Raw genomic sequence first — 57,671 nt, 5'->3', positions numbered from 1 at the left:
TCTCCGCAAGGAGCACATCGAGCAGGGTTCGTTTGCCCAGGTGGTACCACTGTTCGAAGAAGGCCTTGCGCACCTGATCGGTTTCAGCGGAGAGGCGTTTGTACTGCTCCGCACGGCTGAGCATGGTGTGCGCATCCTGATCCGCGGTGCGAATGCCATACTCGAGGTCACGCCGCTGCTGGTCGAGGCGCTGCCACGAAGCCTGTGCCCGGTACCCTGCCGCAGCCGTCGCCGCCTGCGTCGAACCGCCGCGGAATGCGGCCCAGTTGAGCGTCAACATGGTTTGCCATGGCGCACGTTGTCCCGCGCCCGTGCCTCCGATTCCGGCATTCGCACTGACAACCCAATTCACCGACGGCAGGCCCGACGCTTTCACCACTTTGGCATTCAGGTCGGCCGCATTTGCCTCGGACTGAATCTGATGCAAGCTCGGATGAGCATTCACCAGCTCCAGGAGTTGCGGCAGATTGCCCGGTTGGAGCGGCCAGTCGCGCGCGTGCGGAATCGGCGGTACGCTTTCGCCCAGCAGCTTTTGCAACGCCAGTTCCGCATCACGTGCCTTCGCTTGCGCTGAATCGCGCGCAGCTTCAGCCTGCAGCAGACGCGCCTTGGCCTGCGTGAGTTCGCTGCCGCGACCACGGTCGACAGCCACAATTTCGCTGAGCATCTTCACGAGCGTGGCCATACGCTCAACAAATTGCTGGCTCACGTCAACGATCGTGCGCTGCTTGCCCAGTTCAACGAGCGTGCTCGTCACCTCGAACGCATTCTGATTGCGGGCCGCTACATAACTACTGAACGCGGCATCCGAGAGTTGTTCCCGACTTCCGATTGTGTTCTTTGTGCGCCCCCAGTCGTACACCGTTGTCGTGACGTTCGCCGTCACTACGTTCCCGTTGTTGGAGCCATTTCGATTACCGGGACCAAATTGCACACCCTGTGTCTGCGAACCGATGTCGACTTGCGGCCACCGCAAGCCTTTCGCTTCGTCGACGTCTGATTTCGCGGCTTCGTAGGCGGCATACGCCTGCCCGACTTCGGGACTGCGCTTCTCCGCTTCCTCCACGGCGCTCAGGAAGATACGCCGCAGCGTGGCGGAATCCACCGGAGGTCCTCCCTCGCTACTGGACGGTTGCGTTTCGAGCCACTGTGAGAACGTCACCGGAGGAGCATGGCTTCCCGGGGTCGACGGCTGTTTAATCTCGACCGGAGTCGATGTGCTTGCAGTTGCTGCATCGCTCGCCAGCGCCAGATCAGACTTCGTTTGAGCGCCCGCAATGGCACTCGCCGGCAAGGCGAGCACGACCAGCAGCGACGAAACCAGCCATGACAGGGGGCGGAGCCGCAAACCGGAGAGGCCGTCCCCGTTGGTGAGGGGCGCGGCAGCCTGTACGTCAGGAAAATCGTTTCGAGTCATGATCGTAACCGGTTAGATTGAAGTATGTGGTGCGACACCTGAACCGCAATCCAGACTCAGAAAACAATGAAGCAATGCTCGTCGTTTAAAGGATCGATTCGGCTAATTCGGGTGACCTTGGTGAACGAAACACGAGATTTCGTACTGGCTCCAATTGTCCGGATATCGGTGACCCCGCGAAATCAGACAGCCGCGACAACGTAGTGAGACTGGTACGAATTTTTTGTTCGCAGTCTTTCACAAGCACTGATTTCCGCGCGCGATTGTCTGACCAGATAGGGCTGCCCGTATCGACAGTGGCCAACCCATTGCTCGCCTATTTTCATCGAACCGTTGGCGCGAGAGCGGCGTGTTGAACAGGCGTGCGGCGAGGTGCGGATAGGGCACGTTCATGGCTGTGCCGAACAGTGAACTTGTCACACGATTTCCTGCCGCAGTCGGAATTCCTAGTAGCAGCATCATTTCTGACTGGTTCGATACAATGCAAAATCTTATTCCCGTACTTTCTCATTTATGTTCTTGAGATTTGCACGGAGATAGCCATGGAGCCTTTCTCTCTGATTGAATTTTCGAACTCGCACAGCCATGCAAGCATCGCGAACCATGCCCCCTTCCGTCTCGTTCCCGTGGGCATGCTGTCGGTGCTGCGAAATCTGTTTGGCGCGCGTCGCTGAAGATGTGCAACAAATCTTCCCGGTTCACGCATTTCCGCCTGTCGGGGCGAGAAACTGTGAAGGAGAAGGGTAATGCCCAAGTGCCGACTGCTGCTTCATTAGCCACTTTGTCGGTCACCTGCAGGCCTGAGGGCACGTAGTCTCGCTACGGAATATCTTCACCACCGCAAATCGATCTTTGGTTTCGATCTGCTTGTGATTGTGATTTTGACGGAACCCACCACACTCCTTGTACGCGTGTTAGGCGAGAACGCCGGCAACTATCTGCCGAATCTCGTCACTTTGTCAATGCGTAGCTATGCATATGATTCTCTGCGAGCCGATGACGGGCTCAATGACCGGACGATTCTCTACTGAAAGTGGCGGATTACGTGGCGGCCTTTAGCCGGCATTTTTATCGTGCTGACTTCGCGGGGTCATACGATCTATCAATTCGTCGTCGGCGCGCTGCTTGTGCTAACCATCACCTGACATAGATGACGGTGTTCGAAGACAGCGCGATCAGGATCGATGCGCATGCTGCCGCCAGTGCGATCGCGCAATCCGCGAGGGTCTAAAGGTGTCGCGGCGATAACACTCATTGCCGCATCGGCTCTTGCCATAATCATGTTCATGTTGTCCTTCGGGCGGAGGCGCCGGCCGAAAGCCGACTACGCTCATAGCTCGCTACACATGGCCGACCACCAATGTGCAGACCTGTGACCACTGGCAGAGGTGGCTCCGGGAGTTCGGACAGTTGATTGAGTGGAAAAGCTGGGGAGTGAGTCGGTCATAATGGCCGGCGAAGGAACCAGAAGATGACGAAACGAAACCGACGAACACATTCACCGGCGTTCAAGGCAAAGGTGGCACTTGCGGCGCTCAAGGGCGACAAAAAACCCTGGCAGAGCTGGCGCAGCAATTTGATGTCCATCCGAACCAGATCACAGACTGGAAGAAGCAACTGCAGGAGCGGGTTCGCGAGTTGCGCCAGGTTAATGAAATCCTGCGCAAAGCATCGGCGTATTTCGCACAGGCGGAGCTCGACCGCCGATCGAAGTGATGATCACGTTCATCGATGATCACCGGCAGGTCTACGGGGTCGAGCCGATCTGCAGGGTGCTGCCGATCGCCCCGTCGACGTATTACCAGCATGTGGCCCGGCGGGCCGATCCAGCACGCCGGCCGGCGCGGGCCCAGCGTGACGCAATGCTATGCGGGGAAATCCGGCGCGTGTGGGAGGAGAACTTCCAAGTGTACGGAGTCCGCAAGGTCTGGCTGCAACTCGCACGCGAAGGCATCCAGGTGGCCCGCTGCACGGTAGAGCGGTTGAAGAAGCTGGGCCTGCGGGGTGTGCGGCGCGGCAGATTCATCAGGACGACCGTTAGCGACAGTTCGAGACCTTGCCCGCTGGACCGCGTGCAGCGGCAGTTCAAGGCCGAACGACCTAACGCGCTGTGGGTGTCAGATTTTACGCTTGTAGCCGAGGAACCGTTCGATATCTGGACCAAGAAAGCTCCGGAAGCGGGTGGGAGATCTCATAGCACATCCTCCCTATCGCCTTGCGCGACATCGCGTAGTTGATCGATTGCCAGCTTGCCGTAAATCTGGGTAGAAGAGATGCTTCGATGGCCAACATAGTCGCCAATATGCTTGAGTGAGAAATGAGCATTGCTGGTGCAAAAGCGGCGCGACAAGACTGCGGCAAAGCGCTTCTTCCGGCGGGTGCTGCGTTCAAACCCGGTGCCGCGCAAGATCGTTACCGACCAGTTGCGCAGCTATCCGGCGGCGAAGGCTGATATTCCTGAGCTCGCTCATGTGAAGCACGTTTTCGTCAAGGCGGCTGCACGCGTGAACAACCGTGCCGAGAACAGCCATCAGCCGACCCGCAGGCGCGAACGCCAGATGTGCGGCTTTCGCGATGCGCGTCGCACGCAGGAATTCCTCTCATGCTTCGGACCGATACGGCAGCACTTCGCGTTGCCCACACATCAAATGAACGCGGCATGGCATCGTGCCGTACTCAAAGAACGCTTCGCCACATGGCATGGTTGGACTGTTATTGCCGCACTCGAGGAAGTTATCTGATAAGGATAGCTACGCTTTGGCTACGTAATTACCCTACGCCCGCCAAGTTGACAGAGCCTTGTGACGGCATGAAAAATGCGCGTCGTGAAATCGCGACGAGGAGTATTTTGCGGCAAGGTGCCGCAACACGTTGACGTCGCCCGGCCACTCCCCGCGGTCAGTCCCGTGCAGGCATTATCAGATAGGCATTGGTTGCTCCCGCAACGTACGGCCGTGCCTTGATTTCCATGCGCGCAATGCCTTGCAAATGCACTTCATCTGGACCGTCGGCAAAGCGCAGCGCGCGTGCCCAGGTCCAGTTGTCGGCCAATGGCGTATCAGGGCTCAGTCCCATCGCACCGAAAACCTGCATCGCTCGCTCGCAAACATTGGCGTACACCGTTGGCAAGAGCGCCTTGATCATCGAGATCTCCTTGCGTGCTTCTTTGGCCCCAACCCGGTCGATCATCCAGGCCGCCTTCAGCACGAGCAGCCTCGCCTGCTCGATTTCGATGCGCGACTTCGCGATCCATTCGCCGACCGCGCCGTGCTCATGCAGCGCCTTGCCGAACGTCGTGCGCGACTGAGCGCGCTCGACCATCAATTCGAGAGCAAGCTCGGCCGCGCCGATCGAGCGCATGCAGTGGTGGATGCGCCCCGGTCCAAGACGCGCCTGAGCCAGCGCGAAACCGCTGCCCTCTTCACCGAGCAGATTGGCTGCCGGTACCCGAACATCGCGGAACACGATCTCGCAGTGCCCTTCCGGCGCAACGTGATTGACCACCGTTATGTTGCGCACGATCTCGACACCTGCGGTGTCCCTGGGGACGAGAATCATGCTCTGCTGCCGGTGCGCCGGTGCCTGCTGGTCGGTCTTGCCCATCACGATGAACAACTTGCAATGAGGATGCGCGGCGTTCGTGATGAACCATTTGTGGCCGTTGATCACATAGTCGTCGCCGTCCCGGCGAATCGAGGTCGTAATGTTGGTCGCATCCGAAGATGCGACCTCAGGTTCCGTCATCGCGAAAGCCGAGCGAATCCTGCCATCGAGCAACGGCGTCAGCCACTGGTCACGCTGGGCGGGCGTAGCGAACATGTGCAGCAGTTCCATGTTGCCGGTGTCGGGCGCGTTGCAGTTGAAGACTTCCGACGCCCACGACACCCGCCCCATGATTTCCGCGAGCGGCGCGTATTCCAGATTGGTCAGCCGCGTGCCCGGCTCGTCGTCCCGCAGATGCGGCAGGAACAGGTTCCACAGGCCCTCGGCACGAGCCTGCTCCTTGAGCGACTCCATGAACGACACAGGGTACTGCCCCTGGTTCACCTCATCGTGCCACTGCCGGATGCGCGGGACGATGTGTTTATCCATGAAGGCGCGCAACTGCTCGCACAACGCTTCGACCTTGGGGGTATAGCCAAAATCCATGATGATTCTTCCTTGCAAAATGTCCGCTTGAAACGACTGAGACCGTGCCTGCCGCCAATGGCTAGATCGTCAAACCGCCGTCGACGACAATGCATTCGCCGTTCGTATAACTGGCCGCATCAGAAACCAGATACAGCACCGTTCCCGCCATCTCGCGGGGCTCCGCGTGGCGGCGCAGTGGAACCTTCGAGAGCCAACGATCATAAGTTTCCTGATCCTCGAACAGGGCGCCGGCGAAACGGGTCTTCGTCAACCCTGGCAGCAGCGCGTTCACGCGGATACCCAGCGGGCCGCACTCCTTCGCGAACGCACGCGTCATATTGACGACGGCGGCTTTCGTGATCGAGTAGATGGCCTGTTTGTCGCCCGGTTGCAGCGCGTTGACCGACGCCGTATTGACGATAGCCCCGCCGCCGTTATCGCGCATCAGCTTGCCTGCCTCGACAGACATGAAGAAGTAGCCGCGCAGATTCACCTCGACTGTCTTTTCGAACGCCGCCAGATCGGTATCGAGCACATGCCCAAAATACGGATTTGCGGCGGCGTTATTGACCAGAATATCCAGGCGCCCGTGCTGGCTGCGGATGGTCTGGAATGCAAGAAGAATGTCGTCAACCCGGCCGACGTGGCATGCAAGCGCCTGCGCGCTCCCGCCGGCCGACCGGATCCCGCCGACCACACCTTCACAGTCCTCCAGCTTGCGGCTCGAGACAATTACATGCGCGCCCTGCTCGGCGAGCAGCTTCGCAATTTCCTCGCCAATGCCGCGGCTCGCACCGGTCACGAGCGCAATCTTTCCCGTCAGATCAAATAAATTCGTCGTCACAACTGTCTCCAATATTCGCGGTCACCTGAATCCTGCCGATTCCTCACACACGCCACCAACGCGTGCACGTCCCGTCCGCATCAAAGGTCAAAGAAGATCAACGCCCATCTGCGCGAGCGTACCGGCCATCTCACCAACCTGGCGCGCCTTGTCGCTCGACGCATTGCCGTCCAGCGCCCGCTTCTTGACGCCCTGCGCGATCGCTGCGAGCCGGAAGAAGCTGAACGCCAGGTAGAAGTTCCAGTCTGCGATTGACGAAATCCCGCGACGCCGGCAGTAGCGCTCAACCAGGGCAGGTTCGTCGGGAATGCCCAGTGAGTTGCGATTCAGCCCGCCGAGCCCGGTGATATACCCCTCAGGGGGCAGCCGCAGGCACATGCAGAAGTACGCTAGGTCTGCCAGCGGATTGCCGAGCGTTGACAATTCCCAGTCGAGAATCGCGCGGACTGTTGGCGCGTTTTGCTCGAATACGAGGTTATCGAGGCGAAAATCGCCGTGCACCAGCGACGGTCGATCCGATTCGGCAGGACAATGCGCGGGCAGCCACTCGATCAACGCGTCCACCGCCGGCAGCGTCCCGGTCTCCGCGGCGCGATACTGCTTGGTCCATACACCGATCTGACGCTCGAAATAGTTGCCGCTGCGGCCATAGTCCGACAGCCCGACCGCATCAACGTCCACGTCATGCAGGACTGCCATCGTTTCGATCAGCGATTCATAAAGCGAGCCGCGCTCGCTGGCCGCCATTTCTGGCAGCGCCGGATTCCAGAAAATGCGCCCTTCCTTGTAGCTCATCACGTAGAACAGGCTGCCGATCACATCGCGATCTTCGCAAAGATGCAACGCTCGGGCGACCGGCACCGGTGTATTTGCAAGTGCGGCCAGCACGCGGAATTCACGGTCGACGGCATGCGCCGATTTCAGCAACGTTCCCGGCGGCTGCCGGCGTAGCACGTAGCGGCCGCTGCGCGCGTGCAGCAGGAACGTCGGATTCGACTGCCCACCGGCGAATTTCTCCACGGTCATGGGGCCTTCGAAGCCCGGCACGTGCGATGCGAGGTAGTGGGAGAGTTTGTCGGCGTCGAAATAAAGGTTATCGTTCATGAGGTGCAAAACATCCTGAAACGGGGTCAACCATAGGTGACGAATTCGCGGCCCTCGGGGCGATCGAGGTGAGGCACGCAATTGAAGCCGGCTAGCGACATCGCATCAGCGTTGAAGAAATACTGGCAGACGCTGCTGTTTCGGATCTGCATGTCGCTCAGTGCCTTGCGCGAGCGCGTTCAATGCCGGGTTGTCGTCACGCGCCGCCCGATAGAGCGCATCGAAGTCGTATTCATTCAGTCCGGCATGTTGCGTCATCTCGACGACAGGACTGCCCAATCCTTCAAGAATCGCATCCGCCGTCTGCCGATGGCGCCGCATCGTGCCAATGACGACGCGATCGAAACACAGTTTGGAATCGGCAAAGTATTCGCCAAGCCAACGCGCCTGGCGCGTTCCGATGTCTGAGAGCCGGTCATAGTTCTCGGCGCCGAAGGACGCCTGGCCATGCCGTATCAAATGGAGTTCTGCCATGCGATCCCTCATAAGTTCTGATCGACAGCATACTCAGCTCGATACCATTCCAAAAATTTATTATTGTGATTACGCGTCATAAAATATGGTGATAACACTAACCCGCTATGCGCTCGTCTCTCCCATCAGGCGGATGACCTGTTCTCGCAACCAGCGATGCGCCGGATCTTCAGCGGCACTGCGGTGCCAGTAGCAGCGCGACTCCATCTCGGGCAGGTCGAACGGCAGCTCGAGGATGCGGGCATCGTAGCGTTGCAGCAGCATGAGCGGTGCGGTCAGCACGAGGTCCGTACGCATTGCGATCAACGGTGCAACCAGGTAGTGCTGCACGCGCGTCAGGATCGTTCGCCTGACGCCGAGCTTGTTGAGTTCGGCGTCGACGAGCCCCGGGCCTTGCCGCCGGCTCGAGACGTGGATATGGCCGAGCCTGAGGTAATCGTCCATCGACAGTTTCTTGCGTGCGAACGGTTGATCGTGGCGCAGCATGCATGCATATCGATCCCCACCCAGCGGCGCGTGTTCGAGGTGAGGGTCATCGATCAGAGGGGCGTCGATGGCGAGATTCACGGCGCCGTTGGCCAGCGCGTCCGGAATGTTGCTTCGGGGAGTGAAGTAGCTTTCAATACGGATGCCCGGGGCCAGCCGCTGCAACACCTCTTCCAGCCCGGGCAGCAACAGCGCTTCGGTCAGGTCTGTCATGCTGAGCCGGAACACGCGTTCAGAAGCCGCCGGGTCGAACTGCTCGCCCGCGTGCGCGCTCGAGTCAAGCAGCTGCAGCGCTTCGCGCACCCGCCCAATGATGTTCTCCGTGAGGGGCGTCGGCACCATGCCGGTCGAGGTGCTGACAAATAGCGGATCGTTGAGCGATTTGCGCATGCGCGCCAGCGCATTGCTGACGGCGGGTTGCGTGATGAAGAGCATCTCCGCGGCGCGCGTGAGATTGCGCGTCCTGTAGATCGCCTCGAAAACGACGAACAGATTCAGATCGATCTTTGACAAAGGCACGATGGCATTTCCTGATCGGCGCTGCCGGACCCTGGTGGCGCGGTTCGCGACCACCTTTCTCTTGCAGTCCTTGCGCCGGCGCGGCATCGCCGCGCCGCATGGCGCCTTAGCTCGTATCCGTGTGCAGCATCTCGGAACAGGCTTCGCTGGCGACCAGCTCGCGAATGTTGTTGGCAAAGCGCTGCAAAGCATGCAGGGATCCGTACACGCTCTTGTACTCTTCACGGCCGATCCGGCCTTCGAGCACGAGCAGCATACCCGAGTCGTTCGCAATCTTTTCGATATCCATCGCAACCTCCACTCAAATGTCGACGCATGCGCCGGCTTTCCTTACCCGGGCTACAGAGAAGCTCGCATTGCCGGCCGCCGCGGCTCGGGAGGAAACACGCACCACGATCCGTCGTCGTGGCGGAAAAAGATAATCGCCAGGGCTCCCGACGCCCGAAGCGACTCCACACGTACACATCGCATAGACCGCGACTTCGCGTAATTCATCCGGGTCAAACTGATCGGCGAGGCCGGCGTGGGGGCAAGCCATTTCTCGATCAGGCTTCGCAAAGACTCTACGTTGCTGCTCATTTCCTACTCCTCTACCTTCAGCACCCACGGCCGGCGATCTACCGGGCTCCTGCCATCAGCCTCCGTGTCCGACACACCGCCTATATGAAACGTTACTAAACATAGGTCATGATACAAAATAATGGCGAACAAAATAGACAGGGGATACCCTGTCTTTTCTGGCCGCCGTGGTGGCATTCCGGTTGCTAGCCGTTTCTTACGCCCGACGATTCCTCCAGCAGGAGGAGGAGGTTGGCGGTCTCCATGAAACGCGCGTCGAGCGCCTTGGCACTATTAGCGCCCGAAACCCCGGTCGCCCCAAGCTCAGGTCGCTGTCCCGCATGCCTGCGAGCGGACCTCGAAGACTGCAATCGCACACCGCTGGGCGGCGACCTGGTCCTCCAGCGAGAGCGCCGCCTGCGCGGCCTGCTCGACCACGGCAGCATTGTTGCGGAGCACCTGATCCATGCGATTCACCGCATCGTTCACCTGCCCGATCCCGCCGCGCTGTTCTTCTGAAGCTTCGAAGATGCTGTCGTTGATTTCGACCACGCGCTGGATCGCACGCCGAACGTCCTCCCATGTCCAGATTGCCGGAGCGAAGCACCTCGACGATGTCGTCGGATTGCGTCCGGAAGGCGGCCAGGACCTCGCTACCCGATCGGCCAGTCTGCGCTCATCCGTCGTCGCGATCTTTGCCGGATAGTAGTCACGCCAAGCCACATCGAGCTTCTTCTGCTCCTTGCCGATATCTGCCACGAGATCCGCCGCCCTCTCCTGTTCGTGCAACGCCTGGATGTAACGCATCTGCAGGCGGATCTTCAGCGCCGCCGCTTGCATCGCGGCGAGATCTTCGATCGGCACGGTACTCGCCGAATACATGCTGCCCATGTCGGTGCTGAGCCTTGCGAGACCGCGCAGACCCATGAGACCGATAACCACCATCAGCGCCACGCAGACGCTGAGCGTCAGCATGACCTTGAACCGGATTGTCCCCGCGAAAGCTCCCATACGGCCAGCCTTTTACTCTCGTATTACGAACTATCTGGTTTTGCCGTCCTGCTGCCGCGCCTCTTACTGGCGTTGCCAAGTGACGCTTCAGAGACCGCCGATACGGTCGGCTACGTCACGCTTTCCTGCTATAGGCACTGCACCAGCCCTTGCCCTCGACCTGCTTGCCTCCGAACATCGGGCAAGCCGCGAACGCGTCGCTCGGCTTGCCCAGATAGAAGGTGCAATTCCCGCAGATCTGACCGGCCGCGTACTTCGCGTACCTCGCCTTGTCGACCTTGGTCGCGTCGTACTTGTAGCCGAGTGCCTGAGCCGTGGAGTCAGTGTCCGATAACTTTGGCGAATCGGCGAATGCGAGGCGCGAAAGTGCCAGACTCGAAGCGACACCGGCGGTCGTGATCATAAAAGTACGGCGAGATGTTTTCACGCAGGTCCTTATCGTTCAGGGAAATTTTTTGTCGACAAACCGGGAAACTTCCAGGGTATCAATTGTTGTGCCAACGGCGTTACGCCGCCTTAACCATATCCTCGATCACCTTCTTCGCATCGCCGAATACCATCATCGTCTTGTCCATGTAGAACAGGTCGTTGTCGAGCCCGGCGTAGCCCGCTGCCATCGAACGCTTGTTGACGATCACCGTGCGCGCCTTGTACGCCTCGATGATCGGCATGCCCGCGATCGGCGACTTCGGATCGTTCTTCGCCGCCGGATTCACCACGTCGTTCGCGCCGAGCACCAGCACCACGTCGACCTGGCCGAACTCGCCGTTGATATCGTCCATTTCATAGACCATGTCGTAGGCGACTTCGGCTTCCGCGAGCAGCACGTTCATGTGTCCCGGCATCCGGCCGGCCACCGGGTGAATCGCGTACTTCACCTCGATACCCTTTTCGACCAGCTTGTCGGTCAGCTCCTTCAATGCATGCTGCGCGCGCGCCACGGCCAGCCCGTAACCCGGCACGATCACCACGGTTTCGGCATTGCCGAGCATGAAGGCCGCATCGTCGGCCGAACCGGATTTCACCGGACGCTGCTCGGCCGAACCACCTGCGGCCGCCGCGCCCGCCTCGTTGCCGAAGCCGCCCAGAATCACGTTGAAGAACGAGCGGTTCATCGCCCGGCACATGATGTACGACAGGATCGCACCCGACGACCCCACCAGCGAGCCGGCGATGATCAGCATCGGATTGTTCAGCGAAAAGCCGATGCCCGCCGCCGCCCAGCCCGAGTACGAGTTCAGCATCGACACGACCACCGGCATGTCCGCGCCGCCGATCGGAATGATGATCAGCACGCCGAGCACGAACGCGATGATCGTCATGATGATGAACGGCAGCCACGACTGCGTGAGGAAGAAGAGGACGCCGAAGCCGAGCATCGCGAGCGCGAGCATCAGGTTGATCAGATGCTGGCCGCCGTAGACGACCGGCGCACCCTGAAACAAGCGGAACCTGTACTTGCCCGACAGCTTGCCGAACGCGATCACCGAGCCGCTAAAAGTAATCGCGCCGACGAACGTGCCGATAAACAGCTCGACACGATTGCCATACGGCAGGAAGCCCGGCGCCGTATTCTCGGGATCGACAAGACCGAACGCGGCCGGCTCCGACACCACCGCATACGCGATACACACGGCCGCGAGACCGATCAGCGAGTGCATGGCCGCGACCAGTTCCGGCATCTTGGTCATCTCGACGCGCGCAGCGACGAACGCGCCCACCGCGCCGCCGACCACCAGCGCGACCAGCAGCAGACCGAGACCCAGTCCGAGGTTCGAGCCGAGCCCGTTCGCCTGCTTGATGATCAGCGCGATGGTGGTGAGGATCGCGATCGCCATCCCGGCCATGCCGAAGGTATTGCCGATGCGCGCCGTCTTCGGATTCGACAGCCCTTTGAGCGCCTGGATGAAGCAGACCGACGCGACCAGATAAAGCAGCGTGACGACGTTCAGACTCATTACGCGTTCTCCCTGGTCGTGGATTGTGCCTTGTCAGCGGGGAGCTTCTTCGGCTCTTTCTTGCGGAACATCTCCAGCATTCGTCGTGTGACGAGAAAGCCGCCGAATACGTTGACTGCCGACAGCGCGACCGCGAGCGTGCCGAAGAACTTGCCGGGCGTGCCCAGGGTCAGGCCCGCGGCGAGCATTGCGCCGACGATCACGATCGCCGAAATCGCGTTGGTCACGGCCATCAGCGGCGTGTGCAGCGCGGGCGTGACGTTCCAGACCACGTGGTAGCCGACGTAAATCGCCAGCACGAAAATGATCAGATTGATGACGGTGTGGTTGATGATTTCCATCGCCGTTCTCCTTTAGTGGTTGCTCAGGCCTTGCGCGTGACCTGGCCGTCACGGGCCAGCAGCGTGGCCGCGACGATGTCGTCCGCGAGATCGATGGTGAGTGTCCCTTCCTTCGTGATGATCAGCTTGAGGAAGTCGAGCAGATTGCGCGCGTATAAAGACGACGCGTCGGCGGGCACCATCGAGGCCAGATTCGTATAGCCGACGATGATCACACCATGTTTCGTGACGACCTGGTCCGCTTCGGTCAGCGGACAGTTGCCGCCGCGCCGGCCTTCATACTCCGCGCCGCGTCCGGCGGCGAGATCCACCAGTACGGAGCCGGGTTTCATCGCCTGCACGGTTTCCACTGAAATCAAGGTCGGCGCGGCGCGGCCCGGAATCAACGCGGTGGAGATCACCACGTCCGCCTGTTTGGCGCGCTCGTGGACCAGCGCCGACTGGCGTTGCAGCCATGAAGGCGGCATCGGCCGCGCATAGCCGCCGACGCCTTGCGCGGCTTCGCGCTCCTCGTCGGTTTCGTAGGGCACGTCGAGAAACTTCGCACCGAGCGATTCGATCTGCTCTTTCACGGCGGGGCGGACGTCGGAGGCTTCGATCACCGCACCCAGACGCTTGGTGGTCGCGATCGCCTGCAAGCCCGCGACGCCAGCGCCGAGAATCAGCACGCGCGCGGCCTTCACGGTGCCGGCCGCGGTCATCAGCATCGGCATGAAGCGCGGATAGAGCGTGGCGGCCAATAAAACCGCCTTGTAGCCCGCAATGTTCGCCTGCGACGACAGCACGTCGAGACTTTGTGCCCGCGTGGTGCGTGGCGCGGCTTCGAGCGCGAAGGCGGTGACACCCGCGGAGGCGAGCTTCGATGAGTTTTCGGTATTGAACGGATCGAGCATGCCGACCAGCACCGCGCCGCGTTTGAGCAACGGCAATTCGGCGTCGGTGGGCGACTGGACCCTCAGGACGAGATCGGCGCCGAACGCGGTCGCCGCGTCGACGATCTCCGCGCCGGCGGCCGTAAAGGCATCGTCAGGAAAGCTGGCGCCGGTGCCGGCGCCGCTCTGGATCGTGACCCGGTGGCCCTGGGTCACATACTTCTTGACCGTTTCGGGCGTCGCGGCGACGCGGGTTTCGTGCGCGCGCGTCTCGGCTGGCACTCCGATGTGCATATACCCTCTTTCGACGTCGTGGGAACGTTTTATTAAATGAAACGAGCCAGATCTGCCGTCACGCGAGACGGCAAATCCGCATCACAGGGACAAGTTGACAATGTCCGCATACGAACTAGCGAGCAGCTACTCTGCGAGCACCGTTTCCGACGAACAACTGACGTGGACGACCAATCTTCTGTTCCGGATCGGCGATCATTTCGTTCCACTGCGCAATCCAGCCGACCGTACGTGCCATCGCGAAGATACACGTGAACATCGACGTCGGGATGCCCAGCGCGCGCTGCACGATGCCCGAGTAGAAGTCGACGTTCGGGTACAGCTTGCGCGACACGAAGTATTCGTCTTCGAGCGCGATCTTTTCCAGCGCCATCGCGAGCTTGAACAGCGGGTCGTCGTGCAGGCCCAGCTCTTCGAGCACTTCGTGGCAGGTTTCGCGCATCAGCTTCGCGCGCGGATCGTAGTTCTTGTACACGCGGTGGCCGAAGCCCATCAGCTTCACGCCGGAGCTCTTGTCCTTCACCTGCTTGATGAACTCAGGAATGTTGTCGACCGAGCCGATTTCTTCCAGCATGGTCAGCGCGGCTTCGTTCGCGCCGCCGTGCGCCGGGCCCCACAGACACGCAATACCCGCCGCGATACACGCGAACGGATTCGCGCCCGACGAACCGGCGAGACGCACGGTCGAGGTTGATGCATTCTGCTCGTGGTCCGCATGCAGGATCAGGATACGGTCCAGAGCCCGCACCAGCACGTCGTTGACCTTGTACTCTTCGCACGGGTTCGAGAACATCATGCGCATGAAGTTCGCGCTGTACGACAGGTCGTTCTTCGGATACACGAACGGCTGGCCGATGCTGTATTTGTACGCCATGGCGACCAGCGTCGGCAGCTTCGCGATCATACGGATCGCCGACACTTCACGGTGGCACGGATCGTTGATGTCGAGCGAGTCGTGATAGAACGCCGACAGCGCGCCGACTGCGGCGACCAGAATTGCCATCGGGTGCGCGTCACGACGGAAACCACGGAAGAAGAAGTGCATCTGCTCATGCACCATTGTGTGGTTCGTGACCGTCTTCACGAATTCGACCTTCTGCTTCTCGTTCGGCAGTTCGCCCTTCAGCAGCAGGTAGCAGGTTTCGAGGAAGTCGGCGTTTTGCGCGAGGTTGTCGATCGGGTAGCCGCGGTACAGCAGTTCGCCCTTGTCGCCGTCGATGTAGGTAATCGCCGAATTGCACGCCGCCGTCGACATGAAGCCCGGGTCGTACGTGAATTTGCCGGTCTGGCCGTACAGTTTGCGAATGTCGATCACATCCGGGCCAATCGTGCCCTTGTAAATCGGCATTTCGACGCTTGGCGACTCGTCACTGAAGGACAACGTCGCCTTGATCGCTGAGTGTTCCATATCTATCTGGTTTTCCAAAATAATAAAGTCGAGTTCCAGTACCTGTCGGACGATCGAAAACTACAAGCCACGGCCGGGTCCTCTTCGACAACCCCGCCACTTATCGCGCAGCCTGCCAGGCTGGCGGCCCACAATAAGTGCAGTTCGCTCGTCGACACGCTGCTCAGTCGTAGCCGTAGACACCTTGTCCGGTCTTTCGACCAAGCCGGCCGGCGGCCACGAATTCGCGCAGCAGCGGGCACGCGCGGTACTTCGGGTCACCGAAATCCTTCGCGAATACATCTAGCACGGACAGGCAGACATCGAGCCCCACGAGGTCTGCGAGAGCTAGCGGGCCGATTGGGTGGTTCGCGCCAAGACACATGCCGGCGTCGATCTCTTCCGCCGTGGCAACGCCCTCTGCAAGCACGAAGAACGCTTCGTTGATCATCGGCACCAGAATCCGGTTGACCACAAAACCTGGGGCGTTCTTGACGCAGATCGGCGACTTGCCAAACCGCGTCGTCAGTTCGCGGATCGCCTGCACAGTGGCATCGTTCGTCTGCAAGCCGCGGATGATCTCCACCAGCGGCATCAGCGGTACCGGGTTAAAGAAATGCATACCAACGAAGCGGGAAGCGTCTGACAGCGTAGATGCAAGCGCCGTGATGGAGATCGACGAGGTGTTCGATGCGATGATCGAGTCGGCACGAGCTGAGGCTTCGATCTGTTTCAGGATGCGCACCTTCAGTTCGGTGCTTTCCGTGGCGGCCTCGATCACGAGATCGACGTTCGCAAGGCGCTGATAGTCGGTCGAGGTCTCGATGCGGGCGAGCGCCGCGTCGCGCGTGGCTGCATCGATTTTTTCTTTCGCGACGAGCCGCTCGAGGCTGGACGTAAGCGTCGCCATTCCCTTCACCAACGCCGCCTCGGCAAGATCGATCATCATGACCTTCAGTCCGGACGCCGCGGCAGTCTGGGCAATGCCGTTGCCCATGGTGCCCGCGCCGACGATTCCTATCGTTTCAATTGCCATATCTGTCGCCTCCTGCAAGTTCTCGTGTGCCGTTCACTGAAGGTTCTCGAAGACGGCCGCGATGCCCTGGCCGCCGCCGATGCACATCGTCACGAGCGCGTAGCGCCCATGGATGCGCTGCAGTTCGTAAAGCGCCTTGACCGTGATCAGCGCGCCTGTCGCGCCGATCGGATGGCCGAGCGAGATGCCCGAGCCGTTCGGATTGACTTTAGCTGCATCGAGCTGCAACTCCTGCGCCACCGCACACGCCTGCGCGGCAAACGCCTCGTTCGCCTCGATGACATCAAGGTCACCGATAGTGAGGCCGGCCCGCTCCAGCGCGATGCGCGTGGCAGGCACCGGGCCGATGCCCATATAACGCGGATCGACTCCCGCATGCGCGTACGACACCAGGCGTGCCATCGGTTTGCGTCCGAGCGCTTCAGCCTCCTTGCGCTCCATCATCAGGACCGCTGCCGCCGCATCGTTGATCCCGGAGGCGTTGCCAGCCGTCACCGTGCCGCGCTCTTTCTGGAACACCGGGCGCAGCCCGGTGAGTTCCGCCAGATCGACGTCCTGACGCACATGCTCGTCGGTATCGAACACGACCTCCTTGCCTTTGACTTTCCGCGTTATCGGGAGGATCTGTTCCTTGAAGCGTCCCTCGGCGATCGCGCGGGTGGCCCGGCGGTGCGATTCCAGCGCCAGTGCGTCTTGCTGGTCACGCGTGATGCCGTACTTCTGCGCGACGTTCTCCGCGGTAACCCCCATCGGCACCGCATGGAATGGATCGTTCAGCGCGCCGAGCATCATGTCGATCAGGCGGGCGTCGCCCATGCGCGCACCGAAGCGCGCATCGGGCGTCACATACGGGGCGCGGCTCATGTTCTCCGCGCCGCCGCCGATCGCTACATCCGCGTCGCCGAGCAGAATGGTTTGCGCAGCAGAGACGACCGCCTGCAGGCCCGACCCGCAAAGCCGGTTGACGGTAAAGGCCGGCGTCGCTTCGGAGACGCCGCCGTTAAGCGCGGCGACCCGCGCCAGATAGAGGTCTTTGGGCTCGGTCGCGATCACGTTTCCGAACACGACGTGGCCGACCTGGTCGCCTGCGAGCTGCGCGCGCGCCAGCACCTCGCGCACGACGATCGCGCCGAGCTCAGTCGGTGGCAGATCCTTCAGACTGCCGCCGAATTTCCCGACGGCCGTGCGGACACCACTGACAACAACGACTTCCCTCTGCATCAGTTGCTCCTTGAATTGGTTGCCGTGCCCTTCTTGAAACGAAGCGCTGTCGGCCGATCACATATTCGGATAATTCGGACCGCCGCCGCCTTCAGGCGTCACCCACACGATGTTCTGCGTCGGGTCCTTGATATCGCACGTCTTGCAATGCACGCAGTTCTGCGCGTTGATCAGGAGGCGTTCGCTGCCGTCGTCGTTCCTGACGAACTCGTAGACGGCAGCCGGGCAGTAGCGTGACTCGGGGCCGGCATAGGTCTGCCAGTTCACATTCACCGGCACTGAAGGGTCTTTCAGCGTCAGGTGAGCCGGCTGATTCTCTTCGTGGTTGGTGTTCGAAATGAACACGGAAGACAATCGGTCGAAGGTCAGCTTGCCATCTGGCTTCGGATACGTGATCTGCTTGCACTGCGATGCGGGCTTCAGCATCTCGTGATCGGAATGCTGGTGATGCAGTGTCCAAGGCACGTTGCCGCCGAGCAGCTTCTGCTCGATGCCGACCATCAGCGTGCCGAGGTACAGGCCCTTGCTCATCCACTGCTTGAAGTTGCGCGCACGATGCAATTCCGTGTGAAGCCACGAGGTCTTGAACGACTCCGGATAGGCCGTCAGTTCATCGCTGGTGCGGCCTGCCTGCACGGCTTCAAAAGCAGCCTCCGCCGCCAGCATGCCGGTCTTGATCGCCGCATGCGAGCCCTTGATCCGCGATGCGTTCAGGAAACCCGCATCGTCGCCCACCAGCGCGCCACCCGGGAACACCAGCTTCGGCAGCGACAGCAGGCCACCCGCGGTGATCGCGCGCGCGCCGTACGACACCCGCTTGCCGCCTTCGAGAATCGCGCGGATCGCCGGATGGGTCTTGTAGCGCTGGAATTCCTCGAACGGCGACAGATACGGATTCGAATAGCCGAGGCCGACCACGAAGCCCACCACCACCTGGTTGTTGTCCATGTGATAGAGGAACGAGCCGCCATACGTGTCGTTTTCGAGCGGCCAGCCGGCCGTGTGCATCACCAGACCCGGCTTGTGCTTCGACGGATCGATCTCCCACAGTTCCTTGATGCCGATGCCGTAGACCTGCGGATCGGCGCCTTCGCGCAGCCTGAATTTGTCATTCAGTTGACGGCCGAGATGCCCGCGCGCGCCTTCGCAGAACAGCGTGTATTTCGCGTGCAGTTCCATGCCGAGCTGGAAGTTCCCGGTCGGTTCGCCGTCCTTGCCGATGCCGAGGTTGCCGGTCGCGACGCCTTTGACCGAACCATCGTCGTTGTACAGAATCTCGGCAGCCGGAAAGCCCGGGAAGATCTCGACACCCAACGCCTCAGCCTGCTGACCCAGCCAGCGCGTCACATTCGCGAGGCTGATCACGTAATTGCCGTGATTCTTGAAATTGTCCGGCAGCGCCCAGGTCGGCACGCTCTTCGAACCGGTTTCCGTCAGGAACAGGAATCTGTCGTCGGTCACGTCCACCGTCAGCGGCGCGCCTTTTTCCTTCCAGTCGGGAATCAGTTCGGTGATCGCACGCGGGTCCATCACCGCGCCCGAGAGGATATGCGCCCCGATCTCCGAGCCTTTTTCCAGTACGCACACGCCAAGCTCGACGCCCTTCTCCGCGGCCAACTGCTTCAGCCGGATCGCCGCGGACAGCCCAGCCGGGCCGCCGCCGACGATCACGACGTCGTATTCCATCGACTCGCGTGGACCGTATTGCTCGATGAGGCGAGCTTCAGTCATGATCCCCCCTTGCATCAGAACTGGTCTTCCGTCAGCGCCAGCACGCCCACGTCATCCTGCGCGCCGACGATGGCCGCTTCCAACGCGAGTGCCTGCGGCAGGACCTGCGTCGCGAAACAGTGTGCCGTCGCGATCTTCGCGTCGTAGAACGACGGATCGTCGCTGCGCTTCTCCGTGGCCACCAGTAGCGCCCGGGCGAACTGCCAGCCAGCCAGCACGATGCCGGCCAGCTTCAGATACGACACACTGCCGGCAAACACCACGTTCGGTTCCTGCTGGGCTCGGGCGAGCACAAACTCGACGACGTTCGCCAGCGCAACGCGACCCGCCGCAAGATGACGGTAAAGCACCTGGAACGCTGGGCTGGACTCGTACGAGGCATGCTCCAACAACGCCGCAAGCGTTTCGTCAATCTGCTCAATCAACACCTTGGCGACTGCACCGCCGTCGCGGAGCGTCTTGCGTCCGACCAGGTCGTTCGCCTGGATCGCGGTCGTACCTTCGTAGATCGTCAGAATGCGTGCGTCGCGGTAGTACTGCGCGGCGCCAGTCTCTTCGATGAAACCCATCCCGCCATGCACCTGTACGCCCAGGCTCGCGACGTCGATCGACAGCTCCGTACTCCAACCCTTCACGACTGGCACCAGATATTCGTAGATCGCCTGATGGTCGGCTCGCACCGGCTCGTCGGCGTGACGATGCGCGATGTCGCTGTGGGCAGCAGCGACGTAGGCGAGCGCACGGGCTCCTTCCGTCAACGCGCGCATCGTCGCGAGCATGCGGCGCACGTCGGGATGCTGAATAATCGCCACTGACTGTTTAGCCGAACCGTCAACCGGCCGGCTCTGCACGCGCTCCTTCGCATAGGCAACGGCTTTCTGGTACGCGCGATCGGCAACAGCGATGCCCTGCACGCCGACACCGAAGCGCGCCGCGTTCATCATGATGAACATGTACTCGAGCCCGCGGTTGGCCTCGCCGATCAGGTAACCGATTGCGCCTCCGTGATCACCAAATTGCAACACCGCCGTGGGGCTCGCCTTGATGCCCAGCTTGTGTTCGATCGACACACACTGCACGTCGTTGCGCGCGCCAAGCGTGCCGTCGTCGTTGATCATGAACTTCGGGACGATAAAGAGCGAAATACCCCTCACACCTTGCGGCGCGTCCGGTATCCGCGCGAGCACAAGGTGCACGATGTTCCCCGCCATATCGTGCTCGCCCCAGGTGATGAAGATCTTCGTTCCGAAAATGCGGTATGTGCCGTCGTTGCAGGGTTCAGCGCGTGTGCGCACGAGCGCGAGATCGGAACCGGCCTGCGGTTCAGTGAGGTTCATCGTACCGGTCCACTCGCCAGAGATCAGCTTCGGCACGTAGCGTTGCTTCTGCTCCTCGCTGCCCGCGGTCAATAGCGCCTCGATCGCGCCGTCGGTCAACAACGGACACAGCGCAAGCGACAGGTTCGCGGCATTCAGCATTTCGATGCACGGTGTGGCAAGCAGTTTCGGCAACCCTTGGCCGCCATATTCGATGGGGTGAACGACACCCTGCCAGCCGCCCTCGGCGAACTGCTGAAATGCTTCCTTGAAGCCTGGCGAGGCGGTGACCGCCCCATCCGTCCAGCTGCTCGGGTTCCTGTCTCCTTCGACATTCAGTGGCGCCAGCACGTCCGCATTAAAGCGGGCGGCTTCTTCGAGGACTGCCTGCGCAGTTTCAACTGTCGCGTCCTCGAAGCCGGGCAGCGTCGACACGTGTTCGAGACCTGCAAGTTCATTCATGGCGAACAGCATGTCCTTGACGGGCGCGGAATAGCTCATCCTGTGTCTTCCCAATGGTGGAATTTAAAGGGGTGCCAAGACACTGGAACGCCAGGTCCTGCACGGCAACGATTGACGGACATCGTAGCCTCGAACATGGCGAATCCGGCTGACCGAACCGGACCATCTATTGACAAAGTCGGCCACGGAATACGAGCAATCCGGTCGTGTAGCCGTGGCGCGGCGCGTTTTTCACGGCCGATGCGCGACAACACCGGCCCCTCGTGAAGGCCCGGTGTTGTCAATGGAATCAGGTGCCGCGGCGGTACGCGCCTGGTGTGCTGCCCGTCCAGTGCCGAAAGGCCCGATGGAAGGCGGTCGGATCATCGAAGCCGATATCATGCGGTGGACGCGGAAACGCAAAGCGGACTTGCAGCAGCGGAATCTTCTGGCCGACGAGCCAGGACGCCACGCCGTGCGCGAGTTTCAGCATCAGTTCCTGACCAAGGACCTCGGCCGATTGCAGACCGAACTCACCCCACGCCGAGAGGACAAGCGGAGCAAACCCGAGCAATGCCTTAAGTGGTTGCGCCAACGCCATGCAAGCGTGCCGGTAACGTCCGTGCGCGGCGGAGCAACTGCCAGCCGAACAACAACATCCACAGCGGCAGAACCAGCACGACGACCATTTCACTGGCATTCGAAAGCGCGTCGAGATCCGGAAAAAAGCCGAACACGAAAAACAAGCCGAAAGCCCAGCCGACGATCTTCAACAGAATCGCTCCCTTCCAGCCCGCGTTCTTGAGCAGTTTGGCCGCAATCAACGTCCAGAAAAGCACGAGGGGGCCTTCGATCCACCAGAGCCCGTTTTGCGTCCCATTGGCTACCGCTGTCCATACTGCCGCCGCTGCGCCTCTCGTGGCATCGTCCCCGCCCGCATACAGATGTGCCAGCGGGTGAAGGATTGCAAACTGCAGAACTGCGCCTGTCACGCCCACCATGACATACAGCACGACGGCCATTGCCACCATGTTGCCGAGCGCGCCCAACTCCTCACGAAATACGTGCACGAAGTATCCGCCGATGACGAGGAACGGCAGGTAGAAGCCAAGCGTGTCGGCAACCATGCACCAGCGGAACAGTTCGCGGATATCCGGTGGCAATGCCAGCATCGATACACCATGCAGCACCATGTCCGCATCCGGGCCCGTCACCGCGACAGACAATCCAACATTCGCGTACGCCAGAATGCCGCCGATGATGGCACTCCAAGCCGTAAAGCGCATTACCTTGCGCGAGGTCTGATTCATCATAGTCTCCAGGATAAAACCTTCAGCGCCGCCCGCGCATAACTCCCGGTTGTCGCGGACCGCGGCAACAGCAACGTTCTTCATTCAATTGCAGTAGGGAGTAGCGTTCCTCGAAGCCACGCTCCCGCTTCGAACACGCTCAAGGGCGCAGTAGCCGTAATAGATCGCCGGCATGAAGTAGGCCCACGTGCACAGCGCAAGCGTGTAAAAATTGAGCACGACGTTGGTTTCCTCACCAGGAATCTTGTAGAAATCGTAGATGCCGGCAATCGCGAGCGACGTCACCAGCGCCACTGCCACGCCCAGCGCCTCAAGCATCGCGCCGACGTTCAGCAATCGCACGATGAAATACGCGAGATAGATCGACAGCCAGATCCACATCGCCAGATAGTAATAGGGCAAAACGCCAGCGATGAAATCCGCTCCCACAAGGACGAATGTGAGCGCAAACGAGGCGACGAATGCCGCGACGTCCTGGCGAATTGACGGCTTGTAGCCATGCGTAATCGCCATCATGCCCGCGACGGCGATGATGGGCATGCCGAATCCGCGAGAGAACGCATCGAAGAAGTGCGCTACCTCATAGGAAACTGCATTGCCAGTGGCAAAGAATCCGATCGCGTTCGTCGCGGAGATACCGACAATCCACATCTCCAGCCCGAGAAGATAGTTTCGTTTCTTAACGATCTTCCAGCCGTAGAAAAATGAGCTCAATGCCAGCAAACCACTAGAGAGCATAAGAACTAAAGATCTGAGGTCCATGACTAAACTCCTAACTCCGGTTGCATCTGATTGGTCAATTTTTCTTCGGATCGAGGTTTGCCAGATAGCTCGCGATAGCCTTGCGGTCTTCCGGTGAAAAGCCTTGCGACAGGCTTTTCATTACGCCGGTGGGTTCGCTTCGGGTGCCGGAAGCGAACTCGTCGAACTGCGCGAGCAGATAGTCATATCCCTGACCAGCCAAACGCGGAAACTGATCGTGGCCCATCAATTGGGAACCGTGACATGCGACACAGTTGCCCGCAGCCACCAGGTGCTGTCCCTTCTCGCGCAGTTGCTGATCCGGCTTGAAGTAGCGATTCGCGACAGGGGTCGCACCGGCGAAATACTCAGCGAGGGATTTGATCTGCGGATCGCTCATCGTCATCGCGAGAGGTCCCATGTTCGGATTGCGCCGCGCCTCACCGGCGAAATTGTGGAGTTGGGTTTCCAGGTAGGGGGCCGGTTGGCCCGCCAGGCTCGGATAGCCCTGATGAAGCGAATTGCCCTTGACGCCGTGACACACAGTGCAGGTGTCGGTCACGTGCGGCCAGGGGCCGCCGTCGGCGAGATAGGCTGCTGTCGAAGTAGTGATATAGCCCTGAAGCCTGTAGAGACCTAGCAGATCAGAACCGAAAACGGCCAGCAGCAGGACGATAACCAAAGGAATGCCAATCAATAGGTATTTTTTCATCGCTGCCCTCTTACGCCCGACGCAGGGCATTCAGTGCCTGAAGCGCGCCATGATGGCCGGAGCGCACGGCGCCATCCATGTAGCCGGCCCAGATATTCGCCGTCTCCGTCCCCGACCAGATCAGCTTGCCGCACGACGGGTGCAGCGCTTCTCCGTGGGCGCTCCAGAAGCCCGGCGGAATGGCGGAAATACAGGTAATGGTCCAGGGATCGACCCGGCTCCAGTCCTGATCGTGGTAGGCGATGGGAGACAGCGCATCGTCGCCCCATGCCTGCGCGTAGAGTTGCTTGTGCATGGCCATTGCCGCGTCCCGCTCCGAGGGGACCATCCCATTCTCGACGAACGCGTTGATCACCCCGATCTCCCCAGCGGGCGGGGAGTTGTCGAAGGCCCAGAGGATGGGGCCATTGACCTGGAAGATGCTGCCGTTCATGCCCTTGTCGCGCCAGAACGGGCGGCGATAGACCATGGCCGTCTTCCGTGCAGGGGAATGCGCGGGCCATGCGCGCTGCAAGGCCGCGCGCTTGTCGGGCAGAGGCGGATCGAACTGCACCTGATGACACAAAGCCGGATGGATGGCCACGACGACGGTCCGTGCCCGCACTTCTCCATGGTCGGTATGCAGGGTGACAACGTCGCCGTCCCATCCGGAAATCTGGCGAACCGGCGTAGACAGTCGCACCTTGTCGCCCAGTTGCCCGGCCATCTTGATGCTGAGGATTTGCGAGCCGCCGACGAAGCGGGTTTCCTGGGCGCTGTGCTTGATGCTGTCGAGCTGCGAATAATCGCAATCCGCCGAATTGATCATCGAAAGGAAATGCAGCAACCCCATCTTCGCCGGCGCTGCGCCGCCCGAGAGAATGCTGCTGGCATTCCATGCCACCTGGTCTTCAGGCTTGATGTCCTGCCTCGCCAGCCAATCGCCGACCGAGAGCTTGTCCAGTTCGCCGACCTTCGAGGACGTCCACGGCGCACCACAAGGCACGTCGCGTGACAGCCTGCCGAGCCTTGCTCCGACCGCCTCGTCGGTGCCGAACGTGCCCTTCAGATCGACTGTCACACGCCCCGCACCGCCCAGAATGACCGTATTGCCGTCGTAGTAGGTTGGGAACGTCCCGACGCCCAGTTCACGCGCGAGATCAGCGACGGCGGTCTGGCCGGGCCCCATCCATTGCCCGCCGACTTCCGAAACGAAGCCACCGGGGATGTTGTAGTTGAGTGTTCGTCCCCCCACACGATCCCGGGCTTCCAGCACCAGAAAGGACTCGCAGCCCGCCTGACGCAGGTCTCGCGCGGCGGTCAGTCCGGCCAGCCCCGCTCCAATGATGGCGACGTCGAGAATGCCGTCCGCGCCTTGCGCGGCCTTGGTAACCGCGGCATGCGACTGTCGGGCACCCATGGCGAGCGTGCCAACAGCAGCCGAGGCACTGGCATATTTGAGCCATTGCCTGCGCTGCAGGTTCGCAGCGCCGTCAGGGGAAGATTTTTTTGCCATAGTGCCTCTGTCTACGTGATGAAGGTTCCCGCTCCTTGTGGCTCACCGAAGCCGCTCTGCTCAGGCGCCAGGTTCCAGGCTCCATATCCGATCGCTACACCCTGCTGCCAGAATCATTCGGAATCCTTTCACATTCATTCGCGCGCCTGGCTGGGAACCGCGAAGTCTGCTGCTCCGCTTATCTGTGTTAGTACAATCAACCAAAGATAGGTCATAATACACACAAACAAAACAGAAAAAAATACAGAGTATTCCCCTGTATCTCGAAGCCTGCTCGCGACATCCCACCTTTTATGCGCTCAGATTAACGACACCAACTCCGGCACCACCTGGAAAAGGTCGCCGACGAGACCGTAATCAGCCACGCTGAAGATGGGCGCTTCTCCGTCCTTGTTGACCGCCACGATTACCCTGACGCCACGCCGCGACATCGGGCCGACGACATCTTTACTCCTTCGTCCACCCGCCCTGGTAGAGCTTTCCGGCCAGCACGCCGAGGCGCAACGTGAGGTGGTAGTTCTCTCCATCTTCGATCAGTGCGGACCGCACATCGCGGAACAGTTTCTCGATCGGGAATTCGCGGGTGGTGCCATTGCCGCCGAAGAGCTGGAAGGCCTCGTGCGTGATCTTCATCGCTTCCTCGGTCACGCTGACTTTGGCCTGGGCCGTCGCGTAGGGATGGCTCTTCGGAGACAGGCGCGAGAACGCGAGGCTGCGTCGCGCAATGGCCCGCGCCATCTCCAGCCGACGCAGCATCTCGCCCACGCGCAATTGCGTCATCTGGTGATCGATCAACAGCGCCCCGCCCTGCTTACGTTCGTGGCAATACGCCAGTGCCAGTTCGAACGCGGCGCGGGCCACACCCACGAACACCTGGCACATGTGCGTGCCGGCGAACGACCAGGTCGAGGCCAGATTGCCGAGATAATCGTCCTGCAATGCAACGGCGAAACGCTTGGGCACCTTCACGTTGTCGAAGTAGATCTCGCCCTGCGGCAGCGAGCGCTGGCCAATCTTGTCGAGCGGCTTGCCGCGCGAGATACCCGGCAGATCGAGCGGAATGATCATGCCCACGCCGTTGGTGAACATGCCATGTTCGCCGGTACCGTAGAAGCCGTCACCGTAGTCTGCAGCCATATACGCAAGAGCCACCTGCGCGACCGAGCCGTTCGAGATCCACGCCGAACTCTGCCCGTTGATGACGATCTCGTCCGTGCCCACCTTCGCCGTGAGGTTGCCGACCGGCTGCTTGCCGCCCGCGCTGATCTCGTCGCGGTAGAGAATCGCGGCATCGGAGCCGCGGTCGGGCTGGGTGTTCATCCAGCAGCCGATCTTGCCGGTGCACATGTCGATCAGCTCCTGATTGCCAACCGACTGCGCCATCATCAACGGAGCGGGCGCCACGCCGATCGAAACGGCAAGCCCAGCATCAGCCCAGCCGAGCTCTTCGCCGATCAGCGATTCGATGCGCACCGCCATGTCTGGGGGAAGCTGCGTGAGAAGCTGCGGATCGAGGCCCAGTTTCGCGCTTTCCATCATGGCGGCCCAGTAAGGCGAACCGGGCGCGATCACTTCCTCCGGCGTCATGCGGTCGAGTTCGCGGCCGACGGGCTTCAGTACATCGCGCGCGAAACGGTGAACCGTGTCCTGGATCGCACGCTCCTCCTCGCTCATCGGCGTTTCGAAACCGGTCAATCCTGCCAGCGGCAACCCTACGGACTTGTGCAGTCGAATCATTTCGGTACTCCTCCTCTCCTGGACGCATGTCGACCGGACTGCCCGACAACCCGGTCATTTCACTTATAGAACACAAATACAAACATAGGCAACAATACAAAACACTAGCTGAAAAAAAAAGACAGGGTATTCCCCTGTCCTCTTTCTACACTGCCATGGCAGCTGTGGCTGCCGGGGCCAGAACTGGCGTGACCTGCCCTAAGCCGCCTTGGCGTCGACAGTCTTCCCCCACACCATCTCATGCGCGACCTGAAGAAATTTCGCTTCGAACCCTCGCATATATGCGCGCTTGCTGCGCGCGGTGCCCAGATGGAGTGTCATTCCGTCCACCATTGAAATGAGCAACATGGCGATATGTGCACTCTCGGCCGCCCCACGCTCCGGATTCACGGCGCGAATGAGCTGGGCAAATTCGCTTGTCAAGGTGTCGTACCATTCGTCTCGCATCTGTGCGCACTCGGGGTCTGTAGACGCAAACGAAAAGAAATGCCACCACAGCGGGATGTTCTTCGAGTCCTTCGCGTCCCGCAACGACTGATCGAGAATGGCGTCGATTGCCTCACGTGGCGAGGCATTGTTCTGGAGCGCCTGTTTCAGAACATCGAGATACGTGTCGATCACCGGCGCCATCACCGCCCGCACGACGTCAGGCCGCGTCGGGAAGTAGTATTGGAGGTTGCTGACACTGATTCCCGCTTTCAGCGCAACGGCACGCAGCGAGAAGTCCATGGGACCATTCTCGAGCAGGAGCTTCCTCGCCACACGAATAATGGCATTGCGCGTACGTATGCCCTGGGCCCGCAGTCCGTCGGGTGCGGTTCCCGTGGAAGGTGCTGCGCTCGACGGGCGCCGCTTACGGGTGCTGGGTTCTTTTGGCACTGTCATCGCTTTCCGTCCTGAGTGAAGTATGACGCCTCGCCGAAGCGAAGCAACGCGGTCACACGAACCGTTCTCTAGGTAAACATGACTATACCTTACACCAGGTTGAACATCCATTTTCATGGCGGGCGCGTGATGCAGCGTTCGTCCTCGCCCAATATCACCTCAATTCGCAGTAGTCAAACATCAAGCGACTCTCCGAATGCCCCCATCGGGGCCTCGAGCGACATGGTCTCCGAAAGCATTCTGTGGCGCTGATCGCATTACGCCCGCTGCGCTTGCGCGGCACGCGCCTTGCCGTTCACACGGTCGTCGAGCACGTTCACCACGCCCAGCGCCCCATTCATGACGCACCATCGCAACGGCTCGGGCAGTGTCGACGGCGTCTTGTGATCCAGCGCCGAAAGGAGCGGATTTTCGGTGCCGCGAATCCGCCCGGCGATCATGTTTCCCACCATGGACTGGGCGGCCACGCCATGCCCGGAGCACCCAGCGCTGTAGAAAATGTTCTGATGCGCGCCCGTTGCCCCGACGACCGGCAGCGCGTCATTGGCAAAGCTGATATAGCCGCTCCAGCATGCCCGCAGCGCGATGCCTTTGAGGGTCGGGAAGCGGTCATGCAGAGCCGTGCGCAGCTCGCGATACGAATCATAGTCGGGTACGTTCGGTGTTTTGGAGCCGTATGGATAACGGAGGCGCTTGGTCGTCACCACGAGCGTGTTATTGACGGTCAGGCGATGGCTTTCCATGGTCCAGTGCGCCGTCACGATGCCTTCGCGTCGCAGCCAACCCAATGCCTTGCGCTGAGCGTCGGAAAGCGGCTCGGTCTCGATCGCCGAGACCCGTAACGGCACGACCTTGTCTGCAAGCAGGCCGAGTTGCGGCGTATAGGCGTTGGTGGCCAGCATCAGAGCCGGGGCACTCGCACTGCCTCGCGGAGTTTGCACCATGATGACCGGCCCTTCCGTGTAAGACAGCAGCGGCGTGTTCTCGTATATCTTCACGCCTGCCCGCAGAGCCGCGCGCCTGAGCCCCATCACGTACTTGCCGGGATGGAGCGTGCCCCCGCGCGGCACGTAGTTGCCAAACAGGAACGCAGGCGGAATGCCACGCGCACGCATCTCGGCCTGATCGAGAAACTCCGACTGAAAGCCCAGCTCGGCGCCGGTTCGCATGTCCTCGCGCACCTTGTCTTCCTGCGCCGGATCGATGCCCGCGCGGATAATGCCCGTCTGGTTATAGTCGCAGTCGATCTCGTGCTCCTTGAGCTTTCCCTCCACGAAGGGGACTGCCTCCTCGTAGTAGCGAACGATCTCCCTGCCTTTCTGGTTGCCTATGTCCTTGAGAAAAAGATCGTACTCGAGCGCGAGTGCGCCGGCCAGATAGCCAGCGTTGCGTCCACTTGCACCAAAGCCGGCAAACTCGCGCTCGAGCACGATCACTTTCGCTCCGTGCCTGACCAGTTCCAGCGCAGCCGACAGCCCGGCAAACCCGGCGCCGACGATGATCACATCCGCACTCGTGTCGCCCACGAGTTCCGGCTGTATGTCGCCCGGCCTTTCCACCCAGCCGCCAAGCGTGCGGTACTTCTCCATGTCAGCGGTCATTTTGGCCTCCTCCACTGGCCCAGCCGATTCGACGCGCGCGCATTGCGTGGCCGCCACTGCCGGCACCACTACGGCTACTGCCGCCGCGCCCTTGAGGAAAGTGCGGCGGTTCACTCCGGAGCGCGAGTCGCCTTGCTGTCCTGCCTGGGTTTCCGTTGTCTCGCTCATGCAAGCTCCTTCAAGTCTTGCTCAGAATGTGGACGGCGAGCGCCGCCTCTTCGATACCCTGAAATCCGCCGCCGTTTTCCTGAATTGCGTGCCGCGCGCCGGATACCTGACGCGCGCCCGCTTCGCCGCGCAGTTGAGTCACCAGTTCGTATAGCTGAGCGATTCCCGTCGCACCCAGTGGATGGCCTTTCGATTCGAGGCCGCCGGATGTGTTGATTGGAATACGCCCGCCGAGGGTGCACTCGCCGCGCTCGGCTGCGGGGCCGCCCTGGCCGATCGGGACCAGTTGCAGATTTTCAGCCTGGATGATTTCCCCCATTGCCGACGCGTCGTGCACTTCTGCGACATCTATGTCCTCGGGGCCGAGGCCTGCCTGTTGATAGGCCTGCAGCGCGGCGAGGCGGCCGATGTTCTTTTCCGGCTCGTCGGCGCATCGATGCGTGAAGCTGCGGATCACGCTCGCCGCAATCCGGATGCAACGCTTGTGGTCGGCGCCGATGCGCCGCAGCCCCTCCGTGGTGCAGAGGATCGCCGCTGCCGCACCGTCCGTAACCGGCGCGCACATCGGCAGCGTGATCGGATACGTGATCGGCGGTGCCGCAAGTACTTCGTCGATCGTGAACGGCTGGCGGAACTGCGAATACGGGTTGTGCACCGAATGCAGATGGTTCTTCGACGACACGGCGGCGATCTGGCGTTGCGTGGTGCCGTAGGTCTTCATGTGATACCGGCACAGCGCGGCGTAGACCGACATGAAGCGGCTATAGGGCCGATCGGACTCCGATCCGGGCGGCGGCTCGATGCCTTCGCCGAGCTTCATCAGCCTGGCGAAGTTTTCGTCGACGCGCGACACGTCCCAGCCCGCCTCGAACAGGGCGAATGACTTCGCCTTGTCCGCGACGTTCATCTTCTCCGCGCCGAGCGCGAGCGCCACATCGCAGGCGCCCGACCGAAGTGCCTGCGCTGCGAGATGCACCGCGGTGCTGCCCGATGCGCAGGCGTTTTCGACGTTGTAGACCGGAATGCCTTCAATCCCGATCTTGCTGAACACGACCTGCCCCGGAATTGACAGCTGGCCCTGCAGCGGCCCATTGGTGATGCCGGCATAGAAAGCCGCGCCGATCGCCCCAGCATCGCAACCCGCATCCTTCAATGCTCCGCGTAGCGCTTCGCCCGCGAGATCGTGGATGCTGCGCTCGAAGTGCCGGCCGAACACGGTCATTGCAATGCCGGCGATGTAAATGTCGCTCATGGTGTTTTATCTCAAAGTTGCAGACTCAGATCCGGCGGGTTTGACCCTGCCAGTACTGCTCGCGCAGATCCTTCTTCAGCACCTTGCCGGCCGTACTGCGAGGCAGTGCCGCGACGAAGTCCACAGTCTTCGGTGCCTTGATCGAGCCGAGCTTCTCCTTGCACAACGCCACGAGATCTTCGGCATTGACGCTCTGACCCGCGTTGAGCTCCACCACCGCCTTCACGGCCTCCCCCCACTTTTCGTCGGGCACACCGATCACCGCGCAATCCTGCACCGCCGGATGGGCCCAGATCACCTGCTCGACTTCGCTCGGATACACGTTGAAGCCGCCGCTGATGATCATGTCCTTCTTGCGGTCGGTGATGTGCAGATACCCTTCGGAATCCAGATGACCGACGTCGCCCGTGTGCAGCCAGCCGTCGATGATCGTTTCCCCGGTCTTCTCCGGCGCCTTGTAGTAGCCCTTCATGACAAGGTCGCCGCGCACGCAGATTTCGCCGGTCTCGCCCTGCGGCAGGATCTCGCCGCGATCGTTCATGATTTCGACGCGGATCAGCGGGTTGGGCCTGCCGACCGACGAGAGCCGGCTGTCCGGCGCAGGCTTGCCGTCGACGAAGTGCTCGGCAGGCGTGAGATAGGAGATGGACGCGGGGGCTTCCGTCTGTCCGTAGCCGCCCGCCATAACCGGACCGAACACCACGATCGCGCGCCTGAGCTTCTCCACCGACATCGGCGCGGCGCCGTACAGGAAGCACTTGAGCGACGAAAAATCCTGGTCCTCGATGCCGGGGATATCGAGCAGGCGATAGATGACCGTCGGCGGCAGGAAGAACTCCGTGACCCGATGCTTCGCGATCGCCGCGAGAAGAAGCGCCGGCTCCGGCTTGGGCAACACGACCACCGTGCCGCCGCGCGCGGTGCACGGCAGCGAGAGCATTCCCGCAGTATGCGTCATGGGCGCGGCGGCGAGATTCACCGGACGCTCCACGCCATACGGAAACGCCATCATGAACTGCGCGAAGTAGGTTTGAAACGCGCGATGCGTGTTCATCACACCCTTCGGCAAACCCGTCGTTCCACCCGTGGCCGAAAGGGTCACGATGTCGTCCATGTCGTAATCGACGCGCGGCTCTGTCGCAGGTTGCGCCGCGCTCCACTTCTCGAGCGACGGCGCCCACGGCAGATCGGCATCGATACAGACCCAGAGCCTGACCATGGGCAGACTGGGACGCAGCGCTTCGATCGCCGGTGCGAACGCCTGGTGGAAAAACAGCGCTTCGCAATCGAACGCGTCGAGGAGGTACTGGTTCTCCTGCGGCGCGTTGCGCCCGTTCACCGGGATCCACACCACACCCGCACGCCACAGCGCCAGCGTGCAGGTCCATGCCGTGACGTCGTTGTCGGCCCAGACCGCTGCCTTCGCTTCCTTTTCGAAGCCGGCAGCGAGCAGGCCGTTAGCGATGCGGCACGACAGCGTGTGCACCTCATCGAACGAATAGCTACGCTCGTCCTGGATGTAGGCGATGCCGTTGGGGTTGATGCGCCAACCGCGGTCGAAGAAGTCAATGATTGCCATATCCCGTGTTTCCCTGTCTGTCCTGAATCTGTACCGAAACTGCGCGCTCGCGGCGCTTACAGCTGAGCGACGGTCGCGCGCGCGAGCCCACGCTGCTCGAGGAAGCCGAGCAGATAGCGATGCCCGAATGCCTTGGAACCCGAGGCGAAGCCCACCTTCGCAGTCTCGCCGTCGAGGAGCTTGATAGCCGCGGCCGTCTGGATGGCGCCGGTCGCGATGTACGGCGTGATGCCGTGCACGGTCGCGCGCACGGCCGAGAGCTGGCCGCGACCGATCGCGAAGTCGACAGTGCGATGAAGCGACGTGCGTTCGCGCGGCGGCATGGCCGGCGTGGTCGAGTCGACGAGCTGCTTGAGCACCGCATCCTGCTGCTCGCGCGGCAAGTTCGCGTACTCGGCTTCCCACTTCTGTCCGAGCGCGTGCACCATCTGCATCGCATTGTTGTCGTAGAAGCCCACGCAGGAAACGCAGCTGCGCACGCGCGGATCGTGCTCGAAGTAGACCGGCAGCGACGTCCCGCCCCACGGCAGGGCGAACACGGGCTGAAGGAAGTCGGGAGAGGCGATGTTGAACGAAGCGTGGCAGTCATGCGGCACCAGCTTCTTTTCCCACAGATAGCATGCTTCCTGACGATAGCCTTCGAAGATGGTCGCAGTGGAGCCCACGCTCACACCGGCGCCGGCGCCGCGCGGGCCGCGCGTGAGCGTGGCGGTCTCCAGCGCATCGATGCCGGGCGTTTCAAGCGCCAGTTCGGCGGCGATTTCCGCGAACGTGTACATGTAGGCATTCGAGGGCGATACCAGCAGCCCCGCCTGCCGGAACTTCTCGCCGAACTGTTCGCGAACCTGGCGGATATAGTGCTGCTCGCCAGTGGTGTCGAGGTAATGGCAGCCTGCCTTGAGCGCCGCTTCCACGGCGGTAAGGCCGAAATTGAAGAACGGCCCGACCGTGTTGCACACGACCTTTGCACCGCGAAAGGCATTCACGAGCGAATCCACGTTGTGCTCGGCTTCGATGACTTCGTAGTTCGCCGATTCGAGGCGCACGACACGCTGCGCCATCATGTCCTGCGTGCGCTTCGCGTTACGCGCGACCGCCGTAAAGGGAATGTCCTGGTCGATGAGCCAGTCCATGATCAACATGCCGGTGTAACCACTTGCGCCATAAACGACGACGGGATGCTTTGCCATGCTTGTCTCCTGAAACGTGATTGGTTAAATGTTGCGTCTGTCAAATGCGGGGATGTCGCCGGCGGCTGACAAACAGCACCGTCAGTCAGTGCAGTGTTGCGATGAAGCACGCCTCATTAATAGAACAAAATACCCAACTTAGGTCATATCGACAACTTAACGAAACTGAAAAAAATACAGGGTATTCCCCTGTCACCCCACTGTTCCTGCCCGTTACGCCATGGCAGCTATTGCGTGCCTGCCGCGCTGCCACCCGGCGTCAGGTTCGCCAGATAGCTGGCCACCGCCTGGATGTCTTCGCCGGACAACGTGGCCGCCATCCCGTTCATTGCGCCGCTCGGGTCACGACGCTCGCCCGTCTTGAACGCAGCAAGCTGCTTCGCGAGATAGGCTTCGCCCTGGCCCGCCAGTCGTGGCACCAGGTTGCGGCCCATGAACGACGCCCCGTGGCAGGCCTGACAGCTTTTCGCCGCTACGAGCGCCATCCCGCGCTTTTCGAGCGCCGCCTGGCCGTGCACCGCTTCGCTTTGGGCCGGCGTCTGCCGCGCGAAATAGACAGCCAACGACTTGATCTGCTCGTCCGTAAGCTCCCTCGCAATCGCCCCCATGTGGGGGTTAGGTCGCAGGTCGCCGGCAAACGCGTGCAACTGGGCGACGAGATAAGCTTCTGGCTGTCCGGACAGCGCCGGATACCAGGCGTTGACGGACTGCCCGTACGCACCGTGGCGGAAGTAGCAGGTCTCCTGCGGTTGCGGCCATGGGCCACCGTTGGCCACTGCCGTCTTGTCGATCTCGCTCATCGCCTTTTCGAAATGAATACCGTCGACGTAATCGCGTCCGTAGAGCGCTCCCACGCCCGCGACGCCTGCCAGCACAGCGGCTGCGCTTACGATCCATGCCCGTTTCATTCACGCCTCCTCGCCGCGTCGAGTGAAGCCGGCCAGCGCCTGCAAGGCAGCGCGGTGGCCCGAACGCACGGCACCGTCCATCGCGCCGGCCCAGATGTCGGCGGTTTCGGTCCCTGACCAGATCAGGCGCCCCACTTCGGGATGCAGATACTTGCCCCACCTGGTCCAGAAGCCCGGCGGCATGGGATTGATGCAATGCAGGGTCCATGGATCGACCCGGCCCCAGTCGTAGTCGTGGAACTGCGTCGGATGCAGCGCGCGGTCGCCGAATGCCTTGGCAAAAGTGGCCGACAGCGTCTTTTCGGCCATCGCGGAATCGTCCGGCAACATCCCGGGCGCGACGAATGCGGCGATCACGCCGAGCGATGCATCGGGAGGCGAGTTGTCGTACGCCATGAAGACGGGGCCACCGACCTGAAAGATCGTTCCGCAATAACCGGCGTCGCGCCAGAACGGTTTGTCGTAGACGTGGACCGTCTTGCGCATGGGGGCGTTCGTGGGCCAGTTCTGCTGGAGTTGCGCCCGCCCGCCGGGCAACGGCGGATCGAAAACAACCTGATTGCACAGGGCCGGATTCATCGCGACGATCGCACGACGCGCCTTAACCACGCCCTGATCGGTGTGCACCTCCACGACGTCACGATCCCAGCCGGTGACCTTGCGCACGGGCGAGGACAGCCTGACCTTGTCGCCGAGTTGCTCGGCCATCTTGATGCTCAGACGCTGCGAACCGCCGACGATGCGCGTTTCCTGCGCGCCGCCCTTGAACGCTTCGAGCTGCGTGTAGTTGCAGCTTGCACTGTTGATCATCGATAAGTAGTGCAGCAGACCCAGCTGCGCCGGCGCACCGCCCGTGGTCAGCTTCGCGGCTAGCGCGAGAAAGTAGCCGTCCTCGTATTTCACGCCCTGCTGCAAGAGCCACTCGCCGTAAGAGAGCTTGTCCAGTTCCGCCAGATGCGGTGCTTTCCACGGCGCGCCGGACGGCACGCCGCGCGACAGTTGGGCAAGCCGGTTGCCGATCGTGTCGTCACCCCCCGTGCCGCCATGAAAATCCTGGGCCACCGTAGCGCCCTGCGCCATCACGACGGTCTTACCCGTGTACCAGCTCGGAAACGTATCGATCTCGAGTTGACGTGCCAGATCGAAGATCGCGGTCTGGCCGGGACCGATCCACTGCCCTCCGGCTTCGGAAACGACGCCGTGTCCGAGGTCGTGGTTATAGGTGCGTCCACCGACGCGGTTGCGTGCCTCGAGCACGACGAACGAATCGCATCCGGCCAGTTTGAGGTCACGGCCCGCGGTCAATCCAGCGAGACCCGCGCCGATGATCGCGACGTCCAGAATGTCGCCGTTCATGGGCTTCGTTACGGCGGCCTGTGCCAGCGACATGCCGCCGGCCGCGAGTGACGCCGCGCCCATCGCCGTAACGCGTAGCAGCTGGCGCCGGGTCTGTGTATCCGGCTTACGTTTCCGATCCATCTTTCATGCCCAATTCAGTTTCATTGTTTCTCCCCTTTCTTCTCCGCTCTTAAGGAGAACTCTTAATAAGGTAGCGACTGGCGCTTCTCAATGGATCGTCAGCACCCCCTCCTGCGAAAACAACACCGGTTTGCCGGCGCCATCAATCAATGCCACGGTGAGCGTTGCGCGATCGTCGCGCTGATGAACCTCGAACGACGTGCTGCCCTCGCGTTGCCGGAACACAAGGCCATCGAGCCCGACGCCCATCAGTCCGTTTCGAGTCGCTACGAGATCGGTGATCGAACTCTTCGTGCCCGCGTTCAGCGCCGCCCACGTCGCCCCGCCGTCGCTGCTCTGGTACAGGCTGCCCAGCAGCCCGCCCACCACGATCCGCCCGTCGGGCAGCGCCACGCCCGTCCACAGCGTGCCCTTGCCGCCCGTTGCCTGATAGCTCCAGTTCGCGCCACCATCCGTGGACTTCAGCACCATCCCCTGTTCCGAATCGATATAGAGCGCGCCCTTGCTGTCGGCAAAAATGTGGTACAGGTTGCGGTCCGCCCTCGTGCCACCCGGCGGCTTCGGCACAGTCACCTTCGTCCACGTCTTGCCGCCGTCGTGCGTGGCGAGCATCAGCGACCATAGGCCTACGGCCACGCCATCTCTCTGGCTCGTGAACAGCACTGAGAAGAGCGGCTGGTCCACCGAGAGGTCCATCCGCTGCTTCTGCCAGGTCTCGCCGCCGTCGCCCGTTGCGAGAATCACGCCCCACTGGCCGACCGCCCAGCCGTGCTGCGCGTCGGTAAAGGTGACTGCCGAGAGCGTCGCCGAAACAGCCACTCCTTTCGCCTGGCGCCACGTCTTTCCTTCGTCATCCGATATAACGATGACGCCGTGCTCGCCCACCGCCACGATGCGCTTACCCGCACGCGTGGCGTCCAGCAGCATCATGTGGGACGGGGCCGCCCACGCGTGTGCGGGCATCGCCGCCCACTCCGCAATGGCTCCCGGCGGCAGAGCCCAGACTGCCGCACTCGCGCACAGCGCGGCACAGGCAACAAGTATCTTGATCATGACTGCGTCTCCCCTGTTCAATGGCTGAAGAGTCCAGGCGCACGCGCCGGTTTGCGCCTCGGGAACCACCGTTCCAGCACAGAGGCCAGCGCCGGCAGTGCCGTCATCGCCATCAGCAGGTTCACCAGGAACATGAACGCCAGCAGCTTGCCCATGTCGGCCTGGAACTTCAGCGCCGAGAAGCTCCACGTCGCCACGCCAATGGCCAGCGTGATAGCCGTAAAGATCGTCGCCACACCCACTTCCAGCATTGCGTGCTGCACAGCCTTCACGATGTTCTGCCCGCCCGCCAGATGCACCTGCAGCCGGTTGTAGATATAGAACGCGTAATCCACGCCAATACCCACCGCCAGCACCATGACGGGCAGCGTCGCCACCGTGAGCCCGATCTGCAGTTCCTTCATGAACCAGTAGCCGATGAAGGTCGCCACCGAGAGCGGCAGGCAGCACGCGAGCATCGCGCGCCAGTCGCGGTAGGCGAGGAACACCAGTATCAGGATCGCTGCATACACGTAGAGCATCATGGGCAGTTCGCTCGCTGCCACTTCCTCGTTGGTCGCGGCGAGTACGCCCGCATTGCCCGCCGCGAGACGCACAGTGATGCCCGGGAACGGATGCGTAGCGCGATACGTCTTCACGTCGTCCAGGATCCGGCTGATCGTCTTGGCCTTGTGGTCGGTGAGAAACAGGTGCACGGCCGTCATGCTGCAATCCGCCTTCATGAAGCCCTTCACCCGGCCCACATCCACCGAGACCGCGCCGTAGTTCCCAGGGTCGATCGGCACGACATTCATCTTCGGGTAGTCCTCGTTGTAGCCCTGGTTGTAGCGGCGCAGCGTCGCCGAGTAGGACTCGACCGACACCACGCCTCGCTCGGTGCGCATCGCGCTCGTGAGGTCGTCCTCGTACAGGCCGACTGCCGGGTTATCGCAGCCCTTTTGCGCCGACTCGATCGCGACAGTGAGCCAGTCGAGGCCGATGTCGTAGCTCGAAGCGATCGACGTGGCATCGCGGTTGAAACGCGCATCCGCACGCAGTTCTGGCGCGCCCGGCTGCAGTGTGCCGATCACACGGTCGCGGCTTTGCCACGCGGCAAGTGCGAACACCACCAGCGTCAATGCAACGGTCACGCCTGCATAACGCGGCTGGGCGATGCGCGCGAGCCCGCGCAACCACGCCGAGCGCCGCTCGCTGCGCTCGAGCGCGCTGTCCGCGTAGCTCTTCGCGAAGTTGAAGCATGACGCCGCCACCGGCAGCAGGATCAGATTCGTCACGATCTTGTATGCGACGCCGAGCGATGCCGTGATTGCCAGTTCCCGCACCATCGGAATCGGAATCAGCAGCAGCGTGATAAACGATACGAATGCGGTGACGAGTGCCAGTACGCCCGGAATCAGCAAACCACTGAAGCTGTGCCGCGCCGCATCGAACGAGCTGTTGCCGTGCGCAATCTCCCGCACGATGAAATTGACCTGCTGTACACCGTGCGAGACGCCAATCGCAAAGACCAGGAATGGCACCAGCACCGCGAGCGGGTCCAGTCCAAAGCCCAACAGCTTCAGCGTGCCGAACTGCCAGACGAGCGATGTCAGCGAGCATGAAATCAGCAGCACCGTGAAGCGCACCGAATGGCAGTACCAGTAGACCGCAAGCGCCGTGAGCAGCAACGCGATGCCGCAGAAGCCGAGCACGGCGGTCGCGCCATCGGCGATATCGCCGATCTGCTTCGCGAAGCCAATGATCTGGATTTCATAGCCCGCATCTTCAAACGGTTTGCGGATCTGGGCTTCGAGCAGGTGGTTGAACGCCACGTAATCGAGCACCTTGCCATTGCGGTCCCGCTCGTTGAGCTCGGCCGTAATCATGGCGCTGTCTTCGTTGTGCGAAACGAGCGTGCCGATATAGCCGCCGAGTGTCGTCGCACGGCGCACCTTCGCGACAACGTCGGGCGTGAGCTGGTCGGGCGTGATCGTGCCGGAGATGATTGGCTCCGCGCGGAAGCCCTCGTCGGTGATCTCGTTCACGTAGGCGTTCGGCGTCCACAGCGACTGCACGCCAATGCGGTCCACGTTCGGCAGGTACGTCACCGCCTGGGTCACCTTGTACAGTCGCGTAAGCCCTTCTTTCGTCCAGATCGAGCCCTTGCGTGCACGCACGACCACGGTGATCCGGTTCGCGCCGAGCAGGTCGGAGCGGTACTTCTGGAAAGTCTGAATGTATTCGTGGCCGATCGGCATCTGCTTCTCGAAGCCCGCATCCATCCGCAACTGCACGGCAAAAAATGCCATGACCACGGTGAACAGGCCAATGCTCACCAGCACCGCCATGCGGTGACCGAAGAACACCCTTTCCAGCGTTTTTACCAGACGATTTAACACGGCATTTTCCCTTCAAATGTTTCGGCAGCTCCGGCGACAAGCGGCATCGGACCCCACACCGGCGCTTCGGCCATCAGAAGTTCCGGGTGACGAACATGCCGACGAAGTTGCGGTCTGCGTAGGGATTGCCTACGGTGTTGTGCCCACCCCAGAACAGCGTGTAATTGATGCCCGCCTGCCAGACCGTCGGGTTCTGGTTGAACAGCACGTAGAGGTTCAGCGACTTCGAGCCCTGCAGGTAGTTCGCGGTAAGCGTCGGCGTATAGCCGTAGAGTCCGTCGGCGAACGTCACGCCCGGCGTCACCTGCCAGCCATGAATCAGCGTGCCGTCGTAGGTCCAGTTGAAATCGATGGTTGCGCCCACGGAGCTCGACGTGCCCTGCGCCATGCCGATCGGGTAGCCCAGGCTGGATCCGTTGTTCAGCCAGGGCAGGTAGCCCGCCTGAGGCACCTGCGTGACCGTCTGGCCATCCACCGAGCGCGTGACGCCGCGCTGGCTCAGGCCAGGGTAGTAGATCCATGTGAGCTCCCAGGTCAGCGTCGCTTCATCCGCACCGAGCAGCTTGAGGAACGGATACTCGCTGCGCGTGAGCGCCAGCAGCCCGTTGATGTCGTACTGGAGCTTCTTCATGTCGGCCCATTGCTGGCAATTCACGCCGGCCACGCCGTTGGTGTTCAGGTCCAGTGGGCCACCTGCGCCATAGCAGCTCGACAGTGCGACGGCATCGTGCGGCCGGTACGAGAGCTCGGTGCCGATCGCCCAATTGCCGATCCCGAAGTTCGCGCTGGCGCCAAAGAGCTGACGGTTCTGCAGATACGACCAGTCCAACGTCCCATTGGCCAGAGACGAAAGCACCGGCGACTTGTCGGTGTAGTTCTCGTAATAGACAGCAAAGTTCGCATCGAAGGAGCGCGGCGAATAGTTGAACTTCATGCCGAACTGCGGATGGTACTTCGATGGCGCCTGCCAGTTGACGGGCAGGCCGACAACGTTAAAGGGAGGCCCCGCAAACGCACCGCTGACGAGGCCGTTATTGATGCCGTCGAGCACGTTCTGGTTGCCGCTGCTGGCCCCCGCGATGGTGCCGGCGCTGGGGCCGGCCACGTTCAGATTAGTGGTGCTCACCGTATACGGGTTGGTTCCCCGGCCCAGGCTGTTCGATACCGACCAGAACGAGCCCACCGGCGGATAGCGGTTGCCGTTCCACGAAAACTGGTAGTAATCCTCAGTACTAAAGCCATGAGAAAGGTCCGCTGCAAAGCTGATCATCGGCGCGGGCAGCAGCGCCTGCTTCAGCTGCGAGCCGGGAATCAGCAGCTTCTGCACGTCGAGCGAGTTGGTGGCGTTGATACCGCCCTGCGCGAACATGCTCTCGCCCCAGTTGACCACCTGGTTGCCGAGGCGCACGTGCGCGTTCTGCCCGTTGATCGTGAAATCCTTCTCGCCCCACAGGTCGAGCAGTTGCACGTTGTAGACGACCTGCGCCGCAGCGGTGCTCGACAGCAGCGTGCGGTTCGTGTCGCCGGCGAGGAAGTCGTACATACCCGTGCCACGGATCATGAACTTTAGGCCCTCGCTTGGCATCTTGAAGAGCAGTTCGCTCGTCGCGCTGATGTAGGTGCTGAAGGGCTGACCCTTGCGGTAGTTCAGATTACCGTCGTCACCCACGCCCCATTGATTGGTGTTGGCTGCCGCGCCGCAACCGAACGAGTTCGGGTCGCCGGTAAGCGAGCAGCTCGGGTTTTTTGTGCGGATGCCCGCGCCCCCCGTGAGGTTGGTCACCCATGAACCCGTGAGATCACCCAGACCCGTCGTGAACTCATAACCGTACGCACTTGTCGCAGCCGTACCGAACATGGCCAGCGACGCCGCAATATATCTTCCGATGATCTTCGTTTTCATGGATCTCCCCTGCCGTCACCCTCGATCCCGGCGCACGTCACCGATGCACGCCGGTCCCTGGTCCTTCGCCGAACTTCAGCGCTCGCTCACCGATCGCAAGGATTCAGCCGTGAAGAAGTCCGTCTTGAAACGCGGGTCGTTGACCTGCTGGTACCAGCGAATGTCCTTACCCTGGCCAATCGACGAGGCGTCGAACACGTAGCGCCCGTTGTTGACGTCGTACTGCACGAACGGCTCGTTATCGCAGGCGCCGCCCAGTTCCCACACCGGGATCGGGTAGCTCTCGCGCACCTTCCAGAGCTTGCCCTGCGCGTCATAGTCCTCGCCCACGAGCGCAAGCCAGCTATCCTCGTCCAGGTAGAACACCTTCTTCGACGCAACGTGGCGCGCCGTGGGCTTGAGCGTCGCCTCCACGACCCAGACGCGGTGCACCTCGTAGCGGCGATGATCGGACGAGATGCCATTGGGCGTGGCGACGTCATGCAGTTTGTCCTTGAAGGTGTACATGCCGAAATCGTTATACGGGACGATCATTTCCTTCTTGCCTACGAGCTTCCAGTTGAAGCGGTCGATTGAGCCGTTCAACATGTTGGATTCGTCGATCAGATACTGATTCTCGAAGCCGATCAGTGGCGCATCGTGCGTATAGGCCGGCATGCGTCTCACCCGGCGTTGGCCGGGGAAGTAGTAATACGTTTCCGAATCCTTATCGAAGTACTGCCGCTGCACGAAGGCCTGCCCGGCCAGTGCTGCCGGCGAATCGACGGAAAAGTAGGCACCGAGACTGAGTTGGTCAACATCCTGCGGCGTGCTGCTGCCATCCTTGCCCCCCGGGAAATAGAACACCTGGGGACCGATTGCGTCGATCCAGTCGCTGCCGCCCGGGCGCGGTGAAATGGACGTGACAACCGGCGACCACTCGACCCCCTCGCCGCGGTACCGTGTTTCATAGTTGAGGATCGCCTCGGCGCCGTTTTTCGGCTGCGGAAACGCCACGCCTGGTAGCGCCGCTGCCTGCAGCGTCTCGCCATCCGAAGCGAGTTTCGCCGTCGTGAGATTTGCCTTCGAATTCTGCTCGGCGAAATCCGGCAGCTGGCATTCGCGGTGGGACGGATAGACGTCCATGCGGTAGCCCTTCAACTGCTTGACGAGCTGAATCTCCCCCGGTGACAGCTTTTCGGCGTATTTGTCGACGTTCGACGCATCGATCGTGTACAGGGGTTTTTCGTTCCTGTACTTCCAGAAGTCACCGCGGACCTTGCCCCACTCCCAGCCGGCCGGCGTGGCTTCCCTGCCGGCAAACGCCGGCACGAGTCCGTCCTTGCTGGCCGCGCGCTCGGCGCCTGACGGCGTGAGGTCGTCGGCAACTGCCACTCCGGCCACGAGCAATAAAGTAGCCGCGACGGCGGACATGGTTCCGATGGTGTGCTTTCTCATCATGACTCTCCTTCCGATCCCATTTTCATTCGTAGTACGCATCGTTAGAATCAAACCCTACACATCGGGGCCGAACCGCTCAGTCCTCGCCGCAGCCTGCCACGGCCACAGCCCGAATCTCGATGCACAACTCTGGCAGCGCCAATTGTGTTACGCCAACCGCGGTCCACGACGGATAGCGCGCCGGGAAGTACGCGTCCTTGACCGCCGAAAAGGCCTCCATTTCACCGCGTAAGTCCGTGTGAAAGGTGGTCAGCTCCACCACGTCGGAGAGGCTCGCGCCCGCCGTCTCGAGCACGGCTTTGAGCGACTCGAAGGCGATGCGGGCCTGCGCCGGCATGCCCTCGCCGGCTTTCATATCCGTGCCGATGCCGACCTGGCCGGAGACCCAGATCGTGTTCCCCACGCGGGTCGCGGGTGAAAAGTGGTAAGCGTCGTAGAACGCCTGGAACGGCGGCGGGATGATCGATTGCCGCGTAGTGGACATTGTCATGATGGTGGCCCCTTTGGTCAGACGAGTTGACGGAAACACGGTGCGCGAAACGGATCCCCTTCTTTCAACGCGGCAAGTTCTTCGATGAGCAAGACACCGGACGACGTGAAGCCCGAGACGCTCGGTTGCGGCAGCGGACTGAAAACCGCGTCGTCGCCGAAGAAGCGCAGCACGAGCGTGTGGCGCTCTGGAAACGCGCTGTCCACCGCGCCGCCGCCGTGCAGCACGCCCGGATGCAGCAGCAGGACGTCACCGGGCTCCGTCGCCCACGAAATGATGTCGTAAGCAGCCGGGTTATCGCGGCGCTCAGCTTCGATATTCGGCAGGCGCGGCCAGACATCGCCGCCATGGAGAGGATCAGTCGGATCTTCAGCATTTTGAAAGGTCGTGCCATCGTGACGCGGACCTCGATGGGATCCCCGCACAATCTCAAGCGCATTCTGTTTGGGGACGGCCTCAAAGCTGATCCACGCATTCCCGAGGTGCATCCCCTCCCATGGCAGGTAGGACGTGTCCTGATGCCACGGCGAGCGACCGCTCCTGCCTCCACTTTTGAGGAACAGCTCCTCTGCGAAATACCAGACGTGATCCGAGGCCCACAGGTCCGCGAACAGTCGGCCGAACGGCAGTTGGCCAACCAGCTCGTCCAGACGCCCCTTCGCATACGGATTGGCGTTGTCGTTGTGGGTCTTGTGTACCGTGCCTTCGAACAGGCTGCAAGCCATAGGCCCGGGGTTCTCTATGCCCCAGTCGAAGACCTCCCGGCACCGGGCCAACTGCTGCTCGCTGAGAAGACCTTTGACGAGAACGGCGCCGTCCTCGGCGAACGCCTCGCGCGTGGCTTCATCCATGTCTGAACTCCTGAATCGTCAATCGGCAGCCCGGTTCAAAACGCTTCCCGCGGCACCTTCATAGAAAATACTACCAAAGTTAGGTCATGATACAAAACCTAAAAAAAGAAAAAAGAGAGGGAATTCCCTGCCTTCACAAGGTTGAGCACAAGATGCCAAGCCACGGTTAGAAGCAGAACGCGGCTCCTGTTCCTGCAAGCAGCTCGGGCGCCGAGGTCCCGCCTTCGAGGACGAAAGCGATGAGCGGGCCGTCCGAACCTCCTTGCTTTATTTTGTAAACATACCTGTCTTAGTCTTTGTGTACAGTATTTGTGGCCGTCTGGCATATCCGCACCTTTGGTAGTCGTGGCACAAGAGCGGTGCCGCGGCATCGAGAGGCGTGAGAACGTGGCTGGGAGCGGCTTTTGCCGCGAAACCGGGGGCGGCGCCCGTTAGCGACGGAAGGAGTGGGAGATGGTGATGTCCAACATTCTCAGCAATTGGATTTATATGGGCAGCAACGCATACGACGCATACACGTTCGTGCCTTGGCTGAAAGCGAAGGCGCGCCCGAAGGCTTGCGCCGTCGCGTGCTGTTTGCCGAGCGCTACGTGCTGGTCGGCCGCGCGGGTCATCCGAAGCTGAAGCGCCGGCCCACCCTCGCGCAGTTCTGCAAGCTCGAACACGTGATCGTGTCGCCCGATGGCGGCGGCTTTTTCGGCGTCACCGACGAGACGCTCGCGAAGGTGGGTCTCGCGCGCAAGGTCGTGCTGTCGGTGGCGCACTTTCTGTTCATGCAGTCGGTGCTCGCGAGCACGGATCTCGTGGGGATGCTGCCCGCGCGTCTCGTGCGCGGCACGGACGCGCTGCGGACGGTCGAGCCGCCCGTCGAGGTGCCGGGCTACGAGATGGCGATGCTATGGCACGAGCGGGTGCATCGCGATCCCGCGCATCAATGGTTGCGGGAGTTCATCGCGGCATCGGTGTAATCAGCCCTTTTCAGCGCCGATCGCATTCAGTTGATCGAGCACCTCGTCGCTGAGCTTCAACTGCGCCGACTGCAGGTTTTCACGCAGATGAGTCACCGAAGACGTGCCCGGAATCAGCAGAATGTTAGGTGCCCGATGCAATAGCCAGGCAAGCGCGACCTGCATCGGCGTTGCCTCGAGCTTGCGCGCAAGCTCCGACAGCTCGGACGATTGAATCGGCGTGAAGCCGCCCAGCGGGAAAAACGGCACGTAGGCGATGCCCTGCTCCGCGAGCGCATCGATCAACGCATCGTCGTCGCGATGCACGAGGTTGTAGTGGTTCTGCACGCACACGACCTTCGTGATGCGCTGAGCCTCGGCAATCTGCGCGGCCGTCACGTTGCTCAGGCCGACATGACGCACGAGCCCGCGCTGCTGCAGCTCGGCAAGCGCCGTGACCTGCTTTTCGATCGAGCCCTCGCTCGGCTCGTGCACGTTGCCCATCACGCGCATGTTGACCACGTCGAGCGCGTCGAGCCCGAGGTTGCGCAGATTGTCATGCACCGCGCGCTCGAGGTCGGCGGGCTCATGCGCCGGCAGCCAGGCGCCGGCGCCGTCGCGCACCGCGCCCACCTTCGTCACGATCGTCAGATCGCGTGGATACGGGTGGAGCGCCTCGCGGATCAACTGATTGGTCACGTGCGGCCCGTAAAAATCGCTGGTATCGATGTGGTCGACGCCCGACGCGACCGCCTCACGCAGCACCGCGAGCGCCGCGTCGCGGTCTTTCGGCGGCCCGAACACGCCGGGGCCGGCCAGCTGCATCGCGCCATAGCCCATGCGCCGCACCGGGCGGCCGGCTAGTGCGAAAGTGTCGATGGAGCTGAAGTTCGGCATGACGATCTCCTTGTGAAGTGATGAGCGGCAGTATCGCCGGAATTGCGTTGTTGAATAAAGCGGTCTAACGTGTACGGGTTGTTCAAAATTCTGCACAATCAATCATCATGGAACTGAATGATCTGGCCGCCTTCGTTTCCGTCGCCCGCGCCCGCGGCTTTCGCGACGCGGCGCGCGTGAGCGGCGTGTCGGCGTCGAGTCTGAGCGTCGCGGTGCGGCGCCTCGAAACGAAACTCGGGCTGCGACTCCTGAACCGCACCACGCGCAGCGTCGCGCCGACCGAAGCCGGGCTGCGTCTGATCGAGAAGCTGACGCCGCTGTTCGGCGAAATGGAAGCGGCGCTCGACGTGCTGAACGGCTTTCGCGACAAACCGACCGGCACATTGAAGCTCAACGTGCCGTCGAGCGTCGCGCGCATCGTGCTGCCCGACGTGCTTGCGCGCTTTCTGAAGCAGTACCCGGATATTCGCGTCGAAGTGGTGGTCGAGGATGGCTTCGTCGACGTGCTATCGATCGGGTGCGATGCGGGCATTCGCTACGATGAACGCCTCGAGCAGGACATGATCGCGGTGCCGATCGGCGCGCGCGTGCAGCGCTTCGCGACCGCCGCGGCGCCCGCGTATCTCGACGCGCACGGCCGTCCGCACCATCCCGGCGAATTGCTCGCGCATGCCTGCCTGCGCGGGCAATTCGCCAGCGGCGCGATGCCGACCTGGTACTTCGAGCGCGACGGCGAGCTGCTGCAATTGAATCCGACAGGACCGCTGCTGGTGCGGCCCGGCGCCGCAATCGACCTCGCGGTCAGCGGCGCGGTCGCGGGCCTCGGCATCATTCACCTGTTCGAAGACATGCTGCGCCCGCATCTGGACAGCGGCGCGCTCGAAGCGATTCTCGAACCGTGGTGGCAGCGCTTTTCAGGGCCTTTTCTTTACTATCCGGGCCATCGTCATGTGCCCGCGCCGCTGCGCGCGTTCGTCGATTTCCTGAAGGCCGACTCAGCAAGTGTCCCAGACGATGACGTGGCACGGCGTTGATGTCATCACACGACGGTGAACGCGGCGACGCGTGCCATATCAGCATCGTGGCGCGCAGAGCTGCGCGATCGTGGTCAGAAAGAGATCCGCGCCGATCGGCTTCAGCAGACATGCGCTGCAGTAATGCGCATCGCTGTCCGAAGGCGGCACCGCGGTATGGACCAGAATCGGTACGTTGACGGATAACGGCATCGATTTCAAACGGCGGCATAACTCCGCGCCGTCCATGACCGGCATCATCCAGTCCGTAACAATCAGGTCGGGAACGTGAGCGACGACACAAGCGAGTGCTTCGGCGCCATTGCTCGCGCAACTCACCTCATACCCTTCGCTCTCCAGAATCAACCGCCATGCGGCTAGAATTTCCGGTTCGTCGTCGACCAGCAATATCGAATACATCATGTTTTGCGGACAAAATTTGCCTTCTCGTCTGATCAGAGTCCCGCAAGAGATGTTCCACGAACGGCAATTGCGCGGATAATGACGCGGGTTGCCGGCGCGCATCGGGTCGCCTGGCCGATCGGCAGCGAAACAGGTTTGCGGTGCCCGCGCAAATCTAGGCGTTCGAACCGTTCGCGCGTTGTATGTTGTAGAAACTCCATTCCGGTATCCATCATGACCGACAGACGCGTGAGCCCGCTGCGCAACTTCGCCAACTTCATCCGCGCGGAACGGGGCGGCCTGACGCGGCAATGGATGCATGCCGTCTCCGCCGACGCCGATCTCGTCGAAGCGGACAAGCTCACTTATCGGCAACTCGCCGACCATCTGCCGGATATTCTCGACGAGCTGTGCCGGGCGCTCGATGCAGAAGATCTCGAGCGCGTCGAAACGTCGATCGAACGCGACGCGAAGAAGCACGGCAAGGTCCGTTGGCAGCAGGGCTACCGGATCGAAGAGCTGGTGCGCGAACTGGACCTCTTTCAGCAGGTGCTCTTCGAAGCGCTCGAAGAGTTCGTCGAACGCGACCGGACTTGCACGCGCCGTCACGAGAGCCGCGCGCGCCGCCTGATCGCCGAAGCATTCAGCGTGGTCAGGTATGAGTCGATCAAGGAAGTGGTCGCCGAACGCGATCGCAAGATCGACGAATACACGGGACGGCTCGAACGCGCGAATCACGAATTGACGCTCGAGCAACGGCTGGTCGGCGATCTATATGCATCGCGGATGCAGATCACGCGCAGCGTCGTGCACGATCTGCGCAATTTCCTCAACGCGTTTTCGGTCGCGCTGCAACTGATCGAGCGAGCGCCGTCGAAAGCCGATGCCGCATTGACGCTCGCGAACCGTCAGGCTGCCGACATGAAGCAACTGGTCGACCAGATGGTCGAGTACTCGGTCGTGCTCGGAGACTCCGCGCCGCTCGTGCTCGAAGACGTCGATTTGCGCGAACTCTTCGACGAACTCGTCGCGTCGACGCGACCGTCGATCGAGGCGAAAGGGCTTGCGTTGCGCAGCGCGTTCGACGCGGCGCTGCCGGTCGTCACGTCGAATCGGCTGAAGCTCAAGCAGATCGCGGTCAATCTGTTGACCAACGCGATCAAGTACACGAAGTCGGGGCAAGTCGAAATCCGGTTCGCGATGCATGGCGCCGAACACTGGGCGATTCGCGTCTCCGACACCGGCGTCGGCATTGCGCCCGCCGACGCGGAGCGCGTATTCGATGAGTTCGAGCGCGCGGCCTGCGACGAGATTCCGGGCACGGGGCTCGGGCTCGCGATCGTCAGGGAGCTATGCCGCGTGCTCGATGGGCAGATCGAGTTTGCGTCGCGCGAGGGCGTGGGGACCACGTTCGAGATCCGGTTTCCGCTGCGTCGAACCTTGGCCGCAATGTGATGCGTGGACGAGCGCTTCAACCAAGGCCGAATGTTTTCCTCAAGCTTGAATCGACGGGACCAGCAGGCATAAAGCGGCGCAACTTGCTCAGCAACGACGCCTGTCCGGCAGGCGTGCGACGCATCCGCCAGGCGCCAAGCGCCGCTTCGACAATAGTGTTGGCCACGCCCTCGGGCTCGGGGGCACCTTTGACACTGTTCACGACTGCGCTCATTGCAAGGGCACGCTCGCGGTCATAGTCGGCGATTTTCGAACCCGCCTGGGGCGCATTGATGTCGAGATTGGTCCTGGTAAAAGTCGGTTCGACCAGCGTTGCGCGTATGCCGAACTGGCGCACCTCATGATCGAGGGTTTCGGTCAGCCCTTCCACAGCGTGCTTGGACGCCGAATAGAGTCCCATGTAGGGCGCCGGGAGAAACCCGAGCACCGAACTGACATTGACGATCCTTCCACCGCGTTGTGCCCGCATGTGGGGGAGTACAGCCTGTGTCGCGCGCAGAATGCTGAATACGTTGGTATCGAACAGAGACGAGGCCTCGGCAGTCGACGTTTCCTCGACCGCGCCAATCATGCTCGTTCCTGCATTGTTGACGAGCACGTCGATTCGCCTGGCGCGATCGATGACGGACTGGATTCCAGCCTGGACCGAAGCATCGTTGCGAACATCCATCTCGACAAGCTCGACTCCCGAGATAGGCGCGGCTTTTGCGATGCTGCGCACGGTGCCAAATACGCGGCACCCCCGCCTGGCAAACTTCTCGGCGGCGGCGCGTCCGATACCCGATGACACGCCGGTAACAACGACAACAGTGGAATTCGACATGAACAGCTCCCTTCAGGTGAATTGATGGTGTTTTTTTAACTGTCCGCGTCGAGCGCGTCCTGCAGCGTTTGCTCGGAAGGCTGCACCTGCTCATGCCGATCTTTGCGCAAGCCGGCGATACGCTCGGGTCGAATCCTGAACCAGATCGAATACATCGCCGGCAGGAAGACCAGGGTCAGAATCGTCCCGGCGAACGTGCCGCCGATCAGCGTGTACGCGAGGGTTCCCCAGAACACCGAATGGGTCAGCGGGATGAAAGCGAGGATCGCCGCCATGGCCGTCAGGATCACCGGTCTGGCACGCTGCACGGTAGCTTCGACGACCGCATGGAACGGATCCAGCCCCGTCTGCTCGTTCTGGTGAATCTGTCCGATCAGGATCAGCGTGTTGCGCATCAGGATGCCCGATAGCGCGATGAGACCGACCAGCGCATTGATGCCGAACGGCTGCCTGAACAGGATCAACGTCGGCACCACCCCGATCAAGCCCAGCGGGCTGGTCAGGAACACCATGACCATCGCGGAGATCGAGCGCACCTGGAAGATGATGATGATGAGCGTAACCGCCAGCATGATCGGGAAGAGCGGCAACATGGCTTTCGTCGCTTTAGCCGATTCCTCGATGGAGCCCGCCTCTTCGATACGGTAGCCGGTCGGAAGCCTGGCGATGATGGGTTGGAGCTGCCTGGTGATCGCCGTCGATACGTCCGGCGGCTGAAGGTTGTCGGCGATGTCGCCCCGTACCGTGATCGTCGGCACGCGGTCCCGCCAGCGCATGATTGGTTCCTCCATGCGCACGTCGACCTTGCCCACCTGCGACAGCGGAATGCGTTGCCCGTTCGCGCCAGCCAGCGTGAAGTCGCCGAGCCGGGCCGGATCGAGACGAACATCGCCGGCCGAACGCGCGATGACCTGCACGGTTCGAATATCCTCACGCACGGCGGTGACAGGCACACCGGTTAGCAGGAATTGCAGTTGTTGCGCCACGGCGCTGGATGTCAGCCCCACCGCCTGCAGACGGTCCTGCTGCAACGTGAAGTGCAGCGTGGGCGAGCGCGTACCCCAGTCAGCGTTGACCGTACGCATCATCGGACTGGAGTCCATCACCTGCTCAACTTCTCCCGCAATACCGCGCAGCTTGTCCGGGTCCGGACCAGAGATACGGTAGGCGACCGGGAACGGCGAATACGGACCGAACACGAGTTGCGTGACCCGCACGCGCGCCTCGGAGGCGAGACCGTTGGCGACTGCCTGACGCAGTCGCTGCTTCAATGCGTCGCGCTCATCTTGGCTGTCCGTGCGCACCACGATCTTGGCAAACGACGGATCGGGCAGTTCCGGCCCCATCGCCAGGTAAAAGCGTGGCGCGCCTTGCCCGATGTATGCGGTGACGATCCTGGCTTCCTTCTGCTTCGCGAGCCACGCTTCGACCTTCGTCGTCGCGGCGCTGGTTTGCGAGATCGACGTGCCATAGGGCATCTGCACCTCGACCAGCACTTCGGGACGGTCGGAGATCGGGAAAAACTGTTTTTTGACCACGCCCATGCCGAGGATGGCCAGCACGAAGAGGCCCACGACCGAACCGGCGACCAGCCATTTGCGCGCGATGACGCGCGTGAGCAACTGACGGAAGCGGTTGTAGCGCGGCGTGTCGTAGATCGCGTCGTGACCGCCTTCGACCTTTTTGAAGTCGGGCAGCATCTTCACACCCAGGTAGGGCGTGAAGACCACGGCGACGACCCACGATGCGATCAGTGCGATGCCAACGATCCAGAACATGTTGCTGGTGTATTCGCCGGCCGTGGAGCGCGCGAAACCATTGGGCATGAAGCCGACGGCGGTCACCAGCGTGCCCGCCAGCATCGGCGCGGCCGTATGACTCCACGCGTAGGCGGAGGCGGCGATGCGGCCGTAGCCTTCCTCCATCTTTACCACCATCATTTCGATCGCGATGATCGCGTCGTCCACGAGCAGGCCGAGCGCGAGGATCAGCGATCCGAGCGTGATGCGATCGAAGTTCTTGCCGGTTGCGGCCATCACCACGAACACGACCGCGAGTGTCAGCGGTACGGCCGCGGCAACGACGAGGCCCACCCGCCAGCCCATGCTGACGAAACTCACCAGCATGACCACCAGCAGCGCGACGAAAAACTTGAGCATGAACTCGTCGACCGCCGAATGAATGTTGACGGCCTGATCGGTGACTTTGGTGAGGCTCATGCCCAGCGGCAGCCCGGCGTTGATTGCGCCGACCTCGCTGTCCAGCGCCTTGCCGAGATCGAGCCCGTTCCAGCCGTCGCGCATGACGATGCCCAGCAGCAGTGCCGGTTCGCCGTTGTTGCGGATCATGAACGTCGCCGGATCTTCATAACCACGCGTAACGGTGGCAATGCCCGACAGCTTCAGCGTGCGGCCCTGCGCTACGACCGGCGTGTCGCGGATCTTCTGCAGGTTGTCGAAGGCACCGTCCAGGCGAATGAACACCTCCGGACCTTTGGTCTCCACGGAGCCGGCCGGCGTCAGGGCATTCTGACCGTTGAGCGCGGCGAACACGTCCTGGGGGCTCACGCCCAGCGTTGCCAGCCGGTCATGTGAGAGCTCGACATAGATCCGCTCCGCCTGCTCACCGATGATGTTGACCTTCTTCACGCCCGGCACGTGCAGCAGCCGTTGGCGCAGCGTCTCGGCATCGCGAACGAGCAGGCGCTGCGGTTCACCCTTCGCCTTCAACGCAAACAGCGCGAAGGTAACATCCGCGTATTCGTCGTTGACCATCGGTCCGATCACGCCGGATGGAAGATTGCCCGCCTCGTCGCTGATTTTTTTCCGGGCCTGGTAGAACTGCTCCTGCACTTCCGACGGCGGCGTGCTGTCGAGCAAGGTCAAGGTCGTGAAGGCCAGCCCAGGCCGTGTGTAGGTCTCGGTCCGGTCGTACCAGCGCAGCTCCTGCATGCGCTTTTCGATCTTCTCGGCGACCTGATCGTGCATTTCCTGCGCCGTGGCTCCCGGCCATGCGGTGATGATGGTCATCACCTTGACCGTGAACGCGGGGTCTTCCGCCCGGCCCAGCTTGAAGAACGAAACGAGCCCTGCCAGAGAAATCAGGCAGATCAGGAACAGGGTGATGGAGCGCTCGCGCACGGCGAGCGCCGACAGGTTGAAACGGCCTTCGCTCACGGACGGGCTCCCTCGGCCGTCATGGCGACGGCTTGACTTGTCACCCGGACCTGCTCGCCTTCGCGCAGCAGCTGCGCGCCGAGCGCGACGATCCGGTCGCCTTGCTTGATCTCACCGGCGACGCGAGCACTATCGTCGTCCAGATGTTCGACAGTAACCGGCCGCCAGGCAACCTTCGCCGGCTCGCCGTTGATGACCCACACCCCCGGTCCCTTGCCCGCGTCAAACAGCGCGCCGATCGGCACCTGCAAACCGCCTTGCACCGCGGAACGCGCGTCCGGAATCTGGACCGTGACGGTGGCGCCCAGTGGGGCGTCGGCCAGCTCTCCCTGCAGCACATACCGCGCTTCAAAGGTCCGGGTACGAGGATCCGCCGTATCCGAAAGCTGGCGCAGCGTCGCCGGCACGCTAACACCGCCGTTGCCGAACAGCGTGGCCTGGGCGACCGAACCGATTGCGGGGCGTAGGGTTTCGGGTAGCTGGATGACAGCCTCGCGGCGCCCGGCGTGCGCCAGGCGCACCACGGGCTGGCCGGCGCTGACGACCTGGCCCGGTTCGGCCAGCGTTTCCATCACGACGCCATCGCCGTCCGCCAGCAGTTCGGCATAGCCAGTCGCATTGCGCGCAACGTCGGCGTCAGCCACGGCCGCGCTGAGCTGCGCTTTGGCGGCATCGGCCGCCGCCTTGATCTGGTCGTAGGCCGATGCCGATATCGCGCCGGTGCCGCGCAGGTCGCGGTAGCGCTCTTCGTCCTGCGCGGTCTGCTGCGCCCGTGCTCGCGCGGCGGTGACCGCGTCCTGCCGGGCCTGCGCGGCAAGCCTCAGATCGATGGGGTCGAGGCGCATCAGCAGCTGGCCGCGTTTGACGGTTTGCCCGGCATCCACCAGCCGCTCGAGCACCTTGCCGGAGACGCGAAATCCCAGGTCGCTCTGCACGCGCGCGGCGACGGTTCCGGTAAACGAACGGGAGGCGGGGATCGCCGCCCGAGCGATGGCGGTACGCACCAGGGGCGCTTCGGTGCGCGGATCGGACGGTGCTTTTGCGCCGCAGGCGGCTAGCGCAAGTGCCAGTGCACAGACGACTGTAGAGGTAGCAAGGCGACGCCGGAGCATGAAAGACCCATTGACGGAGTGATCGGGGCTTTCATTATGGTTCTAGTGACCAAATTAGTCAATGGTCACAACCGAGATTTCCATCAAGGCGACAGACTGCGGAGCACGAGACCGGACAGTTGTGCAGGCGCGACCTTGGTGTAATCGAAGCTGTACTGCAGGAGCATTGGGTTGAGGTAGGGGCGCAACACCAGATAGATCGCCATCGCAGTCTCATCGAGGGGGGTTTTGCGCTCGAAGTCCCCGCTTTGCCGACCCTCCTGGAGGACGTCCCGAAGCAGCTTCTGGACGCGCTCTTCATACGCAAGCACCGCCTGCCAGTTCTCCGTGGCCGCCGATGCGGCAATCTCGTAGAGCTTGCGGTCCTGGAAAAACAGACGGAGGCTCGCTTCCGTGAAGACGTTGAACATCCGCCGCAGCTTCTCCGGTGGCAGATCGGTCTGTGCGACGGCCGACCTGACCTCGGTTTCGATCTCGTGCAGGCAGTTCGCGCAAATCATCTCGCCAATGGCCTGCTTGGACTCGAAGAACTTGTAGATGTAGGCCTTGGAAAACCCGATCGCCTTGGCGAGGTCTGAGACCGTCGTTTTCTCGTAGCCATACCGGCTGAAGTGCTCGGTGGCGGCGACAACGATCTGATCCCGTACCTCGTGGTCAGCGGGGCCGCGCGCCGGGATGGGGGAACTGGTGGCTTTTTTCATGGGTATAGCATACAGGAATGGACAACCAGTGACTATTTGGTATTATAGTCACCACCGGAATCTTGCGAAGACGCTCATGCTACCCAAACCCATCCTTGCCGCGGTTATTGCCGCCAGTCTCTCGGCTGGCTGCGCTGTAGGCCCCGATTATGTCCGGCCCAATGTAGCCATGCCCGAGCAGTTCCAGGGCCAGGCCGCGGTGGATCACCGGCACGCGGCGGCCAGTGCCGACCTTGTCACGTGGTGGACGGGTTTCGATGATCCGCAACTGACACGATTCGTCACGCTCGCACTGGATCAGAACCTGGACCTCGCGCAGGCCGCCGCTCGCGTCTCGCAGGCGCGCGCGGGACTTGGCGCGGCGAATGCCGCGCTGCTGCCGTCCGGCACTGTCAGCGGGCAGGCGGCGCGAGTCTACCAGTCGGTCGAAACCCCCTTGGGGCGAGTCCTGAATTCGACGCCCGGTTTCGATCGCTACGGCAATGATTACGAGGCTAATTTCAACGCGAGCTGGGAACTGGATGTGTTTGGTGGCCTGCGTCGCGGGCGGGAAGCGGCACTTGCCGAATACCAGGCTTCGGAAGCCGGTGCGGTGGCCACGCGCCTGGCAGTGGCGGCGCAGACTGGCGATATTTACATCACGATTCGTGGATTGCAGGCCCGTCTGAAGGTTGCCCGACGGCAGGTGCAGACGCAGCAGGATCTGCTTTCGACCATCAACCTCCTGTATAGCAAAGGATTGGCGGCCGACCTTCAGGTGAGCCAGGCCGAAGGTGCGCTGTCCCAGGTTCAGGCATCCGTCCCGGTCCTCGAGGCGGGTCTGGATGCAGCGATGAACGCGCTGGATGTAATGCTGGGTTCACAGCCCGGCACGCATCGAGCCGAACTGGTCGAAGCTGGTGACATCCCGGTCGCCCCGCGGATCGCGGACACAGGATCGCCGGGAGAGTTGCTCAGGCGCCGGCCCGACCTGATCGTGGCCGAGCGTCACCTCGCCGCATCGAACGCGCGCATCGGCGTGGCCATCGCCGAGTATTACCCCAAGGTGTCGCTCAGTGGACTGCTCGGCAGCGCCACCTCGGTGGCCAGCGGCAACCTGTTCAGTACCGGCGCCAATCAGGCCGCCGGCGTGCTGGGGCTGCGCTGGCGTCTGTTCGATTTCGGCCGCATCAATGCGCAGATCGAGCAGGCCAAGGGGCAGCAGGCGGAAATGCTGGCCGCGTATCGGCTCGCCGCGCTTCATGCAACCGAAGACGTCGAGAACTCATTCTCGGCACTCGTGAAGCGCGAGCAAGAGGCCGCGGTGCTCGCCCAGGGAGTGAACTCGCTCGGCCGGGCGCGAGCTGCCTCGTTCGCAGCCTATCAAAAAGGCGTCGTCAGCCTGATCGAAGTCTTGCAGGCCGACGACAACCTGCTACGCGCCTCGGACGAGCGGGTGCAGGCGCAAACGGAATCCGCACGCGCAGCCGTTGCTGCCTTCAAGGCGCTCGGTGGCGGATGGCAACCTCGCGAATCCGAAGCGGTCGCCATCAAATAGCAACCCTACGCACCCAACGATTTGCCAGGAGCGTGGATTTTGGCCATCGTTCTTTGCCATATGAGCGCTTTGCCGCATGCCACACAAACGAATGACGCGAGCAGAAAGTCGAGAGCGAACCCGGCGGCGCTTGCTCGACGCAGCAGCGTCGAGCATCGCCGAAAAAGGGTTTGCTGCGACTAGCGTGGAGGATATCGCAGCCCAGGCCGGCTATACCCGCGGCGCGTTTTACTCGAACTTCAGCAGCAAGAGCGATCTATTCGTCGAACTGCTCCGTCTCGATCACCAGAACATGCAAGAAAACTTGCAGAAGCTGCGAGACGCCGCACCGTCCAGCGAAAACCTGCACGTGCAGCTCACCTTGTTGTACGCGCAGTGCTATCGCGACGACAACAACTACATCATCTGGGCTGAGGCACGTTTGCATGCCATGCGTGACGCGAAATTCCGACAACATGTGAATGCCTTATGCCTGCAAAAGCGCGACATGATCGCGTACTTCGTTGAGCAGCTATGCAAGCGCCTCAACATACAGTTGCCGGGCCCTTTCGCCGACCACGCGCTCGCCGTTATCGCATTGATCGACGGCATCCTCTACTTCAACATGACGATGCCCAATGATCTGTCGAACGCTTCGGCCGAAGCGATTTTGAGCAACGTTGTGACAAAGATGTTCTGCAATGCACCCGTCCTGACTGAAACATAGTTTGATCTTGCGCCTCCTCCGCAAATACCCGGTCAAGCGATTCAATCCATTAGTTGGTATCAGCCACACACCAGTCAATCAGCGAGGTCGTCGATGAACTGGACCTTGCGTTACCTGTCGCCGATGGGTCGTTTGTGAGTAAGAAGAGTGCCATCACCCAGGCGCGGCAGCGTCGGCGTGGCGCCACTGGCGGTGGCTGTTTCACGAATCAGCCAGAAACTGGGTTGCGCAGGATCAGGCCGATACCTCTTCAAGGGATTCTCGCTGTTCGCGATGGGGCTATCGCCGCATGCGTCTCGACACGCTGCCGACGATGCAAGCGGCGCTCGGCCTCTACGCATCGCTGGGATTCGAGCCCATCGACGCCTACGTGTTCAATCCGATCCCCGGCGCGATTTTTCTGGAACGCGATCTGACGCGGCCGCGTTCAATGTAATGTCGGTGCAGGCCTGAACCGGCCTGCAGGTATGCACTCGCTCATTGCCCCGTTCTGCTGGCTCAAGCCACGCACGACCACCTCGGACGATTTGCCGTCACGCCGCGCGAGTTCGGCCAGATCGAGCAACGCGGCGTAGCGCGCGGAACAGTC

General features: G+C 61.7%; 47 protein-coding genes, 6 pseudogenes and 1 other annotated feature (2 of these 54 only partly in view). Of the genes and pseudogenes, 8 read left to right on the top strand and 45 right to left on the bottom strand.

The genetic code is table 11. From position 1 onward, the window contains the following. Positions 1–1,417 carry the 5' portion of a TolC family protein gene (locus tag HDG34_RS13660; RefSeq protein WP_221309125.1) on the bottom strand. Its footprint begins 128 nt before the window's first position, so 1,417 of the gene's 1,545 nt are visible here — the first part of the coding sequence; its start codon is at positions 1,415–1,417; its stop codon lies beyond the left edge, outside the window. Between the two features lie 1,102 nt (positions 1,418–2,519). After that, the gene (locus tag HDG34_RS13650) at positions 2,520–2,705 is read right to left on the bottom strand and encodes a hypothetical protein (protein ID WP_184060756.1); all 186 of its coding nucleotides are present in this window, start codon (positions 2,703–2,705) and stop codon (positions 2,520–2,522) included. A gap of 183 nt (positions 2,706–2,888) precedes the next feature. Between HDG34_RS13650 and HDG34_RS13640 the strand changes: the two are divergent. Further along, positions 2,889–3,555, top strand: a pseudogene (locus HDG34_RS13640) (transposase); the annotation flags it as partial. Beyond that, positions 3,091–3,207 (top strand) — a sequence feature (AL1L pseudoknot). It overlaps the preceding pseudogene by 117 nt. A gap of 186 nt (positions 3,556–3,741) precedes the next feature. Then, positions 3,742–4,158: pseudogene (locus HDG34_RS13635) on the top strand (DDE-type integrase/transposase/recombinase); the annotation flags it as partial. A gap of 157 nt (positions 4,159–4,315) precedes the next feature. On the opposite strand, the gene HDG34_RS13630 reads toward HDG34_RS13635, so the two are convergent. The 36 genes and pseudogenes from HDG34_RS13630 to HDG34_RS13455 all read right to left on the bottom strand — a co-directional run bounded on the left by HDG34_RS13630 (position 4,316) and on the right by HDG34_RS13455 (position 44,313). Beyond that, on the bottom strand, positions 4,316–5,566 hold the full coding sequence (locus HDG34_RS13630; protein ID WP_184060754.1) for an acyl-CoA dehydrogenase family protein: 1,251 nt from the start codon (positions 5,564–5,566) through the stop codon (positions 4,316–4,318). Between the two features lie 61 nt (positions 5,567–5,627). Beyond that, on the bottom strand, positions 5,628–6,392 hold the full coding sequence (locus HDG34_RS13625; protein WP_184060752.1) for an SDR family oxidoreductase: 765 nt from the start codon (positions 6,390–6,392) through the stop codon (positions 5,628–5,630). Positions 6,393–6,479: 87 nt separating this feature from the next. Next, entirely contained in the window at positions 6,480–7,496 is a 1,017-nt protein-coding gene (locus HDG34_RS13620) for a phosphotransferase (RefSeq protein WP_184060750.1), read from the bottom strand. 26 nt (positions 7,497–7,522) lie between these two features. Then, a pseudogene (locus HDG34_RS13615) lies at positions 7,523–7,970 on the bottom strand (histidine phosphatase family protein). A 105-nt stretch (positions 7,971–8,075) separates the two neighbouring features. Further along, on the bottom strand, positions 8,076–8,975 hold the full coding sequence (locus HDG34_RS13610) for a LysR family transcriptional regulator (RefSeq protein ID WP_184060796.1): 900 nt from the start codon (positions 8,973–8,975) through the stop codon (positions 8,076–8,078). 106 nt (positions 8,976–9,081) lie between these two features. Continuing rightward, a complete protein-coding gene (locus tag HDG34_RS13605; protein ID WP_184060748.1) occupies positions 9,082–9,264 on the bottom strand; it encodes a hypothetical protein in 183 nt (60 codons plus the stop codon). A 593-nt stretch (positions 9,265–9,857) separates the two neighbouring features. Then, positions 9,858–10,544: an MCP four helix bundle domain-containing protein gene (locus tag HDG34_RS13600; RefSeq protein ID WP_260321155.1), complete on the bottom strand. Its 687-nt coding sequence runs from the start codon at positions 10,542–10,544 to the stop codon at positions 9,858–9,860. 115 nt (positions 10,545–10,659) lie between these two features. Beyond that, entirely contained in the window at positions 10,660–10,971 is a 312-nt protein-coding gene (locus HDG34_RS13595; RefSeq protein ID WP_184060744.1) for a high-potential iron-sulfur protein, read from the bottom strand. A 79-nt stretch (positions 10,972–11,050) separates the two neighbouring features. Further along, entirely contained in the window at positions 11,051–12,502 is a 1,452-nt protein-coding gene (locus HDG34_RS13590) for an NAD(P)(+) transhydrogenase (Re/Si-specific) subunit beta (RefSeq protein ID WP_184060742.1), read from the bottom strand. Beyond that, positions 12,502–12,843 carry an NAD(P) transhydrogenase subunit alpha gene (locus HDG34_RS13585; protein WP_184060740.1) on the bottom strand — a complete coding sequence of 114 codons (342 nt, stop codon included), beginning with the start codon at positions 12,841–12,843 and terminating at the stop codon, positions 12,502–12,504. Before HDG34_RS13585 ends, HDG34_RS13590 begins: the two co-directional genes overlap by 1 nt. Before the next feature lie 23 nt (positions 12,844–12,866). After that, a complete protein-coding gene (locus HDG34_RS13580; protein WP_184060738.1) occupies positions 12,867–14,009 on the bottom strand; it encodes a Re/Si-specific NAD(P)(+) transhydrogenase subunit alpha in 1,143 nt (380 codons plus the stop codon). Positions 14,010–14,124: 115 nt separating this feature from the next. Next, positions 14,125–15,417: a citrate synthase gene (gene gltA, locus HDG34_RS13575; RefSeq protein WP_184060736.1), complete on the bottom strand. Its 1,293-nt coding sequence runs from the start codon at positions 15,415–15,417 to the stop codon at positions 14,125–14,127. Positions 15,418–15,580: 163 nt separating this feature from the next. Beyond that, on the bottom strand, positions 15,581–16,432 hold the full coding sequence (locus tag HDG34_RS13570; RefSeq protein ID WP_184060734.1) for a 3-hydroxybutyryl-CoA dehydrogenase: 852 nt from the start codon (positions 16,430–16,432) through the stop codon (positions 15,581–15,583). Between the two features lie 33 nt (positions 16,433–16,465). Then, entirely contained in the window at positions 16,466–17,653 is a 1,188-nt protein-coding gene (gene bktB, locus HDG34_RS13565) for a beta-ketothiolase BktB (protein ID WP_184060732.1), read from the bottom strand. A 57-nt stretch (positions 17,654–17,710) separates the two neighbouring features. Further along, entirely contained in the window at positions 17,711–19,399 is a 1,689-nt protein-coding gene (locus HDG34_RS13560; protein ID WP_409259346.1) for an electron transfer flavoprotein-ubiquinone oxidoreductase, read from the bottom strand. Beyond that, positions 19,399–21,201, bottom strand: a complete 1,803-nt coding sequence (locus tag HDG34_RS13555) for an acyl-CoA dehydrogenase (protein WP_184060728.1) — start codon at positions 21,199–21,201, stop codon at positions 19,399–19,401. The genes HDG34_RS13560 and HDG34_RS13555 overlap by 1 nt, the downstream gene beginning before the upstream one ends. 250 nt (positions 21,202–21,451) lie before the next feature. Then, positions 21,452–21,649, bottom strand: a pseudogene (locus HDG34_RS13550) (helix-turn-helix domain-containing protein); the annotation flags it as partial. Between the two features lie 70 nt (positions 21,650–21,719). After that, positions 21,720–22,535 (bottom strand): hypothetical protein, encoded by an 816-nt coding sequence (locus tag HDG34_RS13545; RefSeq protein ID WP_260321154.1) that lies wholly within the window; start codon positions 22,533–22,535, stop codon positions 21,720–21,722. Then, on the bottom strand, positions 22,536–23,213 hold the full coding sequence (locus tag HDG34_RS13540; protein ID WP_184060726.1) for a hypothetical protein: 678 nt from the start codon (positions 23,211–23,213) through the stop codon (positions 22,536–22,538). 34 nt (positions 23,214–23,247) lie between these two features. After that, entirely contained in the window at positions 23,248–23,904 is a 657-nt protein-coding gene (locus HDG34_RS13535; RefSeq protein WP_184060724.1) for a c-type cytochrome, read from the bottom strand. A gap of 10 nt (positions 23,905–23,914) precedes the next feature. Then, the gene (locus HDG34_RS13530; protein ID WP_184060722.1) at positions 23,915–25,399 is read right to left on the bottom strand and encodes an FAD-dependent oxidoreductase; all 1,485 of its coding nucleotides are present in this window, start codon (positions 25,397–25,399) and stop codon (positions 23,915–23,917) included. A 299-nt stretch (positions 25,400–25,698) separates the two neighbouring features. Beyond that, positions 25,699–25,812 (bottom strand): annotated as a pseudogene (locus HDG34_RS13525) (electron transfer flavoprotein subunit alpha/FixB family protein); the annotation flags it as partial. Positions 25,813–25,846: 34 nt separating this feature from the next. Continuing rightward, positions 25,847–27,136, bottom strand: coding sequence for an acyl-CoA dehydrogenase family protein (locus HDG34_RS13520; RefSeq protein WP_184060720.1), 1,290 nt, complete (start codon positions 27,134–27,136; stop codon positions 25,847–25,849). Positions 27,137–27,334: 198 nt separating this feature from the next. Next, positions 27,335–27,898 carry a TetR/AcrR family transcriptional regulator gene (locus tag HDG34_RS13515; protein WP_311734911.1) on the bottom strand — a complete coding sequence of 188 codons (564 nt, stop codon included), beginning with the start codon at positions 27,896–27,898 and terminating at the stop codon, positions 27,335–27,337. 380 nt (positions 27,899–28,278) lie between these two features. Continuing rightward, complete coding sequence (locus HDG34_RS13510; protein WP_184060792.1) at positions 28,279–29,622, bottom strand: FAD-binding oxidoreductase; 1,344 nt, start codon at positions 29,620–29,622, stop codon at positions 28,279–28,281. A gap of 178 nt (positions 29,623–29,800) precedes the next feature. Next, complete coding sequence (locus HDG34_RS13505) at positions 29,801–31,042, bottom strand: thiolase family protein (protein WP_184060716.1); 1,242 nt, start codon at positions 31,040–31,042, stop codon at positions 29,801–29,803. A 25-nt stretch (positions 31,043–31,067) separates the two neighbouring features. Further along, entirely contained in the window at positions 31,068–32,621 is a 1,554-nt protein-coding gene (locus HDG34_RS13500; RefSeq protein WP_184060714.1) for a class I adenylate-forming enzyme family protein, read from the bottom strand. A gap of 56 nt (positions 32,622–32,677) precedes the next feature. Beyond that, entirely contained in the window at positions 32,678–33,811 is a 1,134-nt protein-coding gene (locus HDG34_RS13495; protein ID WP_184060712.1) for a trans-acting enoyl reductase family protein, read from the bottom strand. Positions 33,812–34,038: 227 nt separating this feature from the next. After that, entirely contained in the window at positions 34,039–34,719 is a 681-nt protein-coding gene (locus HDG34_RS13490) for a c-type cytochrome (RefSeq protein WP_184060710.1), read from the bottom strand. Beyond that, positions 34,720–36,198 (bottom strand): FAD-dependent oxidoreductase, encoded by a 1,479-nt coding sequence (locus tag HDG34_RS13485; protein ID WP_184060708.1) that lies wholly within the window; start codon positions 36,196–36,198, stop codon positions 34,720–34,722. An 87-nt stretch (positions 36,199–36,285) separates the two neighbouring features. Further along, entirely contained in the window at positions 36,286–37,251 is a 966-nt protein-coding gene (locus HDG34_RS13480) for a YCF48-related protein (RefSeq protein ID WP_184060706.1), read from the bottom strand. Between the two features lie 17 nt (positions 37,252–37,268). Continuing rightward, a complete protein-coding gene (locus HDG34_RS13475; protein ID WP_184060704.1) occupies positions 37,269–39,629 on the bottom strand; it encodes an efflux RND transporter permease subunit in 2,361 nt (786 codons plus the stop codon). 73 nt (positions 39,630–39,702) lie between these two features. After that, positions 39,703–41,532 (bottom strand): DUF1302 domain-containing protein, encoded by a 1,830-nt coding sequence (locus tag HDG34_RS13470; RefSeq protein WP_184060702.1) that lies wholly within the window; start codon positions 41,530–41,532, stop codon positions 39,703–39,705. 75 nt (positions 41,533–41,607) lie between these two features. Next, positions 41,608–42,972 (bottom strand): DUF1329 domain-containing protein, encoded by a 1,365-nt coding sequence (locus HDG34_RS13465; RefSeq protein WP_184060700.1) that lies wholly within the window; start codon positions 42,970–42,972, stop codon positions 41,608–41,610. 76 nt (positions 42,973–43,048) lie between these two features. After that, positions 43,049–43,462 (bottom strand): RidA family protein, encoded by a 414-nt coding sequence (locus HDG34_RS13460; RefSeq protein WP_184060698.1) that lies wholly within the window; start codon positions 43,460–43,462, stop codon positions 43,049–43,051. 17 nt (positions 43,463–43,479) lie between these two features. Further along, positions 43,480–44,313, bottom strand: coding sequence for a phytanoyl-CoA dioxygenase family protein (locus HDG34_RS13455; protein WP_184060696.1), 834 nt, complete (start codon positions 44,311–44,313; stop codon positions 43,480–43,482). A 539-nt stretch (positions 44,314–44,852) separates the two neighbouring features. On the opposite strand from HDG34_RS13455, the pseudogene HDG34_RS13450 reads away from it, so the two are divergent. Then, positions 44,853–45,281, top strand: a pseudogene (locus HDG34_RS13450) (LysR substrate-binding domain-containing protein); the annotation flags it as partial. Here the strand turns inward: HDG34_RS13450 and HDG34_RS13445 are convergent. Beyond that, on the bottom strand, positions 45,282–46,157 hold the full coding sequence (locus tag HDG34_RS13445) for an aldo/keto reductase family oxidoreductase (RefSeq protein ID WP_184060694.1): 876 nt from the start codon (positions 46,155–46,157) through the stop codon (positions 45,282–45,284). It abuts the pseudogene before it with no gap. Positions 46,158–46,264: 107 nt separating this feature from the next. Between HDG34_RS13445 and HDG34_RS13440 the strand changes: the two genes are divergently transcribed. Continuing rightward, positions 46,265–47,191 carry a LysR family transcriptional regulator gene (locus HDG34_RS13440; protein ID WP_184060691.1) on the top strand — a complete coding sequence of 309 codons (927 nt, stop codon included), beginning with the start codon at positions 46,265–46,267 and terminating at the stop codon, positions 47,189–47,191. Between the two features lie 39 nt (positions 47,192–47,230). On the opposite strand, the gene HDG34_RS13435 is transcribed toward HDG34_RS13440, so the two are convergent. Beyond that, on the bottom strand, positions 47,231–47,695 hold the full coding sequence (locus HDG34_RS13435; RefSeq protein ID WP_260321153.1) for a PleD family two-component system response regulator: 465 nt from the start codon (positions 47,693–47,695) through the stop codon (positions 47,231–47,233). Between the two features lie 111 nt (positions 47,696–47,806). Here HDG34_RS13435 and HDG34_RS13430 point away from each other — a divergent pair, with 111 nt between their 5' ends. Then, complete coding sequence (locus HDG34_RS13430; protein ID WP_184060689.1) at positions 47,807–49,027, top strand: sensor histidine kinase; 1,221 nt, start codon at positions 47,807–47,809, stop codon at positions 49,025–49,027. Between the two features lie 16 nt (positions 49,028–49,043). Here the strand turns inward: HDG34_RS13430 and HDG34_RS13425 are convergent, their stop codons facing one another. The 4 genes from HDG34_RS13425 to HDG34_RS13410 all read right to left on the bottom strand — a co-directional run bounded on the left by HDG34_RS13425 (position 49,044) and on the right by HDG34_RS13410 (position 54,839). Next, positions 49,044–49,850: an oxidoreductase gene (locus HDG34_RS13425; RefSeq protein WP_184060687.1), complete on the bottom strand. Its 807-nt coding sequence runs from the start codon at positions 49,848–49,850 to the stop codon at positions 49,044–49,046. A 35-nt stretch (positions 49,851–49,885) separates the two neighbouring features. Further along, positions 49,886–53,026, bottom strand: a complete 3,141-nt coding sequence (locus HDG34_RS13420) for an efflux RND transporter permease subunit (RefSeq protein WP_184060685.1) — start codon at positions 53,024–53,026, stop codon at positions 49,886–49,888. After that, complete coding sequence (locus HDG34_RS13415) at positions 53,023–54,138, bottom strand: efflux RND transporter periplasmic adaptor subunit (RefSeq protein WP_184060683.1); 1,116 nt, start codon at positions 54,136–54,138, stop codon at positions 53,023–53,025. The genes HDG34_RS13420 and HDG34_RS13415 overlap by 4 nt, the downstream gene beginning before the upstream one ends. An 83-nt stretch (positions 54,139–54,221) precedes the next feature. Then, positions 54,222–54,839, bottom strand: coding sequence for a TetR/AcrR family transcriptional regulator (locus tag HDG34_RS13410; protein ID WP_184039356.1), 618 nt, complete (start codon positions 54,837–54,839; stop codon positions 54,222–54,224). A gap of 76 nt (positions 54,840–54,915) precedes the next feature. Here HDG34_RS13410 and HDG34_RS13405 point away from each other — a divergent pair, with 76 nt between their 5' ends. The 3 genes from HDG34_RS13405 to HDG34_RS13395 all read left to right on the top strand — a co-directional run bounded on the left by HDG34_RS13405 (position 54,916) and on the right by HDG34_RS13395 (position 57,518). Further along, positions 54,916–56,376 (top strand): efflux transporter outer membrane subunit, encoded by a 1,461-nt coding sequence (locus HDG34_RS13405; RefSeq protein ID WP_184060681.1) that lies wholly within the window; start codon positions 54,916–54,918, stop codon positions 56,374–56,376. A 130-nt stretch (positions 56,377–56,506) separates the two neighbouring features. Then, a complete protein-coding gene (locus tag HDG34_RS13400; RefSeq protein ID WP_260321152.1) occupies positions 56,507–57,082 on the top strand; it encodes a TetR/AcrR family transcriptional regulator in 576 nt (191 codons plus the stop codon). Between the two features lie 289 nt (positions 57,083–57,371). Further along, positions 57,372–57,518, top strand: coding sequence for a hypothetical protein (locus HDG34_RS13395; RefSeq protein WP_184060679.1), 147 nt, complete (start codon positions 57,372–57,374; stop codon positions 57,516–57,518). On the opposite strand, the gene HDG34_RS13390 is transcribed toward HDG34_RS13395, so the two are convergent. Continuing rightward, positions 57,510–57,671 carry the 3' portion of a hypothetical protein gene (locus tag HDG34_RS13390; protein ID WP_260321151.1) on the bottom strand. 90 nt of this gene lie beyond the right edge of the window, so the window shows 162 of its 252 coding nt (coding positions 91–252); its start codon lies off the right edge, out of view; its stop codon occupies positions 57,510–57,512. The genes HDG34_RS13395 and HDG34_RS13390 overlap by 9 nt on opposite strands.

The sequence above is a fragment of the Paraburkholderia sp. HC6.4b genome (assembly GCF_014200875.1).
Lineage (GTDB): Bacteria > Pseudomonadota > Gammaproteobacteria > Burkholderiales > Burkholderiaceae > Paraburkholderia > Paraburkholderia tuberum.
The sequence above is the reverse complement of the archived record's forward strand: the minus strand, read 5'-3'. Positions and strand labels throughout refer to the sequence as shown.

What these genes read in the sequence shown, in the direction of transcription:
- HDG34_RS13650 (WP_184060756.1), bottom strand. Translation starts at nt 2,705, where the DNA reads ATGAACATGATTATGGCAAGAGCCGATGCGGCAATGAGTGTTATCGCC.
- HDG34_RS13630 (WP_184060754.1), bottom strand. Translation starts at nt 5,566, where the DNA reads ATGGATTTTGGCTATACCCCCAAGGTCGAAGCGTTGTGCGAGCAGTTG.
- HDG34_RS13620 (WP_184060750.1), bottom strand. Translation starts at nt 7,496, where the DNA reads ATGAACGATAACCTTTATTTCGACGCCGACAAACTCTCCCACTACCTC.
- HDG34_RS13605 (WP_184060748.1), bottom strand. Translation starts at nt 9,264, where the DNA reads ATGGATATCGAAAAGATTGCGAACGACTCGGGTATGCTGCTCGTGCTC.
- HDG34_RS13600 (WP_260321155.1), bottom strand. Translation starts at nt 10,544, where the DNA reads ATGGGAGCTTTCGCGGGGACAATCCGGTTCAAGGTCATGCTGACGCTC.
- HDG34_RS13590 (WP_184060742.1), bottom strand. Translation starts at nt 12,502, where the DNA reads ATGAGTCTGAACGTCGTCACGCTGCTTTATCTGGTCGCGTCGGTCTGC.
- HDG34_RS13585 (WP_184060740.1), bottom strand. Translation starts at nt 12,843, where the DNA reads ATGGAAATCATCAACCACACCGTCATCAATCTGATCATTTTCGTGCTG.
- HDG34_RS13580 (WP_184060738.1), bottom strand. Translation starts at nt 14,009, where the DNA reads ATGCACATCGGAGTGCCAGCCGAGACGCGCGCGCACGAAACCCGCGTC.
- gltA (WP_184060736.1), bottom strand. Translation starts at nt 15,417, where the DNA reads ATGGAACACTCAGCGATCAAGGCGACGTTGTCCTTCAGTGACGAGTCG.
- HDG34_RS13570 (WP_184060734.1), bottom strand. Translation starts at nt 16,432, where the DNA reads ATGGCAATTGAAACGATAGGAATCGTCGGCGCGGGCACCATGGGCAAC.
- bktB (WP_184060732.1), bottom strand. Translation starts at nt 17,653, where the DNA reads ATGCAGAGGGAAGTCGTTGTTGTCAGTGGTGTCCGCACGGCCGTCGGG.
- HDG34_RS13560 (WP_409259346.1), bottom strand. Translation starts at nt 19,399, where the DNA reads ATGCAAGGGGGGATCATGACTGAAGCTCGCCTCATCGAGCAATACGGT.
- HDG34_RS13555 (WP_184060728.1), bottom strand. Translation starts at nt 21,201, where the DNA reads ATGAGCTATTCCGCGCCCGTCAAGGACATGCTGTTCGCCATGAATGAA.
- HDG34_RS13545 (WP_260321154.1), bottom strand. Translation starts at nt 22,535, where the DNA reads ATGAAGAACGTTGCTGTTGCCGCGGTCCGCGACAACCGGGAGTTATGC.
- HDG34_RS13540 (WP_184060726.1), bottom strand. Translation starts at nt 23,213, where the DNA reads ATGGACCTCAGATCTTTAGTTCTTATGCTCTCTAGTGGTTTGCTGGCA.
- HDG34_RS13535 (WP_184060724.1), bottom strand. Translation starts at nt 23,904, where the DNA reads ATGAAAAAATACCTATTGATTGGCATTCCTTTGGTTATCGTCCTGCTG.
- HDG34_RS13530 (WP_184060722.1), bottom strand. Translation starts at nt 25,399, where the DNA reads ATGGCAAAAAAATCTTCCCCTGACGGCGCTGCGAACCTGCAGCGCAGG.
- HDG34_RS13520 (WP_184060720.1), bottom strand. Translation starts at nt 27,136, where the DNA reads ATGATTCGACTGCACAAGTCCGTAGGGTTGCCGCTGGCAGGATTGACC.
- HDG34_RS13510 (WP_184060792.1), bottom strand. Translation starts at nt 29,622, where the DNA reads ATGACCGCTGACATGGAGAAGTACCGCACGCTTGGCGGCTGGGTGGAA.
- HDG34_RS13505 (WP_184060716.1), bottom strand. Translation starts at nt 31,042, where the DNA reads ATGAGCGACATTTACATCGCCGGCATTGCAATGACCGTGTTCGGCCGG.
- HDG34_RS13500 (WP_184060714.1), bottom strand. Translation starts at nt 32,621, where the DNA reads ATGGCAATCATTGACTTCTTCGACCGCGGTTGGCGCATCAACCCCAAC.
- HDG34_RS13495 (WP_184060712.1), bottom strand. Translation starts at nt 33,811, where the DNA reads ATGGCAAAGCATCCCGTCGTCGTTTATGGCGCAAGTGGTTACACCGGC.
- HDG34_RS13490 (WP_184060710.1), bottom strand. Translation starts at nt 34,719, where the DNA reads ATGAAACGGGCATGGATCGTAAGCGCAGCCGCTGTGCTGGCAGGCGTC.
- HDG34_RS13485 (WP_184060708.1), bottom strand. Translation starts at nt 36,198, where the DNA reads ATGGATCGGAAACGTAAGCCGGATACACAGACCCGGCGCCAGCTGCTA.
- HDG34_RS13480 (WP_184060706.1), bottom strand. Translation starts at nt 37,251, where the DNA reads ATGATCAAGATACTTGTTGCCTGTGCCGCGCTGTGCGCGAGTGCGGCA.
- HDG34_RS13470 (WP_184060702.1), bottom strand. Translation starts at nt 41,532, where the DNA reads ATGAAAACGAAGATCATCGGAAGATATATTGCGGCGTCGCTGGCCATG.
- HDG34_RS13465 (WP_184060700.1), bottom strand. Translation starts at nt 42,972, where the DNA reads ATGATGAGAAAGCACACCATCGGAACCATGTCCGCCGTCGCGGCTACT.
- HDG34_RS13460 (WP_184060698.1), bottom strand. Translation starts at nt 43,462, where the DNA reads ATGACAATGTCCACTACGCGGCAATCGATCATCCCGCCGCCGTTCCAG.
- HDG34_RS13455 (WP_184060696.1), bottom strand. Translation starts at nt 44,313, where the DNA reads ATGGATGAAGCCACGCGCGAGGCGTTCGCCGAGGACGGCGCCGTTCTC.
- HDG34_RS13445 (WP_184060694.1), bottom strand. Translation starts at nt 46,157, where the DNA reads ATGCCGAACTTCAGCTCCATCGACACTTTCGCACTAGCCGGCCGCCCG.
- HDG34_RS13440 (WP_184060691.1), top strand. Translation starts at nt 46,265, where the DNA reads ATGGAACTGAATGATCTGGCCGCCTTCGTTTCCGTCGCCCGCGCCCGC.
- HDG34_RS13435 (WP_260321153.1), bottom strand. Translation starts at nt 47,695, where the DNA reads ATGCGCGCCGGCAACCCGCGTCATTATCCGCGCAATTGCCGTTCGTGG.
- HDG34_RS13430 (WP_184060689.1), top strand. Translation starts at nt 47,807, where the DNA reads ATGACCGACAGACGCGTGAGCCCGCTGCGCAACTTCGCCAACTTCATC.
- HDG34_RS13425 (WP_184060687.1), bottom strand. Translation starts at nt 49,850, where the DNA reads ATGTCGAATTCCACTGTTGTCGTTGTTACCGGCGTGTCATCGGGTATC.
- HDG34_RS13415 (WP_184060683.1), bottom strand. Translation starts at nt 54,138, where the DNA reads ATGCTCCGGCGTCGCCTTGCTACCTCTACAGTCGTCTGTGCACTGGCA.
- HDG34_RS13410 (WP_184039356.1), bottom strand. Translation starts at nt 54,839, where the DNA reads ATGAAAAAAGCCACCAGTTCCCCCATCCCGGCGCGCGGCCCCGCTGAC.
- HDG34_RS13405 (WP_184060681.1), top strand. Translation starts at nt 54,916, where the DNA reads ATGCTACCCAAACCCATCCTTGCCGCGGTTATTGCCGCCAGTCTCTCG.
- HDG34_RS13395 (WP_184060679.1), top strand. Translation starts at nt 57,372, where the DNA reads ATGCGTCTCGACACGCTGCCGACGATGCAAGCGGCGCTCGGCCTCTAC.